Consider the following 56878-nt stretch of genomic DNA (forward strand, 5'->3'; position numbering starts at 1 on the left):
CAGCTTCATAACGCTGACGATAGTGATCGAATATATTCATAGCGATGCCCGTCCTTTCGTTTTTAGCACAGGTAAGGAGCGTAATTAGAGGCTCATGCAGCTCCCGGAAGATATTCTCTATTGAGTACAGCAACCCTTATGCCAACCTGATCAATTTTATCGGGATACACAATTTTACTGGCTACTCTGCTCGTACATATGGTCTGGTCTTACTTCTAACTGTAGATGGCTTCTAAGAAATTTCCTCCATGGCTGTGGATGAATGAGGGTGAGATCAACAACATAATCAGTCTGAGGTGAGGCCGGTAAGCGCCTCTGATGAGTTAACTTAACGTGATTTTAACCTTTAATGCCACTTTCTACGGCTGGCCGCTGAAAGGATTTCGATATAAGTTAATCCAGTCGCAAAAAAACGTTAGACTTCGTGTTTGATTGTTATATTTATGGAATGAATAAATTGTGAACCAATTCAAACTTAAGGCGCTTGTCGCACTTTTACCTTGTTATTTTCTCTCTGGTGGCGTAAATGCCGCACCCCTCTCGGTCGGGGCTTCAGTGATTTATGCCGAGTCGCCTTATCGTGGCGGTCAGGACCGTTACCTGCCGGTGCCGGTAATTAATTACGAGGGCGAGAACTTCTGGTTCCGTAGCCTGCAGGGCGGCTACTACCTGTGGAAAGATCCACAGAACCAGCTGTCACTGACGCTGCTTGGTTCTCCGCAGGAGTACAAACCCAGCGACAACGACCTGGGCGACATGAAAGGGCTGGATAAACGCCGGATGACCCTGATGGCGGGCGCGACATATCGTCACACTGCCGACTGGGGTATTGTCCGTACCGCATTGCTGGGCGACGTGCTGAACAACAGTAACGGCATGATCTGGGATTTAACCTATCTCTATCGCTTTGAAATGGGCGACTTCAGCCTGACGCCGGGCATTGGTGCGATGTGGAACAGTGCCAATCAAAACCGCTATTATTACGGTGTTTCGGGCCATGAAAGCGCCCGCACCGGCATCAGCCGTTATAATCCGGATGACAGCTGGTCACCTTATGTTGAACTGAGCGCCAGCTATCAGATTTCGACGCAGTGGAACGTCGGCGTGGTCGGCCGCTATACCCGTTTCGACAGCGAAATCAAAGATAGCCCGATGATCGACAAAAGCGGCCAGGCGACGCTCTGGACCGGCGTCAGTTACAACTTCTGATAACGCACAAAAAGAGGGCATTCTATGCCCTCTGTTCTTTTATGGGGCCTCGTAACGGGGCGGGGGAACGAAATGCGCAACAGCATGAATTTTGCCGGCCATAGCGATCTGCCGGTGATCGGTCAGGGCACCTGGTACATGGGCGAGAATTCCGATCAGCGCGCGACGGAAGTCGCTGCACTTCAGCACGGGCTGGCGTGTGGCCTGCGTCTGATCGATACCGCTGAAATGTACGCTGACGGCGCAGCCGAAGAGGTAGTCGGCGAAGCGTTACGGGGACGCCGTGACCAGGCGCTGGTGGTGTCGAAAGTTTACCCGTGGAATGCTGGTGAGCACGATGCCATTGAGGCTTGCGAACGTAGCCTGCAACGGCTGAAAACGGACTACCTTGATCTCTATCTTCTGCACTGGCGCGGGAATATCCCGCTGCAAGAGACGGTGCGGGCGATGGAACGACTGCAGCAGCAGGGAAAAATCCGCTACTGGGGCGTTTCTAATTTCGATACCGATGACATGGCTGAACTCTGGGATGAGCGGGCGGGACGCAGTGTGCCACCAATCAGGTGCTTTACCATCTCGGCTCACGGGGCATCGAATATGATCTGTTGCCCACCTGCCAGCAGCATGACGTGCCGATCATGGCATATTGTCCGCTGGCGCAGGCCGGACGGCTGCGCGATAGCCTGTTCAGCGACCCGCAACTGGGTCAGCTTGCACAACAAAAGGGCATCAGCGTGGCCCAGCTCCTGCTTGGCTGGGTGATTCGCCAGCCTGGCGTCATTGCTATCCCTAAAGCCAGTTCTGTCGCTCACGTAGAGGAAAATGCGGCGGCGCTGAAAGTGGTACTGAGTGTTGATGATCTGACCCTCATCAACCAGCGTTATCCGGCACCGCAGCATAAGTTACCGCTCGACGTGGTTTAAGCCTTAACCGCGTCGCCGCTGAGCTTTTTCTTCAGGCGAAAGGTGGTTGCCAGGCGGGCGGGTTTTTCGCCTGCACTGCGCAGCGGCTTATTGATGCGCGCTGTCTCAACGCAAACCATGGTCTTATAACCTTCATTCGGCATATCGGCCATGCTGCAGGAGAGCTCGACCCCAGGATTCCACGTCACGACGTCACTGTGATGGTGGTGATAGACCTCAATCTGGCGCTGTGAAGCCGGATCGTTAATCACCGAGCAATCTTCAGCTGCGGTAAAAATGCGATCGATCCGGCCCGGATAGCGTTGTCTGCCGTTGCTGCTGCCGATCTCACCCTGATTGACCTTGTCGATGTAGGTCTCACCCAGGCCCGACACTTCAATGCCGCTGATATCGCTGACGGTAAAATAGCTGTGCAGGGCAGCGGTGGCTTCAAAATCACCATGCGCTTCCAGTTCAATCTCACAGTGCTGACCCAGCCGGAAGCGGGCAATGAGGGTGAACTCATGCGGCCACAGCTTCAGCGTCTGAGGATTACTTTCCAGCACCAGCGTTAGCATCACGCCATCTTCATTTTCATCATGGGCTGACAGCGTCCACGGTTGATTGCGGGCAAAACCGTGTGCCGGTTCACCTGCCGGACCAAACCACGGCCAGCAGATCGGTACGCCGCCGCGGATCGCTTTGCCGGGCGAAAACAGACTCTTATCGCTGAGCCACAGAACCGGTTGCTCACCGCTGGGCTGCCAGGCAATCAGGTGGGCACCCTGCAGCGTAATGGCTGCACGCACTTTCGGATGACTGACAATAATCGCCGGCAGTTCACCAACCTGACGCTGTGAGAGGTAAGGGGAGATTTGTGTGATGACCGGCAGAGAAAACAGTTTATCTTGCATGTTCGATTCCTTCCTGAGCGGATCAAAAAAAGGGCGACCGAAGTCGCCCTTATTCTCAATGATGTCTGGCTGCCTTATTTAGCAGAAACCAGCGCAATCAGGTCGAGAACTTTGTTTGAGTAGCCAGTTTCGTTGTCGTACCAGGAAACCAGTTTCACAAAGTTGTCGTTCAGCGCGATACCGGCTTTAGCGTCAAATACTGAAGTCAGGATTTCGCCGTTGAAGTCAGTAGAAACCACGTCATCTTCAACGTAGCCCAGCACGTCTTTCATCTCGCCTTCTGCAGCCGCTTTAATGGCAGCACAGATTTCTTTGTAAGATGCCGCTTTTTCCAGACGTACGGTCAGGTCAACCACGGAAACGTTAGGGGTTGGTACGCGGAATGCCATACCGGTCAGTTTGCCGTTCAGCTCTGGCAGAACTTTACCTACTGCTTTCGCTGCGCCGGTTGAAGAAGGGATGATGTTCTGAGATGCGCCGCGGCCGCCGCGCCAGTCTTTGTGAGACGGGCCATCAACGGTTTTCTGAGTCGCGGTAGTCGCGTGAACGGTGGTCATCAGACCTTCAACGATACCAAACTTGTCATTGATCACTTTTGCCAGCGGTGCCAGGCAGTTAGTGGTGCACGATGCGTTAGAGACGATGTCCTGACCCTGATATTTGTCGAAGTTTGCACCACGAACAAACATTGGGGTGTCATCTTTAGAAGGACCGGTCAGAACGACCTTCTTCGCGCCTGCAGTGATGTGTTTACGCGCAGTTTCGTCGGTCAGGAAGATACCGGTTGCTTCAGCAACAACGTCAACGCCCACTTCGTCCCACTTCAGGTTAGCCGGATCTCTCTCAGAGGTAACACGGATTTTCTTGCCGTTAACAACCAGTGCGCCATCCTGAACTTCTACAGTGCCGTCGAAACGACCGTGCGTAGAGTCATACTTCAGCATGTACGCCATGTAATCCGCGTCCAGCAGGTCGTTGATTGCAACGATTTCGATGTCAGAACGCTGTTGAGCAGCACGGAAAACGATGCGACCGATACGGCCAAAACCGTTGATACCTACTTTGATAGTCATATATTCCACCAGCTATTTGTTAGTGAATAAAAGGTTGCCTGTAAAATTACAAAAACCTTACCAGGCGTCAAGCGGAATCGTGTCAATTGTTGCGACAAATCAATTCGCCTGAAAGGAATTATTCGATGCGCAACCGCTTGCGTACCGCCAATTGTATCGCGCTTCGTTTAATCAATCGCCGAATATATAGGGATGCCCCGGATAAAAGGTGATCGAAGTCACAAATCCGGGTTGTGAGAGTCGGACTGAAAGGGTGAGCACGAAAAAAGACCCGTCTTATGTTGATCATTTGTTAGAATAGTAGTCGAAATTTTCAGATTGGCACCCTTCCGGAATCTTAAAAATGGCTAAAGACACCGCACCCGAAGCAAAAAATTTCGCAGCTGACAGAAATGCAGCGTTATGTTACCCAGCATCGCGGAACGGAGCCGCCTTACAGTGGCGCACTGCTGCACAACAAACAGGAAGGCATTTATCACTGCCTGGTCTGTAATGCGCCGCTGTTTCTGTCAGAGACTAAATATGATTCAGGTTGTGGCTGGCCGAGCTTTTACCAGCCGGTGAGCGACGACGCGATTCGTTATATTGAAGATGACTCACACGGCATGCAGCGCATTGAAATCCGCTGTGGTCAGTGTGATGCGCATCTGGGACATGTCTTCCCGGATGGCCCACAGCCTACCGGCGAACGCTATTGTGTTAACTCTGCCTCATTGAATTTCACCGATGAGCAGGGTGAGCAGACGAAAGGATAAGTGCGATGAAGCAGCAACTGGAAGCGATGCTCGCCGCGATGACGCCAGAAGTCTACCAGCGACTGGCGACAGCGGTTGAGATTGGTAAATGGCCGGATGGCGTAGCGCTGACGCCGGAGCAACGTGAAAACTGCCTGCAGCTGGTCATGCTGTGGCAGGCGCGGCATAACGATAGCCCGCAACACATGACCATTGGCAAGGGCGGCGAAATGGTGACGAAGTCAAAAAAAGAGCTCAAAGAAGAGTTTGGTATCGATTCGGACGTCACCCGCATTCAGCTGCACTGAGTGAGCCGGGTCACCAGTAACGGCTGACCCGCACTTCCGGGTAAAAAAGGTGGCATAACGCCAGCTTTTTCATATCAGAATCGCGCCCTGCGCCATCATTTGTGCGAGGGCGATCTCGCTATCCTCAGGATTCAGATTCACCCCGCGACAGCCTTCTTTTACCACCTCAACGTGATAGCCCAGCTCCAGCGCATCCAGCACGCTGTATTTCACACAGTAATCGGTCGCCAGCCCCAGCATCACCAGATGGGTAATGTCGCGTTCGCGCAGCCAGCTATCGAGTTCGGTTTTACGGCGATGGCCGTTATCGAAAAAGGCGCTGTAACTGTCCACGTCCTGATCCTGGCCTTTATGGAAGATCGCATCGAACAGGCTGCGATCCAGCCTGGGATGGAAGTCAGCACCGGCCGATCCCTGAATACCGTGGTCGGGCCACCAGATTTGTGCCAGGCCATTCAATTCGCCGAGCATATAGACCGGTTCGCCAGACACCGAGGCAAAACTACCGTGATCGGCCGGATGCCAGTCCTGCAGCGCCACCACACATTCCCCGTTCTGATGAAAGGTGCGGGCATAACGATTGGCGATGTCAACGGTCTGGTCGCCTTCGTGGACAGCCATCGGGCCGCCAGGGCAAAAATCATTCTGGATATCAATAATGATGAGTGCGCGTTTCATTACAAGTCGCTCCGTCTCAGTCTTCTGTCAGTTCGCCGCGCAAATTTTGCTGCATTTTGCCACGTATTTCATCGGCAGAGAGGTTCTGGCTGAGTAAAAAGTGCAGCTTCGTCAGTGCTGCCTCAACTGTCAGATCCGAACCGCTGATGACGCCAGCATGCTCAAGCGCATTGCCGGTCGCGTAGCCGCCCATATTAACCTTGCCCGAAATACACTGCGTCAGATTAACGACCACAATCCCGCGCTGGCTGGCCTGCTGGAGTTCTGCCAGAAACTCGGCGTTTTGCGGCGCATTACCGACACCGTAAGAGCGCAGAATCAGCGCCTTAACAGGCTGACGCAGGAAGTTGCGCACCACATCCGCCGAGATGCCGGGATAGAGGGTGACGACGCCAATCGGCTGCGGCGTAATAGTGTGAACAATCAGTTCGCCCTGACCCTGTGGCGCGGCCGGCGTATTCAGGCGGCGGATATGAATACCGGCTTCCAGCAGTGCAGAGAGGTTAGGTGAGGCAAAAGCGTTAAAGCCATCGGCATGCGCTTTGGTGGTTCGGTTGCCACGATAGAGCGTATTGTTGAAAAACAGCGAGACTTCGCTGATTGGATAATTCGCCGCGACATAGAGTGAGTTCAATAAGTTCTGCTGCCCATCAGAACGCAGCTCTGCCAGCGGAATCTGCGAGCCGGTGACGATAACCGGTTTAGCCAGATTCTCCAGCATAAAGGAGAGAGCGGACGCGGTAAACGCCATGGTATCGGTGCCATGCAGAATCACAAAACCATCGTAGCGTTCGTAGTTCTGACGAATATCTTCGGCGATTGACTGCCAGTCCTGCGGCGTCATATCGGAAGAGTCGATCAGTGGCTGATACTCATGGATGGTGAAATCGGGCATTTCGGGGCGGTGGAACTCCGGCATGTTAGCCAGCTGCTGCTGCAGATGACCCGAGACCGGAATATACCCCTGCGCCGAGCGCTGCATACCAATGGTACCGCCAGTGTAGGCTACGTAGATGTTTTTCTTTTGCATCAGAGAACTCAGACTTGCCGTAAAACGCGCAGTATAAGGGGAATGACGAGGAAATGCAGCCCGACCCATGGCCGGGCTGCGAGGTTTATCGCACTGTTGACTTACCGCACGTCACCGCAGTTCAGGCAGAAGGCATACCGGTTTTGCGGATCGTTGAGGTGATCGAACAGCCCTGGCTGCGCTTTCATCTCGCTCATCACATCCAGCATCGGCGCCGGTAGCCAGGCTTTCAGCGGATCCGGCAACACGGCGCGAATCGAGGCATTCATCTGGTTCAGCATCATATCTAAGAAACCCGGGGCATCCTGATACCAGCTCAGCTGCGGTTTGCTGACCTTCGCCAGCTCTCCGGCTTTCTTCACTGCATCGTCAAAGTCACCCAGCGCATCGACCAGACCATTGGCTTTGGCGTCGCTCCCGGTCCAGACGTGACCCTGCGCAATGGTGTCGATCTGCTCCGGCGTCTTGTTGCGTGACTTCGCCACCAGACCCACAAAGTTGCGATAACCATTTTCGATGGTCAGCTGCATCAGTTGCTGAACTTCGGTTGGCAACGCTTTGGTGGTGGAAATATCCGCCAGCGGCGAGGTGGCGACACCGTCGGTGTGCACCCCAATTGCATCCAGGCTGTTTTCCAGCGTATTGATCACACCGAAAATACCGATAGAGCCGGTCAGGGTGCTCGGGTTAGCCACGATGTAGTTAGCGGGTGTCGAAATCCAGTAGCCTCCAGAGGCAGCCATACCGCCCATTGAAACCACGATTGGTTTACCGGCGGCATGTGCGGCCGCCAGCTCTTCACGAATCGCTTCGGACGCCGTCACGCTTCCGCCTGGGCTGTTCACCCGCAGAATGATGGCTTTAATTTTCGGATCGAGACGCGCATCGCGGATCTGTGCGGCAGTGGTATCCCCCCCGACGTTACCGGGCGTCTCTTCACCGTCCATGATCGCACCACTGGCCAGTACCACAGCAATGTTGCCATCCTGCTGCGCTGAGGCCGGTTTGACCGCGTAGTCGTAGATGCTGACGCTGCGATAATCGTTGCTCTGCTTATCCAGGCCAAAAGTTTTCACCAGCTCCTGATCGGCGGCCGCACGGGAACCCAGCACATCCACCAGCTTGTTATCCAGCGCGTACTGCGCGGTATCGCCCTTAACGGCGTTCAGTCCGGCAATCACCGCCGCCGCACCCGGGAACAGTTGTTCAGGCGTAATCTGACGATTAGCTGATACGGTATTCAGGTAGTTCTGCCACAGCTGACCCACCCAGCGGCTATCCGCATCGCGGGCAGCAGGTGACATATCATCACGCAGGAACGGCTCTACTGCGGATTTATAGGTCCCGACCCGGAACACATGGGAGGTGACTTTCAGTTTTTCCAGCAAGGTTTTGTAATAGAGGCCGTTGGTGGCAAATCCGTGCAGATCGACCGTGCCCTGCGGCGACAGGTAGATTTTGCTGGCGTAGCTGGCGAGATAATATTGCGCCTGGCTGTAGCTGTCGCCCAGCGCATAAATCGGTTTGCCGCTGTCGCGGAATTCACGCAGCGCTTTACCGACATACTGCAGCGAAGGCTGATCGCCACCGGCAAAGTCGCGTAAATCCAGCACCATACCTTTGATGTTGCTGTCCGTTTTGGCCTGACGGATCGCATCGACCACGTCAAACAGCGAATTTTCCTGCAGGCGGTCACTGCTGGCACCCAGCAACTGGCGGCCAATTTTGCTCAGGCGATTGCTGACCGAGGGTTTATCCACCAGCACGCCGCTGAGATCGACCCGCAGCGCACCTTGTTGCAAGGGCGCCGAACTGCTGCCCGAACCGCTGACCTGCAACCAGATGCCGACACCTGCCACAATTAACAAAATCAGGAAAATATTCAGGATGAATTCCCTGACAAAATTTAATACCCGCCAGGTCCAGCGAAACAGACCTGCAATTATTCGCCACAATGTGCGCATCAGACTCTCCATATTCATGTAGCCGGAAGTGGCCGCCGCGCGTACCAGGCTTCCCCGACGAGCTCATCCTAAAGAGCAGCGTGCTAAAAGTCAGCAGGAATTCACCGCCGACTGTTACAAAAAATCTGCCTGTGCCAGGATTACTGCAACATTAATGCGATCGGGAGAAAAAACATGGATGCACTGGAGTTACTGGTTAACCGTCGTTCGGCGTCACGTCTGACCGAACCGGCACCCGCCGGCGAGGCGCTGGAAAATATTCTGCGCGCCGGTATGCGCGCACCGGATCACGGCACGCTGCAACCCTGGCGCTTTATTATTGTTGAGGGTGAGGGGCGCGATCGGCTGAGTCAGCTGCTGGAGCAGGCGGCACGCGATAAGCAACTGGATGAGAAGGCGATTAACAAGGCCAGTCAGTCGCCGTTTCGTGCTCCGATGATCATCACTGTGGTGGCGCACTGTGAACCGCACCCGAAAGTGCCGCGCTGGGAGCAGATCGCCTCAGCCAGCTGTGCCGTGATGGCAATGCAGATGGCTGCGGCCGCGCAGGGATACAACGGTATCTGGCGCAGCGGCCCCTGGACTGACGACGCGGCGGTGCGTCAGGCATTTGGCTGCCGGGAGCAGGATGCCATTGTCGGCTTCCTCTATTTAGGCACGCCACAGCTCAAGTCCAGCACCACGGTACTGCCGCCCGACACCGCGCCTTTCGTCAGCTACTTCTGACCCTGATCTTTTCCCACCATGCAGGGCATTTTCTGGCCCTGCTGATTGAACGGTTCCTGTGCGAATGATCGCTAACCCAGCCCGTGATGCTTACGCCAGACGCCTTGCCAGGCTAACATAGCCGCCATGATTGCAGCCGACAGCTAACAATCGGTTATCCCCGTTATTCCCTGATGTTAAGGATTACCTGATTCAATGCGTTTGTTTATTGCGGAAAAACCCAGTCTTGGGCGTGCCATCGCCGATGTACTGCCAAAACCCCATCGTCGCGGTGACGGATATATCGCCTGCGGTAACGATCAGGTGGTCACCTGGTGCGTCGGGCATCTGCTGGAGCAGGCGCAGCCCGACAGCTACGACAGCCGCTATGCGCGCTGGTCGCTGGCCGACCTGCCGATTATTCCGGAAAAATGGCGGCTCCAGCCGCGCCCGTCGGTGGCGAAGCAGTTAAAAGTGGTGGAGGGCCTGCTGGCGCAGGCCAGTGAAGTCGTCCATGCCGGTGACCCGGATCGGGAAGGTCAGCTGCTGGTGGATGAGGTGCTCGACTATCTCAACCTGCCGGCCGAAAAACGCAGTCGGGTACAGCGCTGTCTGATCAACGATCTCAATCCACAGGCGGTGGATCGCGCGGTTAACCGCCTGCGTGAAAACCGGGAATTTATTCCGCTCTGCGTCTCGGCACTGGCGCGTGCGCGCGCTGACTGGCTCTACGGGATCAACATGACCCGCGCCTGGACGCTGCTGGGACGTAATGCCGGTTATGATGGCGTGCTGTCAGTGGGACGGGTACAGACACCGGTGCTCGGGCTGGTGGTACGACGCGACGAAGAGATTGAGAACTTCCTGCCGAAAGAGTACTTCGAGGTGAAAGCCCATATCGTCACGCCTGACGACGTACGGTTTGTCGCCAGTTGGGTGCCGAGCGAAGCCTGTGAACCGTGGCAGGATGAAGAGGGACGTCTGCTGAAGCGGGCGCTGGCCGATCACGTTGTGGCGCGTATCACCGGCCAGCCCGCAACGGTGACCGCCTACAGCGATAAACGTGAAAATGAAGGCGCACCGTTACCGTTTTCCTTATCCAGCCTGCAGATTGAGGCGGCGAAGCGTTACGGTCTGAGTGCACAGACGGTGCTCGATACCTGTCAGCGACTCTACGAAACCCACAAGCTGATTACCTATCCGCGTTCCGATAGCCGCTATCTGCCGGAAGAACATTTCGCGGGCCGCCATGCGGTACTGAATGCCATTCAGTCTCATCAGCCGCAGCTGACGCCACCGGCGGATTTTGATGCCGAACGCCGCAACCGCTGCTGGGATGATAAAAAAGTCGATGCGCACCATGCCATCATCCCGACTGCCCGAGCCGGCTCAGTAAAACTCAGCGAAAATGAGCAAAATATCTATGCGCTGGTGGCACGCCAGTATCTGATGCAGTTCTGCCCGGATGCGGTGTTCCGTAAATGTGTCATTGAGCTGGAGATCGCGGGCGGCAAATTCGTCGCCAAAGCGCGCTTCCTGGCGGAGGCGGGCTGGCGGGCACTGCTCGGTAACAAAGAGCGGGACGAAGAAAATGATGGTATGCCGCTGCCGGTGGTCGCCAAAGGGGATGAGCTGTTGTGTGAGCACGGCGAGGTGCTGGCGAAGCAGACTCAGCCACCGCGTCCTTTTACTGACGCCACCATTCTTTCCGCCATGACCGGGATTGCCCGCTTCGTTCAGGATAAAGAATTAAAGAAAGTGCTGCGCGCGACCGATGGTTTAGGGACGGAAGCGACACGAGCCGGCATTATCGAATTGCTGTTTCGCCGTGGCTTCCTGGTGAAAAAGGGCCGCTATATTCACTCAACTGAGGCTGGTCGAGCCCTGATTCACTCGTTACCCGATCTGGCTGCCCGTCCGGATATGACGGCACAGTGGGAATCGACCCTGACCCGTATCAGCGAGAAAGCCTGCCGCTATGATGAGTTTATGCAGCCGCTGGTGCAGACCCTGACCGGGTTGATTCATCAGGCACGGCAGCAGCCGGTGCATGCGTTTCGGGGATTACCGTCCACCGGGCAAAAGCGTCCGGTGCGCAAAACAAAGCGTAAAGTCAAGGAGACGGAATGAGGCGTTATTTACTTTTAACAGTACTGGCCCTGTCGCTGGCTGCCGGTGCAGTGCAGGCTAACAGTCGTCATCAGCCGCCACCAGTAAGCGATAATGGCGTTAATACCGATGTGGTAGTGGACCTGCCGCCGGAAGTCTGGACCCAGGGTCAACGGCGTCAGCCGGACTGTATCAGATGCTGTATCTTTGAGGATCGTAACTACAGCGAAGGCTCGGTAGTCAAGTCAGAAGGGGTACTGCTTCAGTGCGCCCGCGATGAGCATTCGCTTGGCACCAATAATCTGATCTGGAAAATCGTTAAATAATCATCGCGTGGCATTCCGCCACGCGTTCTTCAGTTCAGCGCGCAGTCAGAATCTAAAGGTTGACCATATCGGCGCATGATCCGACGGTTTTTCCATGCCGCGGATAGCATAATCGATGCCGCTCTCGACGCAGTGTTCCGCCAGGTTTTTACTCGCCAGCACCAGATCGATACGCAGACCGCGATTATCATCGAATCCTTTCGAGCGGTAATCGAACCACGAAAAACGGTCAGCAGTTTCAGGATTATGCGCCCGCCAGGTATCCACCAGCCCCCAGCTCATCAACCGATCCATCCATTCACGCTCTTCCGGCAGGAATGAACATTTACCGGTGCGCAACCAGCGCTTACGACTCTCTTCACCAATGCCAATGTCGAGATCGGTGCTGCTGATATTCATGTCGCCCATGATGAGCACCGGTTTATCGGCGGGTAAATCCTCGGTCAGAAAACGCTGCAGATCACGATAAAATTTCTCTTTGGCCGGGAATTTGGTCGGATGGTCGCGACTCTCCCCCTGCGGGAAATAGCCGTTGATCACGGTGATGTCGCCGATCGGGCTGGGGATTTCGGCCATAATCAGCCGGCGCTGGGCTTCTTCATCATCACCGGGAAAGCCACGACGTACCGCAACCGGCTGAACTTTTGTCAGCAGGGCAACGCCATAATGGCCTTTCTGACCGTGATAGAAGACGTTGTAGCCGAGCTTTGCCACCTCTTCCAGCGGAAACATATCGTCGTGGACTTTAGTTTCCTGCAGGCCAATCACGTCCGGGTTATGTTGCTCGACAAGTGCCTGGAGCTGATGCGGGCGGGCGCGCAAGCCGTTGATGTTGAATGAAACAAATTTCATGGGGTCGACCGTTATTCAGCGAGTAATAGGCTGGGATGGTAGCGATTTTTGCCTGAAAAGTCATGGCAGAACACGGTAAGAGTGCGCGAAAGGGCAGGTTCAGATGGACCACGCAGTGTGGACGTAACGAAAACAGCAGAGTGTAACGGGAGAAGGCAGGGGAGAAGGATTATTCGGCGCGTTGCGCCTCACCCTTCTTGCCGCGCTGAAGCGCGTTGTCTCGCGATGCCCGACCCGAACCTTAGACGAAGGTTCTCATCCCTCTCCCCGCAGAACAGGAAGTTTTGGTGTCAGTACAGGGAATGAGTGCAACATGCGAGATGGTGGTGGGAGAAGGATTCGAACCTTCGAAGTCTGTGACGGCAGATTTACAGTCTGCTCCCTTTGGCCGCTCGGGAATCCCACCAGGGATGGCTAATGCAGGCTAAAAGACGATTCAGATGGTGGTGGGAGAAGGATTCGAACCTTCGAAGTCTGTGACGGCAGATTTACAGTCTGCTCCCTTTGGCCGCTCGGGAATCCCACCATGGCCTGAATCTTTCTCTCTTAAAGCGGGGCGCATCATACCAAATGCGATAGGGGTGTAAAGCGCCCATCGGCAAAACAGCAACTGTTTGCCCACTTTTACCCGGAGCGCTGAATCTGCAGGCAATTCAGCGTCCGGGGTGATTAAAGAATAATCGTTCGGTTGCCGTAGACAAAGACGCGCTGCCCCAGCACTTTGTACAGCGCGCGGCTTAACACGTTTTTCTCGACGTCACGACCAGCACGCATCATCTCTTCGGCGGTATAGCTGTGATCGACATTAATGACGTCCTGCATAATGATCGGGCCTTCATCAAGGTTATCATTCACATAGTGCGCGGTGGCGCCGATAATTTTCACGCCGCGTTCGTACGCCTGATGATAGGGACGAGCGCCGATAAAGGCGGGCAGAAACGAGTGGTGAATGTTGATAATCTGGTTAGGGTAACGCTGGACGAACGACGGCGTCAGGACGCGCATATATTTGGCCAGCACCACATAGTCAGGCTGATAACGATCGATCTCTTCAACCATCCGGCTGTCATGCTCATCACGCGTCAGGCCTTCATGGCTGACCAGCACGAACGGGATATCGAAACGCTCTACCAGTGAACGCAGCGTGTCATGGTTGCCAATGACCGCGGCAATCTCCATATCCAGACCGCCAAAAGCACTTTTCATCAGCAGATCGCCAAGGCAGTGCGCCTCTTTGGTCACCAGGATAACCACGCGGCGGCGGCCAGCGCTGTGCAACTCACGGACCGACCCCTGCGGCAGGGCGCTATCGAGATCGGCCAGCAATGTGTTGTCGTTAAAAATCCCTTCCAGTTCTGTGCGCATAAAAAAACGCCCGGTGCGATGATCCACAAACTCGTTGTTCTGCACGATATTCAGTTCGTGCTTGTAACAAATATTGGTGATTTTGGCGATCAGACCTTTTGCATCGGGACAAATGGTACGTAAAACTTTTCTTTGCATGGTTTGCGCTTGCATCTCAATCAGAGTCCTGTCAAAGCATTAGGGGTAGAACCATTGCGGCCGTTAGCGGCTCAGCCACAACATTTTTTGTATTTTTTGTCGGCACCGCAGGGGCACCGATCGTTACGGCCAATCGGCGGTGTCGTTCCGTCGACATAGTACCAGCGTTGATCCTCACGAAGAAAGCGTGAACACTCATGAATGGCCTGAATGCTCATTTTCTCGCGGTATCGCGCAAAAAAGGTAACGAAAGCTTCATTGTCATGGCTTCCATGATTACAACGAGTTACATTCAGGCTAAGCCATTCGGTACCCGGAAAACTTTCAGATAAAAGCCCTGCCAGCGCCGGCTGACGTTTGGCAGGATGCCAGGTGGAAACCAGATAATCTGCATTCTGCTGAACATACGCACAATAACGTGAACGCATAAGTTGTTCAGCTGTAACAGGAATTTGGGTACCCTTGAGAAAGGGCTCGCAACATACGCTATACTGCTCTCCGCTACAACATGGGCAGATGTCTGACACGTGATCTCCTGAGAGTAATGAGTCGGAATAACCAGCGCGCTATGTTAGCTGACCCCACGTTGTGACGCTATGCATTGACGGCAGGACCAGACACAGATGAGAAAGGTAAAAATTGGATTGGCTCTGGGTTCTGGAGCGGCCAAAGGATGGGCGCATATCGGGGTAATCAAAGCCCTTGAGCACGCCGGAATTGAAGTTGATGTCGTCGCTGGCTGTTCCGTCGGCGCGCTGGTTGGCTCAGCCTATGTTAATAACCGCTTGCCGCTGATGGAAAAATGGGTCGGCGCGTTTCGTTACTGGGATGTCATTCGCCTGATGGATGTTTCATGGCAGCGTGGCGGCTTGTTGCGCGGCGAGCGGGTCTTTAATCATGTCCGGCAGTTAATTCCCAACGACACTATAGAGACCTGCGGTAAACCCTTTGGCGTGGTCGCCACCAACCTCAGTACCGGTCGTGAACTGTGGTTAACCGAAGGCGATTTACATCAGGCGGTGCGCGCATCCTGCAGTATGCCAGGCTTATTACCGCCCGTGGGCTACAATGGGTATTGGCTGGTGGATGGCGCCGTCGTTAACCCGGTGCCCATTTCGTTAACGCGTGCCCTGGGCGCAGACATTGTTATTGCCGTAGACCTGCAGCATGACGCGCATCTGATGCAGCAGGACCTGTTTTCTGTGACACCTCAGAACAGTGAAGAAGAAGCCGCTGCGGTGGCATTGAGCTGGCGCGGAAAGCTGAGACAGCGTCTGGTGAATTTTAGCCAGCGTCGTGCGTCCCAGACGCCGGGAGCGATGGAGATCATGACCACCTCTATCCAGGTGCTGGAAAATCGCCTGAAGCGAAATCGAATGGCAGGCGATCCGCCCGATGTCCTCATTCAACCCGTCTGTCCGCAAATTTCGACGCTGGACTTTCATCGGGCTGAAGAGGCTATCGAGGCAGGCAAGGCCGCCGTTGAGAAGAAAATGGATGAACTGTTACCACTGGTCCGTGGCAGATAATCAGGTTGTTCATTCACAGATGTTACTTCGGGCAATTCTGAAAGGCGCAACTGCGTTTTATGAACCACTATTGAAAGATCTGGTACGCAGGGGGAGAGAATGGAAAAACCACTAATCGGCAAAAAGATACTCATTGTCGAAGATGAGGCTGTTTTCCGTTCGTTGCTGGACCAATTTTTGTTATCGATGGGTGCTGTGACGTTACAAGCGGAAGATGGTCTGGAAGCAATTGCACAACTGCAGCAGCATACTGTCGACCTGATAATTTGCGATCTGGAGATGCCGCGCATGAGTGGCATTCAGTTCGTTGAGCATATCCGTACCCGTGGCAATGCGGTGCCCATTTTGATCATCTCTGCCACTGAAAACATGTCCGATATCGCGCATGTGTTGCGCCTTGGGGTACAGGATGTGCTGCTCAAACCACTGAAAAACTTTGAACGCTTCCGTGAAGCGGTCTATGAATGCCTTTATCCCTCAATGTTCACCTCCAAAGTGGAGGAGGATGAGCAGCTGTTCCAGGACTGGGATGCGCTGGTGCGCGATCCGAAAGCTGCCGCTAAGTTGCTCAAGCAGCTCCAGCCGCCGGTACAACAGACTATTGCTAACTGTCGGGTCAACTATCGCCAGCTCACCATGGCAGAGCAACCCGGTCTGGTGCTCGATATCGCTGCACTTTCTGATAAAGACCTGGCTTTCTATTGCCTGGACGTGACCCGGGCTGGCGACAATGGCGTGCTGGCTGCGCTTCTGTTGCGGGCGCTATTCAATGGCTTGTTGCAGGAACAGTTGTCCGGACAAAAACAGCGGTTACCGGAGCTGAATGGTCTGCTCAGACAGGTCAATCTGCTATTGCGTCAGGCCAATCTCAGCGGCCAGTTCCCCTTACTGGTGGGTTACTACCATCGTGGTTTAAAAAATCTTATCCTGGTGTCGGCTGGTTTAAACGCCACGCTCCATGTTCATGCCCATCAGATTCAACTGAGTAATGGTGTCCCGCTCGGCACGATGGGAAGCACCCATCTTAACCAGATCAGTCAGCGCGCAGATAACTGGCAATGCCACGTCTGGGGCGCGGGCGGACGCATTCGCCTGATGTTATCGGCTGAAGAATAAACCGCAAAAATTAATTTAATCTGGCGCTGGAGACAGGGCCAGAAGTTAGCTTTACACTTGGGTAATAGTCTTAATTTCGACGGTTTGAGTTCTTCCAGGATAAATCCGTTCGATACTAACTGATATACTCATTTCCGAATTTAAACCGACATATCAAGTATTAACTTGAACGGCCTATAAGAGAGGTATCTTAATGTCTGCCTATAAGTCCAAAGTAAAAAAAGCGGTAATCCCGGTAGCGGGTCTGGGCACGCGTATGCTCCCAGCCACTAAAGCGATTCCGAAAGAGATGTTACCGCTGGTTGATAAGCCGTTAATCCAGTATGTCGTTAACGAGTGTATTGCTGCGGGCATCAACGAAATCGTTCTGGTGACCCACTCCTCTAAAAACGCCATCGAAAACCACTTCGATACCAGCTTCGAACTGGAATCTATGCTGGAAAAACGCGTTAAGCGTCAGTTGCTGGATGAAATTCAGTCAATCTGTCCGCCACATGTCACCATCATGCAGGTCCGTCAGGGCATCGCTAAAGGTCTGGGTCACGCTGTGATGTGTGCACACCCACTGATCGGCGATGAGCCATTTGCGGTCATCCTGCCAGACGTCATCATCGACGAATACGAATCTAACCCAACCAAAGATAACCTGGCAGAGATGCTGAGCCGTTATGAAGAGTCTGGCCGCAGCCAGATCATGGTTGAGCCGGTTGCTGACGTAACAGCTTACGGTGTGGTCGATTGCCAGGGCGCAGAACTGAACCCAGGCGACAGCGCACCTATGGTCGGTGTGGTTGAGAAGCCTAAAGCGACAGAAGCGCCATCAAACCTTGCCGTAGTGGGTCGTTATGTTCTCTCCTCTGACATCTGGCCACTGCTGGCAAAAACGCCTCCAGGTGCAGGCGGTGAAGTTCAGTTGACTGACTCTATCGCTATGCTGATGGAAAAAGAGACCGTTGAAGCTTACCACCTGAAAGGTGTGAGCCATGACTGCGGTAACAAACTGGGTTACATGCAGGCTTTCGTTGAGTACGGTGTTCGTCATCCGGTATTGGGCAAAGATTTTTCTGAATGGCTCGATGGCGCAGTTGGCAACAAAAAGTAATTCATAAACACAGGATAACTCGATGAAAGTCACTGTATTTGGTATCGGCTATGTCGGTCTGGTTCAGGCTGCGGTGTTGGCCGAAGTCGGACATGACGTTCTCTGCATTGATGTCGACGAAAAGAAAAGTCGAAAATCTGAAAAAAGGCATCATTCCTATTTTCGAACCAGGTTTAACGCCGCTGGTAATGTCTAATTACGAAGCGGGTCGTCTGAAGTTCAGCACTGATGCTGAATTGGGCGTAAACCATGGTGTTATGCAGTTTATTGCGGTCGGTACGCCACCGGATGAAGACGGCTCTGCCGATCTGAAATATGTGACCGCTGTAGCGCGCACCATTGCGCAATACATGACAGATCACAAAGTGGTTATCGACAAATCAACCGTTCCGGTTGGCACAGCAGACAAAGTGCGTGCGGTGATGACGGAAGCGCTTCAGGCGCGTGATGCTAACATCACTTTTGATGTGGTCTCTAACCCTGAGTTCCTCAAGGAAGGCGCGGCAGTGAATGACTGTATGCGTCCTGAGCGTATCGTTGTCGGCACCGATAACGACGAAGTGGTTGAACTGTTACGCGAGCTCTACGAGCCGTTTAACCGCAACCACGATCGTATGATTATGATGGATATCCGTAGCGCAGAGCTGACCAAGTACGCCGCGAACTGCATGCTGGCGACCAAAATCAGCTTTATGAACGAGATCTCTAACCTGGCTGAGCGTTTAGGCGCGGATATTGAAAAAGTACGGCAGGGTATCGGCTCTGATCCCCGTATTGGCTACCACTTCATCTATCCGGGCTGTGGCTATGGTGGCTCCTGCTTCCCGAAAGATGTGCAGGCGCTGATCCGTACCGCGGAGTCTATCGGCTACAAACCTCGCCTGCTGCAGGCGGTGGAAGATGTTAATGACAGTCAGAAGACCAAGTTGCCAACGTTCATCAAGCGTCATTTTGGTGACGATCTGAGCGGCAAGACCTTTGCGCTCTGGGGTCTGTCATTTAAGCCGAATACCGACGACATGCGTGAAGCCTCCAGCCGCGTGCTGATGGAAACACTGTGGGAAGCGGGTGCTTCTGTTCAGGCGTTTGATCCGGAAGCCATGGATGAAGCGCAGCGCATCTACGGTCACCGCAGCGATCTGAAGCTGATGGGGACCAAAGAAGCGGCACTGCAGGGCGCTGACGGTCTGGTCATCTGTACGGAGTGGCAAAACTTCCGTGCGCCTGACTTTGACGTCATCAAAAATGCACTGAAAGAACCCGTGATTTTTGATGGTCGTAACCTGTATGATCCAGAGCGTACCAGCAAACGCGGATTCGTTTATTATGCAATCGGCCGCGGAGCGTCTATTCAAATTGCGTAATTAATGAGGGATTTATGAACTTTCTGGTCACCGGCGCCGCAGGCTTTATTGGTTTTCATGTTAGCCAACGTCTGCTGGCCGCCGGTCACCAGGTTGTCGGAATCGACAACCTGAATGATTATTATGACGTAAATCTTAAGCATGCTCGCCTTAACCTGATCAAACCCGATCGCGCTTTTACCTTTATTGAAATGGATCTGGCTGACCGTGACGCTATGGCGTCACTGTTTCAACAGTATACATTCCAGCGCGTTATTCATTTAGGCGCTCAGGCAGGTGTTCGCTATTCCATAGAGAATCCACATGCCTACGCCGATGCCAATCTGATTGGTCACCTCAACATTCTTGAGGGCTGTCGCCATCATAAAATCGAACATCTGCTTTATGCTTCCTCCAGTTCAGTTTATGGCCTGAATCGTAAAATGCCTTTCTCGACCGAAGATAGCGTTGACCATCCGGTTTCGTTATATGCGGCGACCAAGAAAGCCAACGAGTTAATGTCCCATACTTACTCGCATCTCTATCAGTTGCCGACAACCGGGCTACGGTTCTTTACCGTTTATGGTCCGTGGGGCCGGCCGGATATGGCATTATTTAAATTCACCCGCGCGATGATTGCTGGTGAAGCGATTGATGTTTATAACCAGGGCCAGATGAAACGCGATTTCACCTATATTGATGACATTGCGGAAGCGATTGTTCGCCTGCAGGATGTTATTCCACAGGCGGATGAAAAGTGGACGGTAGAGAGCGGCTCGCCAGCGACCAGTTCGGCTCCTTACCGCGTTTACAATATTGGTAACAGTCAGCCGGTGACGCTGATGAGTTATATTGAAGCCATCGAGAAAGCGTTAGGCATTACGGCCATCAAAAACCTGATGCCGATGCAGCCTGGTGATGTGCTGGAGACCAGCGCCGATACGGAAGCACTGTTTAAGGCGATTGGCTTTAAGCCACAGACCAGTGTGGAAGAGGGCGTTAAGCACTTTGTTGACTGGTATCGGGATTTTTATCAGGTATGATGCAAAATAAAAAAGGAAGCCAGCGCTTCCTTTTTTTCTTTTAACGCATATTACCTTCAGCATCAGCTCCGGTGATTTTCAGCGAAGCGGGAGGGGTTATTAAAGTAAAAAATCGTCCAGCTGTTTGCCTTGTTCTTCCAGCGCTTTTTTAATCACGGCGGGGGTGCGGCCCTGACCGGTCCAGGTTCTGGATTCGCCTTTTTCATCAACGTAGTGATATTTTGCCGGACGTACTGAACGGTTACCTTTTCCTGTACCCTTGATATCTGACAGAGAGCTAAGCAGTTCATTCGGATCAATGCCATCCGCCAGCAGCATTTCACGATACTGATTAAGTTTACGTGCGCGCTCGGCACTTTCCGCCTGAGTCAGCGACTCTTCTTCGCGACGTTCTTTTACCACCACTTCAAGCTTTTCCAGCATCTCTTCCAGCGAGTCTACCGGATACTCTCTGGCCTGGGCACGCAGCGTACGGATATTATTAAGAACTTTTAGTGCTTCGCTCATTGTCCTGGTCTCTGAATAATAAAAAAGTTATTTTGCCCGACAATAGTAGAGGCGGTAATAAATAACTTCAACACAAATTAAAATTATAGCGTCAGTAAATATATAAATAGAGTCGAAACAAAAGTCATGCTTCAGTAAAATTTACTTTTTCCTTGTTTAAGACTATTACTTCACCGGTTTTAAAAGAAGTAAATTTAATACATTAAGGAAGGGGGTAAAAATTGCCGCCTGTTGTGGCTGGCTTAACCCAGACCCGCTGCGCTGCGTGACGTCAGCAGGGCGGTGGTGTGCCAGCAACGGAACGCTGTTTGATCATTATTCGGGGATCCATCCCCTCGGTTTGGCGGCACTTTATGCTAATATGCGCGCCATTCCGTTTAGTCCTGATGAAGAACCCGCTGCTATGGCTCAACTCTATTTCTACTACTCTGCGATGAATGCAGGAAAATCGACCGCCTTACTTCAGTCCTCTTACAACTATCAGGAACGCGGTATGCGGACGCTGGTCTATACCGCGGAAATTGACGACCGCTTCGGCGCTGGCACGGTAAGCTCCCGCATTGGTCTCTCGTCGCCTGCCTTGCTCTATAACGCAGAGACGTCGCTCTACCGCGATATCGCCAGCGAACATGCTGCGCAGGCTATTCACTGCGTGCTGGTCGATGAGAGTCAGTTCCTGACCCGTGAGCAGGTCAAAGCCCTGTCCGACGTGGTGGATAATCTCGATATTCCGGTGCTCTGCTATGGCCTGAGAACGGATTTCCGTGGAGAACTGTTTACCGGTAGCCAGTATCTGCTGGCATGGGCTGACAAGCTGGTTGAACTGAAGACGATTTGTCACTGTGGTCGTAAAGCCAGTATGGTGCTGCGGCTCGACAGCGAGGGGAAACCCTTTAGCGAAGGGGAGCAGGTGGTGATTGGGGGCAACGAACGCTATATCTCGGTATGTCGCAAACACTACAAACAGGCGATAGAGCAGGGATCGTTGCAGGCGATTTATGGTGCCCAGACGCCGCTCAACTGATGCCAGCGTGACAGGCATAAAAAAACCCGCCGTAGCGGGTTTTTATTTACTTATCGATCAGAACGCATCGATCAGACTTTTTTCGCTTTCTTCTCGACTTGCACACCTTTTACCGGCTGTTCGGCCACGGCTTCAGCGACGCTGGAGAAGGGCTCAACAAATTCGCGGCCATAATAGGTGTCCAGCATAATTTGTTTCAGCTCAGCAATCAGCGGATAACGTGGGTTAGCGCCGGTACACTGGTCATCAAAGGCATCATCTGCCAGCTTATCCACTTTCGCCAGGAAGTCCGCTTCTGCCACACCCGCTTCGCGGATAGAGGTTGGGATACCCAGTTGGGTTTTAAGCTCATCCAGCCACGCCAGCAGTTTTTCAATTTTCTGCGCGGTGCGGTCGCCCGGTGCCGACAGGCCTAAGTGATCGGCCACTTCGGCGTAGCGACGACGTGCCTGTGGACGGTCATACTGGCTGAAAGCGGTCTGTTTAGTCGGGTTATCGTTCGCGTTGTAGCGAATGACATTGGCGATTAACAGCGAGTTAGCCAGGCCATGCGGGATATGGAACTCTGAACCCAGTTTATGCGCCATGGAGTGACAGACCCCAAGGAAGGCGTTGGCAAAGGCGATACCAGCGATGGTGGCTGCATTGTGCACACGTTCACGCGCTACCGGATTTTTCGCACCTTCAGCATAGCTGGCGGGCAGATTCTCTTTCAGTAATTTGAGTGCCTGCAACGCCTGACCGTCAGAGTATTCATTCGCCAGCACTGAAACATAGGCTTCCAGGGCGTGAGTAACCGCATCCAGACCGCCAAAGGCGCAGAGCGAACGCGGCATATCCATCACCAGATTGGCATCGACAATCGCCATATCCGGGGTTAATGCATAGTCAGCCAGCGGGTATTTCTGGCCGGTAGCATCATCGGTCACTACCGCAAACGGCGTCACTTCTGAACCGGTACCGGAGGTAGTGGTGATCGCTACCATGCGCGCTTTCACGCCCATTTTCGGGAATTTGTAGATACGTTTACGGATATCCATGAAACGTAACGCCAGCTCTTCGAAATGCGTTTCCGGATGCTCGTACATCACCCACATGATTTTCGCCGCATCCATCGGTGAACCGCCGCCCAACGCGATAATCACGTCAGGTTTGAAGCTATTCATCTGCTCTGCGCCTTTACGCACGATGCTCAGCGTCGGGTCAGCTTCCACTTCAAAGAACACTTCGGTCTCAACGCCGTGCGCTTTCAGTACGCGGATCACCTGATCTGCATAGCCGTTGTTGAACAGGAAGCGGTCAGTGACGATGAACGCACGTTTGGCGCCATCCGTAGCCACTTCTTCCAGCGCAATTGGCAGAGAGCCCCGACGGAAGTAGATGGATTTAGGAAGTTTATGCCACAACATATTCTCAGCTCGCTTGGCGACAGTTTTGGTATTGATCAGATGTTTCGGACCGACGTTTTCAGAGATGGAGTTACCGCCCCATGAACCACAACCCAGCGTCAGAGAAGGTGCCAGTTTAAAGTTGTAGAGGTCGCCGATGCCGCCCTGAGAAGCCGGGGTATTGATCAGGATACGTGCGGTCTTCATTTTGTCGCCGAAATAGTGCACGCGCTCGGTCTGGTTGTCCTGGTCGGTGTAGAGACAGGAGGTGTGACCGATGCCGCCCATCGCCACCAGTTTTTCCGCTTTATTAACCGCGTCGTGGAAATCTTTCGCCCGGTACATCGCCAGCGTCGGTGACAGTTTTTCGTGGGCAAAAGGCTCAGACTCGTCCACCAGCTGCACTTCGCCAATCAGAATCTTGGTGCTCGGAGGAACGGTAATGCCCGCCATCTCAGCAATTTTAAACGCTGGCTGACCGACGATGGCGGCATTCAGGCCACCGTTTTTCAGAATGATGTTCTGCACTGCACTTAACTCAGCACCCTGCAGCATATAGCCGCCGTGGCTGGCAAAGCGTTCACGTACCGCATCATAGGCAGAATCCACCACAATCACTGACTGCTCGGAGGCGCAGATCACACCGTTATCGAAGGTTTTCGACATCAGGATTGAGGCCACAGCGCGTTTCACATCTGCCGTTTCATCAATCACTACAGGTGTATTACCAGCACCGACACCGATGGCAGGTTTACCTGAACTGTACGCCGCCTTCACCATGCCTGGACCACCGGTTGCCAGAATCAGGTTGATGTCAGGGTGATGCATTAACTGATTAGAGAGCTCAACCGAAGGGGCATCAATCCAGCCGATAATATCTTTAGGTGCGCCAGCCGCGATGGCTGCCTGCAACACGATATCCGCCGCTTTATTGGTGGCGTCTTTGGCACGTGGATGGGGTGAGAAAATGATGCCGTTACGGGTTTTCAGGCTGATCAGGGCCTTAAAGATAGCGGTGGAAGTAGGGTTAGTGGTCGGAACGATACCGCAGATCAAACCAATCGGCTCAGCGATAGTGATGGTACCGAAAGTGTCGTCGGTGGCTAACACACCGCAGGTTTTTTCATCTTTGTAAGCATTGTAGATATATTCAGAAGCAAAATGATTTTTGATCACCTTATCTTCAACGATGCCCATGCCGGATTCGGCAACGGCCATTTTAGCAAGGGGAATTCGGGCATCTGCGGCGGCAAGCGCGGCAGCACGGAAAATGGCGTCAACCTGTTGTTGGGAAAAGTTGGCGTATTCACGCTGTGCTTTTTTTACACGTTCAACCAGTGCATTAAGTTCAGCGACATTAGTAACGGCCATGGTGTTCTCCTGAAGGAAGTTAAACTTTTTTAGTAAGCAATCCTGCGTCCTGAGTATAGTCCCGCCTGGCTGGTACGCCGGACTGGGCCAGAACACCCGGATTTTCAACTGTTTACTAAACTAGTCTGCTCTCCCGGCAACGATGGTGACCATTGATGCCGTTAATACTTCCGTTGCGAAAAGATTACCTGGTTTGAGGTAGAGTAATTTTGATGCAGATCAATTTAAACCCAAGCTGACACCTTTCAGCCGCACTTTTCAGCGCCTGCCTGTCAAAACCGGTTACGCCTCTGGGTAGCCAGCTTGTAGCGGCTAAAACCAGCGGGTTTTTATTGTCTGGTAAAATGCGCTAAGACGCTGGTCAATTGGCAGAATAAATAGCTGTTCTCACATCTGGCATCAGGGCGCGTTTTCCCTTACATTAGGCGCGTTTTCCTCCCCTGTGGTACGGAGTCTGTCGTGAACCCTGCGCTATTAGATTTATCAGGCTATATCAAATTTTTTGTCGGTCTCTTTGCGCTGGTTAACCCGGTAGGCATTATTCCGGTCTTTATCAGCATGACCCGCTATCAGGGCGTAACTGAGCGTAATAAAACCAATCTGACAGCTAACCTCGCGGTGGCAATCATTTTATGGACTTCACTGTTTCTCGGTGATGCGATATTGCATATCTTCGGCATCTCGATTGACTCGTTCCGCATCGCCGGCGGTATTCTGGTGGTCACTATCGCGATGTCGATGATCAGCGGCAAGCTGGGTGAAGATAAGCAGAATAAACAGGAAAAATCAGAAACCGCGATTCGCGAAAGCGTCGGAGTGGTCCCGCTGGCACTGCCCCTGATGGCCGGACCGGGTGCCATCAGTTCGACCATCGTCTGGAGCACCCGCTATCACAGCTGGCTCAATCTGCTCGGGTTCAGCCTGGCGATTGCGCTGTTCGCCTTTTGCTGCTGGCTACTGTTTCGCGCCGCGCCATTGATGGTTCGGGTATTGGGCCAGACCGGTATCAACGTCATCACCCGTATTATGGGACTGTTGCTGATGGCGCTGGGTATTGAGTTTGTGGTGACCGGTATGAAAGCTATTTTCCCGGGCTTGCTGAATTAACACGTCACTTATTTCAGCAGGCGAAATGAAAGGATGATTCATTATGGTGCAAGATCTGCTTTTTCTGCACCAAAAAAAGGCAATTATTCATCCGGCTTAATAGATTCAGCAGATTATCACTTTTATTACTGCCTGCCGGGATACGCACTGATGATGCTGTAAAGAATGTCACGATTTTCACATGATAATCTGCTTGTTATTTCCTGCTTAACCTGACAAATCACGCCCGTTTCGCTGACGGGCGTGCATTCATCGCGTCTCCCCGCGCCGCCTCCGAATAAATGCCAGAATGGCGCAATAGCGCCGTTGCCTGCGCCTGCTTTCGCAGCCTTTTAACTAAAATCACTATTTTTCATATCGATAAGATATTTTCAGGTCGAAAATTAACACTTCCGCTTCCCGAGAACTCATGATAAAAGAGAATTAGTTAACATTTTTAGCTATTTTGCTTTGGCACCCATTCACGGCTTCTGATAATTTTTGGCGTAACGTAAAAATTTTTTACCGAAAGCCCAAAGTGAGAATGCTTTTTGCTTAAGCCTATCGGGATATTTAATAAAAGGTTGTCGCTTTCGCATGACTGGGATGAAAAAATTGCAGCAGCAACGGTCAAAAAATTGCTTTAACGTTGTTAATCGCCTTTTCACCGGCTTACGCCGCAACGGTGCCATCCGAAACCCCTCTGGCACCGCAGCAGCAGATCGTGATCAACAATGGCACTGAGGTGGCGTCACTTGACCCACATAAAACCGAAGGCGTGCCCGAATCCAATATTATTCTTAACCTGCTCGATGGGTTAGTGAATACCGATAACAGCGGCAACGTGGTGCCCGGCGTCGCGAAGAGCTGGCAAAACCAGCAGGGAAGGCAGTGGACCTTTACCCTGCGTGATGACGCGAAATGGAGCAACGGTCAGCCGGTTACCGCCGATGATTTTGTCTACAGCTGGCGACGTCTGGCGGACCCTGATACTGCTTCTCCTTATTCCAGCTATCTGCAGGCGGCCCATTTTGCCAATATTGATGCTATCCTGGCGGGTAAAGCGTCACCCGATCAGCTCGGCGTCAAGGCGCTGGATGCTCACCATCTGCAGATTACCCTGAGCGAGCCGGTGCCTTATCTGGTGGCAATGCTGGCACATACTGCGATGAAGCCGGTCTATGGCCCGGCGATCAAACAGTGGGGCGAGGCCTGGACGAGGCCGGGTCACTACGTCGGCAATGGCGCGTATACCCTGAGCGACTGGGTTGTTAACGAAAAAATTGTGCTGAAGCGCAATCCACATTACTGGGATAACCGCCATACGGTGATTGAGCAGGGCACGTTCCTGCCGATCGCCTCTGAGAACAGCGATATCAATCGCTATCGCAGCGGTGGTACCGACATAACCAACAGCGCAATACCGCCAGAAATGTTCGGCAAACTGCGCCAGGAGTTGGGCGACCAGGTCAAAGTCAGTCCGCTTCTCTGCACATTTTATTATGAAATCAATAATAAAAAGCCGCCATTTACCGACCCCCGGGTACGTGCCGCGATCAAAATGACCCTCGACCGTGAGGTGATAGCCAACAAGATCATGGGGCAGGGCCAGATTCCGGCCTATAGCTTCACCCCGCCGTTTACCGCGGGCATCAATTTAACCCCACCGGAGTGGTTTAAAGGGAGCCAGGCGCAGCGCAATCAGGCCGCGAAAAAGCTGCTGGCAGAGGCGGGATTTGATGCCAGCCATCCGTTAAGTTTCACGCTGCTCTATAACACCTCCGATCAGAACAAACGCCAGGCGATCGCTGCTGCCTCCATGTGGCAGAAAAACCTCGGGGCGAAGGTGACGTTACAGAATCAGGAGTGGAAAACGCTGCTGGAGACCCGTCATCAGGCGCAGTATGACGTGGTTCGCGCGACCTGGTGCGCCGATTACAACGAGCCGTCGACGTTCCTCAACATGCTGGTCAGCAACGCGTCGATCAATACCGCGTTTTACAGCAGCCCGGTCTTTGACCGTCTGATGGCTGAAACCCTGACTGCCGGGAGTGAAGCGCAACGCGCCAGCCTCTATCAGCAGGCTGAAACACAACTCGACAAAGACTCACCAATTGTGCCAGTTTACTACCGCGTGAGTGTGCGCCTGGTGAAGCCCTGGGTTGGCGGCTTTACGGGCAAAGACCCGCAGGACATGACAGACCTGAAATACTATTTCATCAAACAACACTGAGCCGCGCGCTTACCCGGCGAGACAGTCGGGGAGCGCGTGATCGTGCAGACCACGTAATGCGGTCACTATCCTCAGGTTAACCAGCCGGGGATCCCGAGACGGGGGACGCCGGGGCAGCCAATCGCCCCGGCGACGATAATAAAACTGGAGTGTAATAATGAACAACATCACGAAAAAAGCCTGATTGCAGCGGGCGTATTCGCTGCAATCAGCGCACTGGCAGGGAATGCGGTTCTGGCAGCTACCGTGCCAGCTGGCGTTGAGCTGGCAGCAAAACAGGAACTGGTTCGCGGGAATGGCGATGAGGTGCAGTCGCTTGATCCGCACAAAATTGAAGGCGTACCGGAAGATAACGTGGCGCGCGATCTCTATGAAGGTCTGCTGGTCAGTGACAGCAACGGTCATCCGGTACCGGGCGTGGCGGAAAGTTACGAAAATAAAGATTTCAAAGTGTGGACTTTCCACTTGCGTAAGAACGCCAAATGGTCGAACGGTGAGCCGGTTACCGCACAGGACTTCGTCTACAGCTGGCAGCGTCTGGTTGACCCGAAAACCGCGTCACCTTACGCCAGCTATCCGCAGTACGGTCATATTCTTAACGTCGACGATATCATCGCGGGCAAAAAACCGACCTCCGATCTTGGCGTGAAGGCGATTGATGATCATACGCTGGAAGTGACGCTGAGCGAGCCGGTCCCTTATTTCGATAAGCTGATGATCAACTCAGTGATGTCGCCAGTGTATAAACCGGCGATTGAGAAATTCGGCGATCAGTGGACGCAGCCACAGAACTGGGTCGGCAACGGTGCGTTTAAGCTGGAGGCGCACGTCATCAATGAGCGCATCACCCTGGTGCGTAACCCGAACTACTGGGACAACGAACATACCGTGCTGAACAAGGTCACCTTCCTGCCAATCAACTCCGAAGTCAGCGACGTTAACCGTTACTTCTCCGAGAACGGCAGCGACATGACCTACAACAACATGCCGATTGAGCTGTTCAAGAAGCTCCAGCGTGACAACGGTAAAGAGCTGCACGTTGATCCTTATCTCTGCACCTACTACTACGAAATCAATAACCAGAAAGCGCCATTTACCGATCCGCGCGTGCGCGCCGCCCTGAAGCTCGGCCTGGATCGTGACATCATGGTCAATAAAGTGCTGGCGCAGGGTCAGGTGCCAGCCTATAGCTTCACGCCGCCATCCACCGACGGTATGGACATTCTGCCGCCAGACTGGTTTAAGTGGTCGCAGGTAAAACGTAATGAAGAGGCGAAAAAACTGCTGGCTGAAGCCGGTTATACCGCCGACAAACCGCTGACCTTCAACCTGCTGTACAACACCTCCGATCTGCATAAGAAGCTGGCCATTGCCGCCTCGTCGATCTGGAAGAAGAACATCGGGGTGAACATCAAGCTGGAAAACCAGGAGTGGAAAACCTTCCTCGACACCCGTCATCAGGGCAACTTTGACGTGTCGCGTGCCGCCTGGTGCGCGGACTATAACGAACCGACCTCATTCCTGAACATCATGCAATCCAACAGCAGCAGTAACACTTCGCATTATAAGAGCGAGGCGTTCGATCAGGTGCTGCGTGACGCGATCAAAGCGCCGGACGATAAAGCGCGTGCTGCCGATTACCAGCGTGCTGAGCAGATTCTGGATAAAGACAGCACCATCGTCCCGGTCTACTACTACGTGAATGCGCGTCTGGTGAAACCTTACGTTGGCGGTTATACCGGTAAAGATCCGCTGGATAAATCGCAGGATAAGAACTTCTACATCATTAAACACTAATAGCACACAGGCTATCGACAGTGGCGGCGCGTCTGCGCCGCCTTTACGTTTTTTTATTTGTTGTGAAGCAACAGCCTGGTAGGTACGGCAATGTTAAAATTCATCCTGCGTCGCTTGCTTGAAGCGGTCCCGACGCTGTTCGTTCTGATTACCATCTCCTTCTTTATGATGCGACTGGCACCCGGCAGTCCCTTTACCGGTGAGCGCACCCTGGCGCCGGAAGTCATGGCTAATATTGAGGCGAAATATCACCTCAACGACCCGATTAGTAAACAGTATGTCGATTACCTGGTGCAGCTGGCGCACGGCGATTTCGGCCCCTCATTTAAATACAAAGATTATTCGGTTAACTATCTGGTTGGTCATGCGTTTCCGGTTTCAGCCAAACTCGGTCTGGCCGCCTTTCTGCTGGCGGTGGTGCTGGGCGTAACTGCTGGCGTTATCGCCGCGCTGAAACAGAACAGCCTGTGGGATTTCGCGGTGATGGGGGTGGCAATGACCGGCGTGGTAATACCGAGTTTCGTGGTAGCGCCGCTGCTGGTTCTGGTGTTCGCCATCACCCTGAAATGGCTGCCCGGCGGAGGCTGGAATGGCGGACAGTGGAACTACATGCTGTTGCCGATGGTGGCGCTGTCACTGGCCTATATCGCCAGCATCGCGCGTATTACCCGCGGATCGATGATTGAAGTGATGCACTCCAACTTTATCCGTACCGCCCGTGCAAAAGGGCTGCCGCTGCGCCGCATCGTGCTGCGCCACGCGCTGAAACCTGCGCTGCTGCCGGTCATCTCCTACATGGGACCTGCCTTTGTCGGCATCATCACCGGTTCGATGGTGATTGAGTCCATCTACGGTCTGCCGGGCATTGGACAGCTGTTTGTGAACGGCGCGCTGAACCGCGACTACTCACTGGTGATGAGCCTGACCATTCTGGTGGGGTTACTGACCATTCTGTTTAACGCGATTGTCGACGTGCTGTATGCCGTCATCGATCCGAAAATTCGTTACTGATTGCGGAGTTCGCCATGATGTTAAGTAAGAAAAACAGCGAAGCTCTGGATGCGTTCAGTGAGAAGCTGGAAGTTGAAGGGCGCAGTCTGTGGCAGGACGCCCGTCGTCGTTTTATCCATAACCGTGCGGCCTCACTCAGCCTGCTGGTGCTGCTGCTGATTACGCTGTTTGTGATCATTGCGCCAATGCTGTCACAGTTCACCTACGACGATACTGACTGGGGCATGATGTCCTCTCCGCCGGATACCACGTCCGGGCACTGGTTCGGCACCGATTCCTCGGGGCGCGATCTGCTGGTCAGGGTTGCGATTGGCGGCCGGATTTCACTGATGGTTGGTGTGGCCTCCGCCTTGATCGCAGTGATCGTCGGTACCCTGTACGGTTCGGTAGCCGGCTACCTCGGCGGCAAAACCGACTCGGTGATGATGCGTATTCTGGAAATCCTCAACTCGTTCCCGTTTATGTTCTTCGTTATCCTGCTGGTGACCTTTTTTGGCCGAAATATCCTGCTGATTTTTGCCGCCATCGGCATGGTGTCGTGGCTGGATATGGCACGTATCGTGCGTGGACAGACCCTGAGTCTGAAGCGCAAAGAGTTCATTGAAGCGGCCCACGTTGGCGGCGTCTCTACCTGGAAAATTGTGCTGCGACACATCGTGCCAAACGTCCTCGGTGTGGTGGTGGTCTATGCCTCATTGCTGGTGCCCAGCATGATTCTGTTTGAATCTTTTCTGAGCTTCCTCGGCCTGGGTACCCAGGAGCCGCTCAGCAGCTGGGGCGCACTGCTCAGCGACGGCGCGAACTCGATGGAAGTGTCGCCGTGGTTACTGCTCTATCCGGCCGGTTTTCTGGTCGTGACGCTGTTCTGTTTCAACTTTATTGGCGATGGCCTGCGTGATGCCCTCGACCCGAAAGATCGTTAAGGAGTTTCCCGATGACCATTCATGAATTTCAGCCAGCAATGGCGGCCCGCGCGGGAAGCGAACAGTTACTGCAGGTGAAAGATTTACGCGTCACTTTTGGCACGCACGACGGCGATGTCACCGCCGTCAACGATCTTAACTTTTCGCTGCGTGCCGGTGAGACGCTGGGCATTGTCGGTGAATCCGGTTCCGGCAAGTCGCAAACCGCATTCGCCCTGATGGGGCTGCTGGCAAAAAATGGCCGCATTGGCGGCTCCGCGCTGTTTAATGGTAAAGAGATCCTTAATCTGCCCGAGAACCAGCTTAACCGGCTGCGTGCCGAGCAGATTGCGATGATCTTTCAGGACCCGATGACCTCGCTTAACCCCTACATGCGGGTCGGCGAACAGTTAATGGAAGTGCTGAAGCTGCACAAGGGCATGAACAGCGCCCAGGCATTTGAAGAGTCAGTCAGAATGCTGGATGCGGTAAAAATGCCCGAAGCGCGTAAGCGCATGAAGATGTATCCGCATGAGTTTTCCGGTGGGATGCGCCAGCGCGTGATGATCGCCATGGCGCTGTTATGCCGGCCAAAACTGCTGATCGCCGATGAGCCCACCACTGCGCTCGACGTGACGGTACAGGCGCAGATCATGACGCTGCTTAACGACCTCAAGCGTGAGTTCAACACCGCTATCATCATGATCACTCACGATCTGGGCGTGGTTGCCGGGATCTGCGACAAGGTGCTGGTGATGTATGCCGGACGCACCATGGAGTATGGCCGCGCCCGTGACGTCTTCTATCAGCCAGCGCATCCTTACTCTATCGGCCTGCTGAATGCGGTGCCGCGGCTGGATGCCGAAGGGGAGAGCCTGACCACCATCCCCGGCAATCCGCCTAACCTGCTGCGTCTGCCGGCGGGCTGCCCGTTCCAGCCGCGTTGTCCACACGCGATGGATATCTGTGCCAAAGCGCCGCCGCTGGAACCGTTTGGCGATGGGCGTTTACGTGCCTGCTTTAAGCCGGTGGAGGAATTAGTATGAGCACCGTAGCGGAAAAAAGAGTGTTGCTGGAAATCGCCGACCTCAAGGTGCATTTCGACATTAAAGATGGCAAGCAGTGGTTCTGGCAGCCGTCAAAGACCCTGAAAGCGGTGGATGGCGTCAGCCTGCGCCTGTATGAAGGGGAGACGCTGGGCGTAGTTGGCGAGTCGGGTTGCGGTAAATCGACGCTGGCCCGCGCCATCATCGGCCTGGTGAAAGCCACCGAAGGTCGGGTGGCGTGGCTGGGACGCGATCTGCTGGGGCAGAGCGAAGAGGAATGGCGCAAGGCGCGCAGCGACATCCAGATGATTTTCCAGGATCCGCTCGCCTCTCTCAATCCACGCATGACTATCGGCGATATCATTGCGGAGCCGCTGCGTACCTATCATCCGAAAATGGCGCGTCAGGAAGTCAAAGATCGCGTTAAAAATATGATGATGAAGGTCGGTCTGCTGCCAAACCTGATCAACCGTTATCCGCATGAGTTCTCCGGCGGCCAGTGTCAGCGTATTGGCATCGCACGTGCATTGATTCTGGAGCCGAAGCTGATCATCTGTGATGAACCGGTGTCAGCGCTCGACGTGTCGATTCAGGCGCAGGTCGTCAATTTGCTGCAGCAGTTGCAGCGCGAGATGGGGTTGTCGTTGATCTTTATCGCCCACGATCTGGCGGTGGTGAAACACATCTCAGACCGCGTTCTGGTGATGTATCTCGGTCATGCGGTCGAGCTGGGCACCTACAGCGAGGTTTACAGCAATCCGCAGCATCCCTACACCAAAGCGCTGATGTCGGCGGTGCCAATTCCCGATCCGGATCTGGAAAAGAATAAGCAGATTCAGCTGCTGGAAGGGGAACTGCCGTCACCGATCAATCCACCGTCGGGCTGCGTATTCCGTACCCGCTGCCCGATTGCCGGTCCGGAGTGCGCCAAAACCCGGCCGCTGCTGGAAGGCAGTTTCCGCCATGCGGTCTCCTGCCTGAAAGTCGATCCGTTATAAAGCAAAACGCCGGGCAATAGCCCGGCGTTTTTTATCGCGGTGACGACTATTCACGCCACAGGATATGACACAGTTTGTGGTCTTTTTCACGACACAACAGTACGCGTGCAAAAACGTCGGTAATCGGCTCCCCATCCGCTTCACCCAGCCCAATCACCACTTCCGCGAAAAAGTCAGGATTCAGATCAAAATCGACGTGATCTTTCCAGTCTTCTGACGGATCGAACAGCTCGGCACCGCCGCGCTCTTCAAACTGCAGATTAAAAAGAATGATATCTGCCGGATCGAGATTATCGCCTGCCAGCTCAAGAAAAATATCGTAAGCCTGTTCCAGCGTTTCGTCTTCAGTAAGGCGGTTGTTTAAATCCATGGTCTGTCCTGTCTGCCTGAGGCCGTATACATAATCTGGCTCGTTTTACAGTAAAGGGCTGAAGAAGTAAAACAGTCGTTCGACGATACGCTGCCACCAGGCACGTTTTGACCAGCGCTGGCCATCCAGCAGGCGTGAACGGGCAATATAGTCATCCTGCACACAGGCCAGATCGCTGCCAAATCCGGCATCGTCTACCACCAGTGTAATCTCAAAATTGAGCCACAGGCTGCGCATATCAAGATTTACCGTGCCGACCAGGCTGAGTTGTCCATCGACCAGGACGCTTTTGGTATGCAACAGCCCATCTTCAAACTGGTAAATTTTCACCCCCGCCTCCAGCAGTTCACTGAAGAAGGCGCGGCTGGCCCAGCCCACCAGCAGAGAATCGTTATGGCGCGGCACAATAATACTGACATTCACCCCGCGCTGCGCTGCGGTACAGATGGCATGCAGCAGATCGTCGCTTGGCACGAAGTAGGGCGTAGTCATGATTAACTGCTCACGTGCGGAATAGACCGCTGTCAGCAGTGCCTGGTGGATCATATCTTCCGGGAAACCGGGACCCGAGGCGATGACCTGCACCGTATGGCCGCTCTCCTGCTCAAACGGCATGATATTTCGGTCGGGCGGGGGGGAAGAATGCGTTTTCCTGTCTCTATCTCCCAGTCGCAGCTAAAGACAATTCCCATGGCGGTGGCGACCGGGCCTTCCATTCGTGCCATCAGGTCGATCCACTGACCGACGCCAGCGTTCTGTTTAAAGAAGCGGGGGTCCACCAGGTTCATGCTGCCGGTATAGGCGATGTATTTATCAATTAAGACGATTTTTCGATGCTGACGCAGGTCCATCCGGCGCAGGAATACGCGCAGCAGGCTGACCTGTAACGCTTCAACCACGTCAATGCCGGCATTGCGCATCATGCCGACCCACGGGCTGCGGAAAAAGGTCACGCTGCCTGCTGAATCGAGCAGCAGCCGGCAGTGTACGCCGCGGCGTGAGGCGGCCATCAGCGACTCGGCGACTTCATCCGCCAGGCCGCCGGGATGCCAGATATAGAACACCATCTCGATATTATGCCGCGCCAGCTGGATATCCCGAATCAGCGCCTGCATCACATCATCGGCACTGGTGAGCAGTTGCAGCTGATTGCCTTTAACACCGGCGATGCCCTGACGGTGATAACAGAGTTCGAACAGCGAACGGGCAACATCGCTGTGTTCAGTAGCAAAGATTTCACGACACTGCTTCAGATCGGTCATCCAGCGGGCCGTCGATGGCCACATGGTACGGGCCCGTTCTGCGCGACGTTTACCCAGATGGAGTTCGCCAAACGACAGGTAGGCGATAATACCCACCAGCGGCAGAATATAGATAATCAGCAGCCAGGCCATCGCCGAAGTCACGGCACGACGCTTCATCAGTATTCGCAGCGTGACACCGGCGATCAGCAGCCAGTAGCCAAATAGCAGCAACCAGCTGATCAGGGTGTAAAAAGTGGTCATTAAGTGGACATCCCGTTCGCGCTTTCGTCTGGCAAGTTTACGTGCAGATCACGGTCAGCGAAACCCTTTATCCTTTGCCATAACGATCAGATCCGATTTGGCATTGGCGATAAGATCTTTATAATGCGTGCGCGTGAATTCGATGTCAGAGAGGAAGTGATGAGACGAAGCAGAAATGAAGTGGCGCGCTGGAGAATGTTACGTCAGGTACACCGACGCCGTTCACGCTGGCTGGAAGGGCAGTCACGACGCTATAAACGCATTCACAGCATTCGCCATCAACTGGCGCAGCAGCAGCGTCGCTCCATCCTGTTTATTACGCAAAATATGTAGGCTGTAGTGCGCATCAGGCTGCAGGCCCGCTGGCAGAGGCAGTCCCTATCCGCCAGCCGGGTGGACGCGGTTACTCAGGCTTCGAAAAATCCCAGCTCGGCCAGAAAGCCACGCGCCTGCAGATGTTCCTGTTGCGAAGCACCGCGATCGCTCACTTCACGCATCAGACAATCCGCCGGGCTACCCAGTCCCACAGGACGGCGGCAACCGGCGCGGTCATACCATTCAAAAGACCACTTATCCGTTTTGCGATGATAATAGATGGTTAACCAGGCAGAGCAGTTTGCCGGATAACCACTCAGCACTTCGGTTTTCGGATCGGCAATTGCCTGCATCCGGTATAACAGCTGATCGACGAAAGTTGTGGCGCCCTGAATATTATAAGTCTTATGCATAATGAGCCTGCGACTGTGCTGTAGCGTCCATTCTGAGCTTCAGAGGTGTAATAACGAAGTCATAAATGTAGTCAGCGATAAGAAATAATTCCTGTTTACCCTAAAAAAAATGTCTGACGGCGCAGCATTTCGTCGCTGCGTGCCGGTAAATATTCACTGCAATGCGGTTTAACCCGGCCTTCCCAATAAGAATGGCTAAACCTGTACAGCTTTACAATCACACAAGTTACTGTTTGGGCTCAAATTATTTGCCGTTTTAAGAAATTATTGCAAATTACTCGTCAAATACCTGTACAAGTAATGGTTGGTGGTATAGCTTTATCGCATCGGTTATGACATTTAATGAACTCTGTGAGGGTTGACCATGCAAGCCAACGTAAGAATCCCGGCCTCAGTTTCTGATATCTCCGCTTATCTGAGCAGTGCTTCCCTGCCGGCTCAACAGGCCATTCTTGGCGCTGTCGTGACAGAGATCGTGCGTTCTGGTCGCAGCCTGAACCGTAAGGCCATCTGCACCCGACTGGTCAGCCGTTTACAGGCGGTGACCAGTGCGGAAGAAGAGCATCATTATCATGCACTGATTGGGCTGCTGCTGGACCGCAATTAAACACCGCGTCAGGCGCTGCGGGTGCCGCTGAAAACAGGCCTGCAGCGCGGTAACGAACGCCTCCGACACGCTTGACAACCGAGCGGGTTTTTTATAGAAAATAATCATCTTTCGTGATCGTTTTTCGTTGTCCAATCATTCATCCCTCACGGAAGATCGAAGCCCTGCCAGACCGGCAGGGCTTTTGTTTTTCCCGCCCGAATCCGCACAGGATCAGTCCAGCAAATAGATGCCTGCAACAATCGCGCTGACAGACATGATATGCAGCAATTCGGTCATGACGGCCTCTCCTGTTGGGGTGATAAGTCTTTTCAGTCAAGAATACCTGAGCGATCAGGTCAAAAAAATTTACATTTTTAACCAGCGACTGAACCATGCCGATCTCAGATTACGGCCTGCCGCCCTGAAATCAGACGAGGTGTACCGGCTTGCGCTTCGGCTATTGTTTAGCGTGGCTGTATTGTTGAGGCGGAGGTAGCATGAGGCGCTATCCGTTATTCCGTGGACTTCTGCCTGGAGCGGTGAGTGTCGGTGATACCCCCATTTTGCGTGCCAGGATGCTTTTAAGAACTCGCCAGATTGCCGCTTTTCAGGTCCAGGATTAAATTTAAATCAATTACCTTTGGGAGCAGGACAATGAAAAAACTGGCAAGGTCTGGCGTCATCGCATTAACCCTCTGTTTGCTTTTCACCTCACCGGCGCTGTTGGCCAATCCAGGCAATGGAAACGGAAACGGCAATGGAAAGGGCAATGGTCATGGACAAGGGCATGGTAATAAGGGCGAGGGGAAACATGATAAGTCACAGGGTAAAAAGAATAAGGGCGGCGATCCCTGGCGGGCAGAAACCGATATCAGTTATTCATTCGCGCGTGATCTGGCCAGACAGCAGGGGCTGACCGGCTACTCATCTTTGCCGCCGGGAATTGCTAAAAATCTCGCGCGCGGTAAACCGTTGCCGCCTGGTATCGCTAAACGCTCGGTGCCGCGCGGTATGCTGGAGGGTCTGCCTTCTTATCCCGGTTACGAATGGAAAATGGTGGGGGATAACCTGGTACTGATTGCGCTGAGTACGGCAGTGGTCACCGCGATTATCAATAACGTCTTTGATTGACGCCATCGCTGTGCCTTACCAGTAAAAAAAAACCGCCGGTGGGCGGTTTTTTTTACGCGTAACGGCTGATCTTTTCAGCCCGCGGCACCGGATTCAACACGCACCATCAGGATCATGTTTACCAGTTGCAGCACCGCTGCCAGCACAATTAACATCACAATCAGATGTTTTTTATTGCGCCAGCCCTGCTGCGCCAAAAGTAAAGGGCGGTCGCGATAAGCGCCACGATCGGCACCAGCAGCGCCAGAATAATCATTTGCATTGTTGCTTTACCCGGAAAACAAAAAAGGCCCCGGTGCGCCGCACCGAAGCCATTTATCAGCGCGCATTCGCGATTAGAAAACGCGTTTGAACGGTTTAACGGCCACCTGTTTGTAAACGCCAGCGGCAATATAGGGATCATCTTCTGCCCAGGATTGTGCCGCTTCAAGTGACGGGAACTCGGCAATCACGGTTGAACCGGTAAAGCCTGCCACGCCCGGATCGTTGCTGTCGACGGCAGGCATCGGACCCGCAATAATCAGGCGTCCTTCTTCATGCAGTAGTTTCAGGCGCGCCAGATGGGCAGGGCGCACGGCATTACGTTTTTCCAGTGAATCTGCGTTGTCTTCTGCATAAATGACGTAAAGCACTTGGGAGCTCCCATTAACTCTTCCTAATTTCGCAACACGTTAAGGGATTGTTTATCAGAGTGCAAACGAAACCTCTGACCCGCTTACTGCTCAGCATAAAGGGCTAAAAAGCGCTTTTCTTTCGGTGAGATGGCGGGAGTTATTGAAACTGATTGCTATTTGCATTTAAAATCGGCTCTTCATTTAATGACTGCGACTGTTATGACCACGCTGACTATGCCATTACCCAAACGCACGCCTGTCTCCATGTTATTGTCTGTCGCTTTGCATGGTACCGTCATTGCCGGAATTCTCTACGCCTCATTCCATCAGGTGACCGAAGTGCCCAAAGCGTCGCAGCCCATCAGTGTCAGCCTGGTCGCCCCGGAAATTCAGCCACAACCTGCGCCAGCGGTAGTTGAGCCACCGGCTCCGCAGCCAGAACCGGTACCTGAACCGCAGCCAGAGCCGGTACCTGAACCTCAGCCCGCCCCGGAACCCCCGAAGGCGGAACCGGTACCGATTCCGAAGCCAGAACCGAAGCCAAAACCAAAACCGAAACCCAAGCCGGAACATAAGCGTGAGCAACCTAAACGCGAGGTAAAACCGCGTCAGGAGAGCAAACCCCAGGCCAATCCGTTTAAACAGGACCTGCCGGCGACGCAGAACAAGCCGACAACTGCGCCGAAATCGACGCCGTCAGCGAGCCAGACGGTTTCCAGCGGGCCGAAAGCGCTGAGTGTCAGCAAGCCAGGTTATCCACAGCGCGCACGGGCGCTTCGCATTGAGGGTCGGGTGCGGGTGAAATTTGATGTGAACAGCGAGGGACGGGTGGAGAATATTCAGATCCTCTCCGCGGAACCGCGCAATATGTTTGAACGGGCAGTCAGGGAGTCGATGAAGCAGTGGCGTTACCAGAGCGGTCGTCCAGGACAGGTGACCATGAACGTTGTCTTTAAGATGAATGGCGGTGCCAGCATCGAATAAAAAAGCTGGCGGTCAGTGACACTGCACCTGACCGCCAGACGACCGGCTAGTCGCTGGGTTGCTGGTTAGCACGCCCGGCAGGTAGTGGACGCGAATTGCCGTCATTGTCTACCGCGACATAGATAAACACCGCTTCGGTGGCACAGTAAGTCTGACCAATCGGTTCAGACGACACCTTCTTGATCCAGACTTCGACATTGATGGTCATTGAACTGTTACCGGTACGGATACAGCGCGCATGACAGCTGACCACGTCGCCCACCGCCACTGGCTTCAGAAAGGACATGCCATCAACCCGCACCGTCACGACCCGGCCTTCGGCAATCTCTTTAGCCAGAATAGCGCCGCCCATATCCATCTGTGACATCAGCCAGCCGCCAAAGATATCGCCATTGGCATTGGTGTCTGCTGGCATGGCTAACGTACGTAACACCATTTCGCCTTGCGGCAATTTATGCTTTTCGCCCATTGCTTTCGTTTCTTCTGCAGATGATCGCTAAAAAAATGCCCGGCGTGCCGGGCAGAGTAATTATTTTTGTTGTTGTTGCGGCATCTGTCGCCAGATATAGAGCCCGCTAATCAGGGTAAACAGTAAGGTGAGACCGGTCAGACCAAACACCTTAAAGTTAACCCAGAACGCCTGAGATAACCAAAACGCAACGTAGATATTTACCAGGCCGCAGATCAGGAAAAACAGCGCCCAGGCGGTATTGAGCCGACGCCAGACCGGATCGGGCAACTGTAACTCTTTGCCCAGCATGCTCTGGATCAGCGTCTGCTTCATGAACCACTGACTGTAGAGCAGCGCGACGGCAAACAGGCTGTAGATCACTGTCACTTTCCACTTAATAAACTCATCGTTGTGGAACACCAGCGTCAGCGTGCCAAATACGGCGACCAGCACAAAGGTAAAATGGTCATCTTCTCCAGCTTACGATAGAGCAACCAGCTGACAACTAAAGCCAGACCGGTCGCGACAATCAGTGCGCCTGAAGCAACAAAGATGTCGTACAGCTTGTAGAAGATGAAAAAGACCACCAAAGGGAGAAAATCGAGTAACTGCTTCATAATCATTCCAGTCAGGGCTGAATGGGGGACCGATGCGCCCGAAGGCGCACCGCTCATCAACGTAACAGCATATAAAGCCGGTACAGATAGATGATTAACATGGCCGAAACCAGGTTACCTGCAGCGGTGAAGATCACCGAGGAAACGTTCATCGGCAGCACGGTCAGTGATGAGAAAAACAACATCACCACCACTTTTGCCAGCAGCCAGAGAAGAATGGCGGGCGCAATCAGCTTCACGTTCTTCCACGCCATTCGCATACTGGCCCGCATGGCGGCGAACACGCCGATCTTCTCATTCGCCAGCATCACCGGTGCCAGCGACAGCAGAATCGTCAGCAGAATACCAGGCACCACCAGAACCATAAAGCCCAGCTGCGCCACCAGCGTGATCAGAAAAATCAGCAGTAACAGCTTTGGCAATAAAGGCGCAGAGGCGCCAATGGCACGCAGCGCACTGACCCGCTGACCAGAAGAGACCATCGGAATCAGACACAACATCCCGCCGAGTAACAGCGTATTACCCACCAGTGCCGCGAACGTTCCCGCCGCAGAGGCGCGCAGCAACACCTGCTGCTGTTCAGGTGACATGTTTTGCACCATCTCAAACAACGAACTGGCACTGTCGTCACCCTGCTGCAGAATCGCCATCTGATCGGCGCCAGGCGTCAGCACATGTACCAGCATGACGGTGATGAAAGCAGTCAACAGCGACATCAACAGTAAGGTGACCAGCTGATGGCGGGTAAAATTTCCAGTGTCACGGTATAACGAGCTTGCCGTGATAGACATGTACACTCCTTGGAGGAACCGGGTTAATTAACCCGGCGATTGTACATGTTCTGGCAGCTCGCGGGCACCCGGCGAGAGATAACTTTCTGTCATAACAGGTAAAGAGGGGTGAAAAAGGGCGGGAAGACCGTAACGGGCGCGGGCGCGATCGCAGGCGTCATTGGCGACACCCTCTTCGCCCGACATCGCAAACTCCCGACAGGGCGTTGGCCGTTGCTCATAAATGCCGCAGGAGACGCAGCCGCCAATCTCGCCCTGCAGGGCGACACAGCGAGGCGCACGATCGTTGGTGCCGCGCATATTGCGCATCAGCAGGCTCAGCGGTTCGGTTAATTCGGCGGGCACCGGGCCGCCAGCATCATCGGCTTCAGCCCAGTAGAAAGAGACACGGAAATGGGCGCAGCAGGCGCCACAGCTGACACAAGGGTTAGACGTTTCGCTCATTTGATCACCCGCCACTCCTGAGGCATCGAACCAAAATCAACAATCAGGATCAGCAAAATAAGCCGGGCAAGATTTTTCAGCAAGGGGAATTTCCCGATGTCAGCCACAGCCAAAATTGATCTAAATCAATTCATTGTTTTTTAAGTGATTTATATCAACCGAACAGAGTGCAATTTTCTGTAAATCACGTTAAATCTTTGCCAACAAAAAAATGATGACGTTGGATATATTTACCTTTAGCAAAGGAGTGATAATGAAACTGGCAAAATGCGCGATGCTTCTGGCTCTGGCTTTACCACAACTGGCAATGGCTCATGAAGCGGGCGACTTCTTTATGCGTGCCGGCAGTGCAACGGTACGTCCAACCGAAGGTTCCGATAATGTGCTTGGCATGGGAGAGTTCAGCGCCAGCAACGATACCCAGCTGGGCCTGACCTTTACCTATATGGCAACCGACAATATCGGGGTTGAACTGCTGGCCGCCACGCCATTCCGGCATAAAGTCGGTCTGGGTCCGACCGGTACACTGGCCACGGTACGCCAGTTACCGCCGACGCTGATGGCGCAATACTATTTCTTCGACAGCAAGAGCAAAGCGCGCCCGTATGTTGGCGTCGGTATCAACTACACCACCTTTTATGATGCAGATTTTAATCAGACCGGCCGTGATGCCGGACTCACCGATCTGAGCGTCAAAGATTCATGGGGGGTAGCAGGCCAGGTCGGTCTCGATTATCAGATCAACCGCGACTGGATGCTGAATGCGTCGGTGTGGTACATGGATATTGATACTGAGGTGAAATTCAAGGCGGCAGGCGAACAGCAGAATATTAATATGCGCATCGATCCCTGGGTCTTCTTCTTTGGGGCGGGTTACCGTTTCTGATGAAAAAAGGCCGCTGAATCAGCGGCCTTTTTAATCTTCATAGCAGGTATTACTTGATCTGCATGTTGTTAACCACGGACTTCACGCCCGGCACGCTGCGGGTAACCTGTACGGCACGATTAGCCATCTGTGGTGATGAGACAAAACCACTGAGCTGAACTTTACCTTTAAAAGTTTCTACGTTGATTTCAGTCGATTTCAGCGAGTCATCTTTCAGCAGTTCACCTTTCACTTTGGTGGTAACCACGGTGTCATCGATATAGCCACCGGTTCCCTCTTTGGTCGCGGTTGGCGCACAGGCGCTCAGTGCCAGCGCAACCACACCTGCCATCAACGCACCCGCCACAGCTTTAAATAATTTCATTGCTTTCTCTCCCTGTCACAAATTGGATGCGACGTTACCGTAACGGCGCTCTGACATTGTGGTGCAGATTTTGCAAAAAGGGCAAATGGCGGGATGTAAAAAAAGGAAAGAAATCATGCCTTATCGTGTGATAAGGCATGATGGCGGGATTAACGGCTGGCGGCTTTCAGGCTGCTGACGAAGTTTTTCAGTTCACGCAGCATCACCTCAGGTTCCGCATGATTTTTTTCAATGATCCGGACAATGGCCGAGCCGGAAATGGCACCCGCGGCACCGGCGGCGATGGCTTCCTTAACCTGCGACGGTTCAGAGATGCCAAATCCCTGCAGCGGCGGGGCCGCATTGTATTCACGCAGCTTTTCGATCAGGTGCTGCAGCGGCAGGCTGGCGCGGTTGTCTGCGCCGGTAACGCCAGCACGGGAGAGCAGGTAGGTATAGCCGCGCCCGTGTGAAGCGATTTCGCGCAACAGCGCATCGCTGGCGTTCGGCGGGCAGATGAAGATCGGTGCCACACCATGACGCAGTGCTGCCTGACGGAACGGGGCGGACTCTTCCACCGGAACGTCAGCCACCAGCACCGAATCCACACCGGCTTCTGCGCAGCGGGCGTAAAACGCATCAACACCGTTGGTGAATACCAGATTGGCATACATCAGTAAACCGATCGGCAGGTCCGGGTATTTACGGCGAATGGTCGCCAGCATTTCAAAGCACTGTTGGGTATTGGTGCCCGCCGCGAAGGCGCGCAACGTCGCATTCTGAATCGTCGGGCCGTCAGCCAGCGGATCGGAGAAGGGAATGCCTAACTCCAGCGCATCTGCACCCCCTTCCACCAGCGCGTCAATAACCTGCAATGAAAGCGCCGGTGACGGATCCCCGAGGGTGACGAAGGGCACAAAGGCGCCTTCGTTACGGGCAGAGAGGCGTTTAAACAGTTGATCGTAACGTTCCATCAGATTTCTCCCTGCGCGGTCAGAATGTCGTGAACGGTGAAAATATCTTTATCGCCACGGCCGGAGAGGTTAACCACGACCAGCTGCTCTTTGTCCGGCTCGGCCTGAATCATCTTCAGGGCATGGGCCAGCGCATGTGACGACTCCAGTGCCGGAATGATCCCTTCGGCACGACACAGCTGTTTAAAGGCGGCCAGCGCTTCGTTATCGGTAATCGAGACATACTCAGCGCGACCAATGCTGTTCAGGTGCGCATGTTGTGGTCCCACTGACGGGAAATCCAGACCGGCAGAGATCGAATAAGATTCTTCGATCTGGCCATCTTCGGTCTGCATCATCGGGGCTTTCATACCGAAGTAGATGCCGACGCGGCCATGTTTTAGCGGTGCGCCATGCTCACCGGTTTCAATACCGTGACCCGCCGGTTCAACGCCGATCAGTTTCACGCTGGTTTCATCGATAAAGTCAGCAAACATACCGATGGCATTAGACCCGCCGCCGACGCAGGCGATGATGGCATCGGGCAGACGTCCTTCTTTTTCCAGGATCTGCTTTTTCGTCTCTTCGCCGATCATCCGCTGAAACTCCCGCACGATGGTCGGGAACGGATGGGGACCGGCGGCGGTACCAAGCATATAGTGTGCGGTTTCGTAGCTGCCAGACCAGTCGCGCAGCGCTTCGTTACAGGCATCCTTCAGGGTTGCTGAACCACTGTGTACCGGGATCACTTCCGCGCCCATCAGACGCATACGGAACACGTTAGGAGACTGACGCTCAACGTCCTTGGCACCCATGTAGATGCGGCATTTCATGCCAAGCAGGGCGCATGCCAGCGCCGAGGCAACACCGTGCTGTCCGGCACCGGTTTCGGCGATGATCTCGTTCTTACCCATGCGTTTGGCTAACAGCGCCTGACCCAGTACCTGATTGGTTTTGTGCGCGCCGCCGTGCAGCAGATCTTCGCGCTTCAGGTAGAGCCGGGTTTTGGTGCCTTTCGTCAGATTTTTACACAGCGTCAGGGCGGTAGGCCGGCCGGCATAGTTTTTCAGCAGATCGGTAAATTCCGCCTGAAACTCAGGATCTTTCTGGGCATCGACAAACGCTTCTTCCAGCTGGCGTAACGCTGGCATCAGGATCTGCGGGACATACATCCCGCCAAATTCGCCAAAGTAGGGATTGAGTAACGTCATTTTTCATCTTCCTTTTTCAGGCCCGCCGTTGAGCAGGCCAGGCAAATCAGTAGGCGCGCAGTGTCTGAAACACCGCCGCGATTTTACGGGCATCTTTAATGCCGGGCGCGCTTTCCACCCCGGAGTTGAAGTCGAGACCGGCACAGCCCAGCTGCGCGGCTTCAACACAGTTATCCGCGCTCAGGCCACCGGCCAGCAACACATCATTCAGCATCTGGCCCTGCAACAATGACCAGTCAAAGCGCTCACCGGTGCCGCCGTCGCCGTTATCAAACACGTAGCGATCGATGTGCGCCCAGTTACGCTCGGGTAACAGACCTTCAATGCGCAGCGCTTTCCAGATTTCGATTCCGGCGGGCAGCGCCGCGCGCAGTTCTGCAACGAAATCAGGCGTTTCCTGACCGTGCAGCTGCACGGCTGACAGTGACAGTGCGGTCGCCTCTGTGACAACGTCACTAACGGAGCTGTTACGGAACACGCCGACGTAGCACAGCGGTGCGCCAGCCATCACCGTCCGGGCGGTCCCGGTATCAATCTGACGCGGTGAGCCGGCGGCGAAAATCAGTCCGCCATAGATGGCGCCTGCTTCATACGCAGCGCGTGCATCTTCCGCCCGGGTCAGACCGCACACTTTGTTTGCGCCGAGCGTGACCCGGCGTACCGCGGCGGTCAGATCGGGCTCTTCCATCAGGGCGGAGCCAATCAGGAAGCCGTTAGCAAAGTGGCTGAGCTCGCGAATATCGGCATAACTGTTAATGCCGGACTCGCTGATCACCGTCACGCCGTGCGACAGGCGCGGCGCCAGCTGACGGGTACGGTTCAGATCGATCGACAGATCGCGCAGATCGCGGTTGTTAATTCCGACCACTCTGGCCTGCAACGCAATGGCGCGCTCCAGCTCCTCTTCATTACTGACTTCGGTCAGGATACCCATCTTCAGGCTATGGGCGACGGCAGCCAGCTGACGATACTGTTCATCATCCAGCACCGATAACATCAGCAGAATGGCATCTGCCTGATAGTAACGCGCCAGATAGATCTGATACGGGTCGATGATGAAGTCTTTGCACAGCACCGGCTGGGTGATAGCGGCGCTGACGATCGGCAGAAACGCGAAGTCGCCCTGAAAGTATTTTTCATCGGTCAGTACGGACACCGCGGACGCATAGTGGCGGTAGACCCCGGCAATGGCGGCAGGATCGAAATCCTCACGAATAATGCCTTTTGAGGGCGACGCTTTTTTACACTCCAGAATAAACGCGGTTCGCGCGCCCTGTAGTGCATCATAAAAATGACGGCTGGCAGGTTCAATGCTGTTCTGAAAGGTAGAAAGAGGTTGCTGCTGCTGACGCGCTGCCACCCAAATCGCTTTGTCCTGCACAATTTTTTCTAACACGGTACCTTGCATGGTTATCCTCTTGCTGCCAGAGCGACCACGCGCTCGTAAGCCTGTCCACTGCGGATAGCGTTGAGCGCACGCTGTGCGTTTTCACGCAGATCTTCATGACCGAAAACTTTAAGCAGCATCGCCACATTCACGGCGACCGCTTCCTCATGGGCCTGCTGGCCATTACCCTGGAGTAAAGCCGTGAGAATGTCACGATTTTCTTCCGGCGTGCCGCCAGCCAGCGCCTCCTTAGGATGGAAGCCAAAACCGAAGTCTTCCGGCGACAGCTGATAGCGGGTGATTTCCCCGTCACGCAGCTCAGCGACGTGGGTGACATCATGCAGTGCCACTTCATCCATTCCACCGCCATGCACCACTGCGGCACGCTGATAGCCCAGCACTTTCAGGGTCTGCGCAATCGGCATTACCAGCTCGGGACTGTAAACCCCAATCACCGCCAGCGGTGGACGTGCCGGGTTGATCAGCGGACCTAATACGTTAAACAGCGTCCGGGTTTTCAGCTGCTGACGCACTGGCATCGCGTGGCGAAACCCGGTGTGGTACTGCGGTGCAAACAGGAAACAGACGTTGAGATCGTCCAGCGCCTGTCGTGCCCGTTCAGCCGGCATGTCCAGATCGATGCCAAACGCTGCCAGCAGATCGGAAGAGCCGGACTTGCTGGAAACGCTGCGGTTACCGTGCTTCGCCACTTTCAGGCCGCAGGTCGCCGCCACGAATGCGCTGGCGGTGGAAATATTGATGCTGTTGCTGCCGTCGCCGCCGGTACCGACGATATCAGCAAAGGCATAGTCGGGACGGGGAAAGGGTTTTGCATCTTCCAGCAGCGCGGTCGCTGCACCGGCAATCTCTTCCGGCGTTTCGCCCCGGACTTTCATTGCAATCAGCGCCGCCGCCAGTTGGGTCGGCTCCAGCTGACCGGTAATAATTGCGCTGAACAGCTGATGACTCTCAGCCTGATTCAGCGTCTGCGCCTGGTAAAGTTTTTCCAGTGTCTGTTGCATAGTCATTCTCCCTGTTACTTCGCCAGCGCCCAGGCCAGCGTCTGCTCAAGCAGTCGTGCGCCCTGAGTGGTCAGGATGGATTCCGGATGGAACTGGAATCCGCATACCCGGTCAGTTTCGTGGCGCACCGCCATCACCATGCCGTTGTAGCTGGCATTGACGGTGAGCTCTTCCGGCGTATTGCTGCCGACCAGGGAGTGATAGCGCGCCACCGGCAGCGGGTTGCTCAGGCCGGCAAACATCGCCTCGCCATCGTGAACCACCGCAGACGCTTTCCCGTGCAGAATCTCGCCAGCCTGGCCAACGTGACCGCCATATTCTTCAACAATCGCCTGATGGCCGAGGCAGATACCGATAATCGGTAAGCGTCCGCGCAGCGCCCGCAGTAGTTCCGGCATACAGCCAGCCTCTTTTGGCGCGCCAGGGCCGGGCGAGAGCATCAGTACCGGATTTTCCATCCGTTGCAGGTGCTCGATTAACAGCGCTGCCGGCAGATTGTTGCGATAGATCACCACGTTATGACCAAAGGTCCGCAGTTGATCGACCAGGTTATAGGTAAATGAGTCGATGTTATCGAGCAGCAGAATATCGGCCATCAGAAGATCTCCTTGCAGTGATGGGCAGTGGCAATGGCGCGCAGTACGGCGCGGGCTTTATTGCGGCTCTCATCGGCTTCCGCCTGCGGATTCGAATCCAGTACCACACCGGCGCCAGCTGCACAGTCGCTACGCCGTCTTCTACATATGCCGAGCGGATGACGATACAGGTATCAAGATCGCCATTGGCGGTAAAGTAACCGACCGCACCGCCGTAACTGCCGCGACGGGTGCCTTCGGCCCCGGCGATCAGCTGCATGGCACGGACTTTCGGTGCACCGCTCAGCGTGCCCATGTTCATACAGGCGCGATAGGCGTGCAGCACATCCAGATCTTCGCGCAGGGTACCGACCACGCGTGACACCAGGTGCATGACAAACGAATAGCGGTCAACTTTGGTCAGGTCCGCCACATAGCGGCTGCCCGGCACACAGATACGCGCCAGATCGTTGCGCGCCAGGTCGACCAGCATCAGGTGTTCCGCCAGCTCTTTATGATCGGTGCGCATCTCCAGCTCAATGCGGCTGTCGAGGTCGCGATCCAGCGAACCGTCGGGTTTACGTCCGCGTGGACGGGTACCGGCAATCGGATAGATCTCAATCTGACGCGAGCTGGCGTCATATTTCAGCGAGCTTTCCGGTGAGGCACCAAACAGAGCGAAGTCCTGGTCCTGCATGAAAAACATATACGGGCTGGGATTGCTGTTTTTCAGCGTGTCGTAGGCCGCCAGCGGTGAAGGACAGGGCAGTGAGAAACGGCGCGACGGTACCACCTGGAAGATTTCGCCAATGCGAATCGCTTCTTGCATGGTACGGACTACCTGACAATATTCTTCATCGCTCTGGCTGGTGGTCAGGCTCATCTGCTCCACCGTCTGAACCGGCAGGGCCGGCGCCGGCTGCAGCATCTGACCATGCAGTTGCTCAATACGGCGTTGCAGACGCTGAAATTCACTGGTGGATGGGCAGAACAGGCTGGCCTGCAGTCGCGCGCTGCGGGTCTGGTGATCGATCACCAGCAGCGTTTCCGCCAGATAAAAACAGTAATCCGGGCAGCGCTGCTGATTGTCCAGCGCCGGCAGGGTTTCAAACCCGGCAACCAGATCATAGGCAAACAGGCCACCTAACAGCACGGCTTCCCGCTCGTCGGAGGGGGAGTTGACCAGCTGGGGAATCAGACGCAGGGCATCAAACACCGACAGCGCCTGCAGACGGGCATCTTCATCCTGCTGCCCGGCGTTTTGCGGGAAAGTCAGTTCGCGCCCGTCGGGACGGACCTGGTTATCCACGGAGTCTGGTAGCGCGGCGTCAAGCAACGGCAGCAGCGCGCGGCCATTCTCCGACAGCGCCTGCAAGGTCACCTTGTTGTCCAGCGCGCTGATACGCAGTGCGCTGTCGACAATCAGCAGGCTTTTGAGATTCTTTTTGCTGTCAATATCAGCAGATTCAAGCAGCAGGGTTGCCGGACGTGCGCCGCATAACTGATGAAACACTGCGGCCGGATCTTCGCGATAAGGCGCGTTGCCGGTAATCAACTTCACTGTAGGTTTCGCAATTGGCATGATGGTTTCTCTGAATTTCGCTCAAAAAAAAGCCCGCTCGGTGGCGGGCTCAGGTATCTGCACAGCGTTTACGCAAAATGTGCACGACCACGTCGCCCGTGTTCGGGAACATCGCGCCACCAACCGTTAAAATGCGTGATTACAACAGCCATGATTGAATACCCGTTACGTGTGAACTTGTGTACTAGTTAACGGGTTCGGGGCGGAAATGTCAATACACTTTTTCACTGGCGGCTAAAATCGTTATCATGCTGGCCGGTTTAGTTTCCAGCAGGAGTTCTTTTGAGCGATATCGCCCGTTTCCCGATCTATGATTTACACAGCCACACGCGGGCTTCCGATGGCTTACTGACGCCTGCGGCGCTGGTACAGCGCGCGGTTGAGATGCGCGTAGGCGTACTGGCGATCACCGATCACGATAGCGTCGCCGGCGTAGATGAAGCGCAGCAAACGGTCATCGATCTGGCCTTGCCGGTTAAGGTGCTGGCGGGCGTTGAAGTCTCTACGCTGTGGGAGAACCATGAGATTCATATTGTGGGATTGAATATTGATACCCGTCATCCGGCGCTGGTCAGTTTTCTCGCTGGCCAGCACGCCTGTCGACAGGCCCGCGCGGAACAGATTGCCGAACGGCTGGAAAAAGCGCGTATTCCGGGCGCGCTGGCAGGTGCGATGCGTCTGGCCGATGGCGGCGTCATCACGCGTGGTCATTTCGCCCGCTTTCTGGTGGAGCAGGGCAAAGCGGATAACATGGCGCAGGTGTTCAAAAATTATCTGGCGCGCGGCAAAACCGGCTACGTCCCGCCACAATGGTGTACAATTAAACAAGCTATTGATGCGATTCATCATTCTGGCGGTTGTGCAGTACTGGCGCATCCCGGGCGCTATGGCTTATCAGCGAAATGGTTAAAGCGGCTGGTGGCCCATTTCCGTGAAGCAGGCGGCGATGCGATGGAAGTGGCCCAGTGCCAGCAGGCGCCGAATGAGCGTACTCAACTGGCGCAATATGCCAGAGACAATGCGCTGGCCGCATCACAAGGTTCTGATTTTCATCAACCCTGCCCGTGGATTGAACTGGGCCGCAAGTTATGGCTGCCCGCGGCGGTTGAGCCGGTCTGGGAACGCTTCCCCGCACTGGCGCCCGCCCAGCTCTCCACGGAAAGGTGACACGAGGTTTCTATGAGTCAATTGTTTCACATCCATCCCGATAACCCACAGCCACGTCTGATTAATCAGGCGGTGGACTACCTTAATAAAGGCAGCGTGATCGTCTATCCGACCGATTCCGGTTATGCGCTGGGCTGTCGACTGGAAGAGAAGGGCGCGATGGAGCGCATCTGCCGTATTCGTCAGTTAGACGGGAATCACAACTTCACCCTGATGTGCCGGGATCTTTCCGAGCTTTCTGTCTACTCTCAGGTCGGCAACTCCGCCTTTCGCCTGCTGAAAAACAATACGCCCGGCAACTACACCTTTATTCTCAAGGCGACCAAAGAGGTGCCACGTCGTCTGATGAATGACAAGCGGAAAACCATCGGGCTGCGCGTACCTTCCAATCCGGTGGCGCTGGCGCTGCTGGAGGCGCTGAACCAGCCAATGATGTCCACTTCGCTGATTCTGCCGGGCAATGATTTTACCGAGTCTGATCCGGAAGAGATTCAGCACAGCATCGGTAAGCTGGTCGATCTGATTATCGATGGCGGCACGCTGGGGCAACAGCCGACCACGGTGGTCGATTTAACCACCGATGCGCCGGAAATTGTGCGTGAAGGGGTGGGCGATACCCGCCCATTCCTGTAAGGCGACTGACTCAGGCACCGCGAGTCGGTGTCTGTGCCAGATTGCTCTGCAACCAGGTTTTAAACTGGCCGTAGGGAATATAAAGTGAAACGTCTTTGAGGATCACTTTCCCGGTACGGCCATTTTTAATGGCATCAGAATAACCGACAATCACGCCGCCCAATGTCTCATCACTATTATAAACGCCACCGCCCGACATGCCCTGTACCACGCCAGCATTAGAGGCCATTGCCATACAGGGGCTTTTATTCCAGCCATTGCGAATAGAGGTGCGGGCTAAATTAACCCCTTTAGATTCAACCGGCAGCGCGGAAATAAAACTGTAGCCGTACATTTTTACCGGATCGCCAATATCGCTGCTGCGGAAGCGGGTTAAGGTCCCGGGACCATTCTTATGATAAATAATCGCCAGATCGCAATAAGGATGGTAAGACTTAACGCGCTGCACGGCGGTTTTCGCGACGTGGGCGGCGGTCAGGCTGTATTCAGGGGTAAGCGGAATGCTGGTGCCAAGGGTACCCAGACCGAGGATCGTCGGAATGCCAGTCACGCTCATATCTACGTGCTGCATCGCCGTACGACTGTACTCAGTATGGCCCACGGAACACCCGGTCAACGCCAGCGCGGCAAACGCTGGGCACAGAAAGAGGTTTCTCATGATGGTATTCTTTTTTCAGGCATGTCGTGAAAATCCCTGGTGAAGACTTCTGACATGCAATCAAGGTTCATCACTGAACCGTATTAACGCAACAACTCCGGATGCGCCGGTTTATTGGATTAATCTAAAAAGGCTATTTTTATTAATGAATCATTAAAATTTAATTTTTATCGCGAGCTTATTTTACTGCCAGCTCTGCGTTTTTATCTGCTTCAGTGACAAAGTGTACACTTATAATTTTTCTGTACAATTAATTAAAACTAACCTAATTAAAATACCCTGTAAAATAAAGTAATAAACAAATCTGCCTTGGGGTTACGCTACTAATTTTTATTTAATAGATGGCATGTGGCGGTTAAACTCAACTCCCTGGTCTTTTATGCTGCAATGACGAATGAACACAGAAGAAATATTGCAGCGGAAAAGCGATGGAAGTGTAAGATACCGTGATTGTTTTTTCTTCTGACGGATTGAATGGTTTTGAACCATAGTTCAGAAAATTTAAAATACGCGCACTATAAAGTTTTTGAAAATCGGTTTTATTCTCCATCTTTACTTATTAAATCGTCTGCGAAGGAGTACCTGCTAAAGCTGGCGCAGCAGGCAGAAAATTGACCGGAATCGGCTATCCTTTATTTGACTCTGTTAACCATAAAGCGCGTTACATCAGGGGTGAATGTCTGTATAATGGGCCAAACTTTTTAAGTTAACCTATTGATTTAAAAAGATTTCCCACCCTACCGTGACGCCTGGGAAGGCGACAAAGAGGAAGCTCAATGAGCGAGAAGTTACAGAAAGTGTTAGCGCGTGCCGGTCATGGCTCGCGTCGTGAAATCGAATCGATGATTGCTGCCGGTCGCGTCAGCGTCGATGGTAAAATTGCCACTCTCGGCGACCGTGTCGAAAGCAGTAAATCCCTTAAAATTCGTATTGATGGCCACCTGGTCTCCATCGCCGAGTCGGCGGCGGAAGTCTGCCGGGTGCTGGCCTATTACAAGCCGGAAGGCGAGCTTTGTACGCGTAGCGATCCCGAAGGCCGTCCAACCGTGTTTGACCGTCTGCCCCGCCTGCGCGGTTCACGCTGGATTGCCGTCGGCCGTCTGGATGTGAATACCTGCGGTTTAATGCTGTTCACCACCGACGGTGAACTGGCAAACCGCCTGATGCACCCAAGCCGTGAAGTTGAACGTGAATACGCGGTACGCGTGTTTGGTCAGGTCGACGACGACAAAATTCGTCAACTGAGCAAAGGCGTTCAGCTGGAAGATGGCCCGGCGGCATTTAAAACCCTGCGCTTTGGCGGCGGCGAGGGCATCAACCAGTGGTACAACGTCACCCTGACTGAAGGACGTAATCGTGAAGTGCGTCGTTTATGGGAAGCGGTGGGTGTGCAGGTGAGTCGTCTGATGCGCGTGCGCTACGGTGATATCACCCTGCCAAAAGGCCTGCCTCGCGGCGGCTGGACCGAGCTGGACCTGCCGGCCGTCAACTACCTGCGCAACCTGGTTGGCATGGATGACGAAACGGTGACCAAGCTGGTGGTTGAGAAAGATCGTCGCCGCACCAAAGCGAACCAGATCCGTCGTGCGGTGAAGCGCCATAGCAAAGTGAGCAGCACGCCACGTGCGCCACGCCGCAATCCGGGCAGCAAACGTAACTCCGGTTAATCCCGATTCCGTTGCCCGATAGCGAAAAACGCAGCCCTGGGCTGCGTTTTTTTTTCTGCTACCAGTCAATTCCCTGTTGCGCCTGAATGCCGGCATCAAAGGCATGTTTCACCGGCCGCATTTCGGTAACGGTATCTGCTCTCTCCAGGATGCTGCGATGACAGCCGCGCCCGGTGATAATCACGCTTTGCCCGGCGGGACGCTGTTGGAGGGCAGTAAGCAGTTCTTCCAGCGGCAGATAATCCATGCTAATCATGTAGGTGATCTCATCCAGGATGACCAGTTCCTGCGACGAATCCGCCAGCATCCTTCTGGCGTGCTGCCAGACCGCCAGACAGGCGGCGGTGTCAGTTTCCCGATTCTGGGTTTCCCAGGTAAAACCGGTCGCCATCACCTGAAACTCGACACCATGCTGTTCCAGCAGGTTGCGCTCGCCGTTGGGCCAGTCACCTTTAATAAACTGAATAGCGCCGACGCGTTTACCATGACCACAGGCGCGCAGGGCAGTACCAAAGGCGGCCGTGGTTTTGCCTTTGCCGTTGCCGGTAAAGACCATCAGGATGCCACGTACCTCACTGGCCGCTGCGATGCGGGCATCGACCTGCTCCTTAAGCCGCTGCTGCCGTTGCTGATGGCGATCGTCGGCCATTATTCTGCTGCCCCCGGTTTCCGGCCCGGCTGTGCATCAAAACTGATACCGGTTTTGCGTCGACTGTCGTCGCCCATTAAATAAAGGTAGAGCGGCATCAGATCGGCGGGGGTTTTCAGCTTGTCAGCATCTTCCTGTGGAAACGCGCTGGCGCGCATTTTAGTGCGTGTCCCGCCGGGATTGATGCAGTTTACCCGCAGAGTATGGTTTTTATACTCATCGGCCAGCACCTGCATCATGCCTTCGGTGGCAAACTTGGAGACCGCGTAGGCACCCCAGCCCGCACGACCGGTGCGACCCACGCTGGAGGTGGTAAACACCAGCGAGCCCGATTCTGATTTCAGCAGCAGCGGCAACAACGCCTGGGTCAGAAAGAAGGTGGCATCCAGATTGATTTTCATCACCTGCTGCCAGACCTGCGGATCCAGTTCAGCCAGCGGCACAATCTCACCCAGAATGCCGGCGTTGTGCAGCACGCCATCAAGATGAGAGAACTGCTGCGCCAGCTGGTGAGCCAGTTGCTGACAGCGTTCAGGCGTGGCGTCCGCCAGGTCAAACACCAGTGAGTGCGCCGGGCGTTTAGTAAGTTGATTAATCGTCTGTTCGACCTGTTGCAGCCTGTCGGCGTTGCGGCCCATCAGGATCACTTCGGCGCCATAGCGGGCGTAAGTCAGCGCCGCTTCCCGGCCTATGCCGTCGGACGCGCCGGTGACCAGGATAATGCGATGATTGAGCAGGTCGCTTTTCGGTTGATAATGCACAGCGGGATCCTCCAGCGAAAACAGCATGATTCCGCTTTATGCCTGAATTTACGAATTGGCGCAATCGCCAACCGGCGCATTCTGTGCCAGCTGCTGGCATTTCAGGCGACTGATAGGGGCAAAACGGCTAAACTAGCCCATTGTCTCTAATTCTCTGTTTACTAAGGCGACGCAATGGATCTTCTTTCAAGTTATGGACTGTTTTTAGCAAAAGTGGTGACGCTGGTTATCGCGATCGCTGCAATTGTGCTGATTGTGATGAATGCCGCGTTGCGCAAACGGGGTCAGAGCGGTCAACTGCGGCTGACGCATCTGGGTGAGGACTACCAACAGATGAAAGAGGACCTGCAGCTGGCGAAGATGAAACCGCAGGTGCAAAAAATATGGCTGAAAAACCATAAAAAAGCAGAAAAGCTGAAAGCGAAGGCGGAAAAGCGGGCGGCGAAGCAGGGTGAAAGCGAGGTGAGCAAACCCACACTTTACGTGCTCGATTTCAAAGGCAGCATGGATGCCAGCGAAGTCACGTCGCTGCGTGAAGAAGTCTCAGCGGTACTGGCCGTCACCCAGCCAGGCGATGAAGTGCTGCTGCGGCTGGAGAGTCCGGGTGGTGTGGTGCATGGCTATGGCCTGGCCGCCTCTCAGCTGCAGCGTCTGCGCGATCACGGTCTGCACATCACCGCGGCAGTGGATAAAGTGGCGGCCAGTGGCGGCTACATGATGGCCTGCGTGGCCGATCGTATCGTGGCGGCGCCGTTTTCGATTATCGGCTCGATCGGCGTTGTGGCGCAAATTCCCAACTTTAATCGTCTGTTGAAGCGCAACGACATTGATGTGGAACTGCATACCGCTGGACAGTACAAGCGCACCCTGACTCTGTTTGGTGAAAATACCGATGAGGGACGGGAAAAGTTTCAGGAAGATCTGGATGAAACCCATCTGCTGTTTAAGCAGTTTGTTCATCAGATGCGCCCCACGCTGGATATCGATAAAGTGGCGACCGGCGAGCACTGGTATGGTCGACAGGCGCTGGATCTTGGCCTGATTGATGAAGTTGGCACCAGCGACGATCTGATTATTCGTCAGATGGATCGGTTTAATGTGCTGGGCGTGCATTACGCCCGTCGTCGCAAGATGATTGACCGTGTGACACACAGTGCCGGATCGGTCGCCGAGCGGCTGCTGCTGAAACTCTGGCAGCGCGGCGAGAAGCCACTGCTCTGATACCCGCCCTGGCCTGTGTCTGATGCTCGTCAGTTATGATTAAGTTTGCAAAGGCTGTCACGGTCAAACGTGGCAGCTTTTTTTGTCTGGCAGGCGTGCCGGAGTGCGGGCCTGCGCACCGCTGCTGCTGCCGGGC

The 56878-nt window shown here is 54.1% G+C and carries 50 protein-coding genes, 2 tRNA genes, 1 other RNA gene, 7 pseudogenes and 1 other annotated feature; of the genes and pseudogenes, 29 read left to right on the forward strand and 31 right to left on the reverse strand.

Translation table 11 applies throughout. From position 1 onward, the window contains the following. Nucleotides 1–459: 459 nt before the first annotated feature. Together HA41_RS09160 and HA41_RS09165 are read left to right on the forward strand one after the other, a co-directional pair. Complete coding sequence (locus HA41_RS09160; RefSeq protein WP_094120521.1) at nt 460–1209, forward strand: MipA/OmpV family protein; 750 nt, start codon at nt 460–462, stop codon at nt 1207–1209. Between the two features lie 72 nt (nt 1210–1281). Next, a pseudogene (locus HA41_RS09165) lies at nt 1282–2132 on the forward strand (aldo/keto reductase). Here HA41_RS09165 and HA41_RS09170 read toward each other — a convergent pair. Both HA41_RS09170 and gapA read right to left on the reverse strand, forming a co-directional pair. Continuing rightward, nucleotides 2129–3025, reverse strand: a complete 897-nt coding sequence (locus tag HA41_RS09170; protein ID WP_094120522.1) for a D-hexose-6-phosphate mutarotase — start codon at nt 3023–3025, stop codon at nt 2129–2131. The pseudogene HA41_RS09165 and the gene HA41_RS09170 overlap by 4 nt on opposite strands. Nucleotides 3026–3099: 74 nt before the next feature. Then, a complete protein-coding gene (gene gapA, locus HA41_RS09175) occupies nt 3100–4098 on the reverse strand; it encodes a glyceraldehyde-3-phosphate dehydrogenase (RefSeq protein ID WP_069728542.1) in 999 nt (332 codons plus the stop codon). Between the two features lie 343 nt (nt 4099–4441). Here gapA and msrB point away from each other — a divergent pair. Both msrB and HA41_RS09185 read left to right on the forward strand, forming a co-directional pair. Further along, a pseudogene (gene msrB, locus HA41_RS09180) lies at nt 4442–4853 on the forward strand (peptide-methionine (R)-S-oxide reductase MsrB). Between the two features lie 5 nt (nt 4854–4858). Then, nucleotides 4859–5140: a YeaC family protein gene (locus tag HA41_RS09185; protein ID WP_094120524.1), complete on the forward strand. Its 282-nt coding sequence runs from the start codon at nt 4859–4861 to the stop codon at nt 5138–5140. A gap of 69 nt (nt 5141–5209) precedes the next feature. Here HA41_RS09185 and pncA read toward each other — a convergent pair whose 3' ends face one another. The 3 genes from pncA to sppA form a co-directional block, all read right to left on the reverse strand. Next, nucleotides 5210–5818, reverse strand: a complete 609-nt coding sequence (pncA, locus tag HA41_RS09190; protein WP_094120525.1) for a bifunctional nicotinamidase/pyrazinamidase — start codon at nt 5816–5818, stop codon at nt 5210–5212. A 16-nt stretch (nt 5819–5834) separates the two neighbouring features. Then, nucleotides 5835–6848 (reverse strand): asparaginase, encoded by a 1014-nt coding sequence (ansA, locus tag HA41_RS09195; RefSeq protein WP_094120526.1) that lies wholly within the window; start codon nt 6846–6848, stop codon nt 5835–5837. Nucleotides 6849–6949: 101 nt separating this feature from the next. Further along, on the reverse strand, nt 6950–8812 hold the full coding sequence (gene sppA / locus HA41_RS09200; protein ID WP_094120527.1) for a signal peptide peptidase SppA: 1863 nt from the start codon (nt 8810–8812) through the stop codon (nt 6950–6952). A gap of 174 nt (nt 8813–8986) precedes the next feature. Here sppA and HA41_RS09205 point away from each other — a divergent pair, with 174 nt between their 5' ends. The 3 genes from HA41_RS09205 to HA41_RS09215 all read left to right on the forward strand — a co-directional run bounded on the left by HA41_RS09205 (nt 8987) and on the right by HA41_RS09215 (nt 11952). After that, on the forward strand, nt 8987–9538 hold the full coding sequence (locus tag HA41_RS09205) for an NAD(P)H nitroreductase (protein ID WP_094120528.1): 552 nt from the start codon (nt 8987–8989) through the stop codon (nt 9536–9538). 195 nt (nt 9539–9733) lie between these two features. Then, a complete protein-coding gene (locus HA41_RS09210) occupies nt 9734–11647 on the forward strand; it encodes a DNA topoisomerase III (RefSeq protein WP_094120529.1) in 1914 nt (637 codons plus the stop codon). After that, entirely contained in the window at nt 11644–11952 is a 309-nt protein-coding gene (locus HA41_RS09215; RefSeq protein ID WP_094120530.1) for a YnjH family protein, read from the forward strand. The genes HA41_RS09210 and HA41_RS09215 overlap by 4 nt, the downstream gene beginning before the upstream one ends. Before the next feature lie 45 nt (nt 11953–11997). On the opposite strand, the gene xthA is transcribed toward HA41_RS09215, so the two are convergent. The 6 genes from xthA to HA41_RS09245 form a co-directional block, all read right to left on the reverse strand. Next, on the reverse strand, nt 11998–12804 hold the full coding sequence (gene xthA / locus HA41_RS09220; protein ID WP_094120531.1) for an exodeoxyribonuclease III: 807 nt from the start codon (nt 12802–12804) through the stop codon (nt 11998–12000). Between the two features lie 152 nt (nt 12805–12956). Continuing rightward, nucleotides 12957–13084: non-coding RNA, RtT sRNA (locus HA41_RS09225), on the reverse strand. Nucleotides 13085–13125: 41 nt separating this feature from the next. Further along, nucleotides 13126–13210: transfer RNA gene (locus HA41_RS09230), tRNA-Tyr, on the reverse strand. Between the two features lie 35 nt (nt 13211–13245). Continuing rightward, nucleotides 13246–13330, reverse strand: a tRNA-Tyr gene (locus HA41_RS09235). A 143-nt stretch (nt 13331–13473) separates the two neighbouring features. Further along, nucleotides 13474–14322 carry a formyltetrahydrofolate deformylase gene (purU, locus tag HA41_RS09240; RefSeq protein ID WP_094120532.1) on the reverse strand — a complete coding sequence of 283 codons (849 nt, stop codon included), beginning with the start codon at nt 14320–14322 and terminating at the stop codon, nt 13474–13476. Between the two features lie 56 nt (nt 14323–14378). Continuing rightward, a complete protein-coding gene (locus tag HA41_RS09245; RefSeq protein WP_094120533.1) occupies nt 14379–14834 on the reverse strand; it encodes a YchJ family protein in 456 nt (151 codons plus the stop codon). A gap of 96 nt (nt 14835–14930) precedes the next feature. On the opposite strand from HA41_RS09245, the gene rssA reads away from it, so the two are divergent. The 5 genes and pseudogenes from rssA to HA41_RS09270 all read left to right on the forward strand — a co-directional run bounded on the left by rssA (nt 14931) and on the right by HA41_RS09270 (nt 20440). Further along, nucleotides 14931–15836, forward strand: coding sequence for a patatin-like phospholipase RssA (gene rssA, locus HA41_RS09250; protein ID WP_094120534.1), 906 nt, complete (start codon nt 14931–14933; stop codon nt 15834–15836). A gap of 99 nt (nt 15837–15935) precedes the next feature. Further along, nucleotides 15936–16952, forward strand: a complete 1017-nt coding sequence (gene rssB, locus HA41_RS09255) for a two-component system response regulator RssB (RefSeq protein ID WP_094120535.1) — start codon at nt 15936–15938, stop codon at nt 16950–16952. Nucleotides 16953–17145: 193 nt separating this feature from the next. After that, nucleotides 17146–18054: a UTP--glucose-1-phosphate uridylyltransferase GalU gene (gene galU / locus HA41_RS09260; RefSeq protein WP_094120536.1), complete on the forward strand. Its 909-nt coding sequence runs from the start codon at nt 17146–17148 to the stop codon at nt 18052–18054. A 22-nt stretch (nt 18055–18076) separates the two neighbouring features. After that, a pseudogene (locus HA41_RS09265) lies at nt 18077–19418 on the forward strand (UDP-glucose dehydrogenase family protein). A 14-nt stretch (nt 19419–19432) separates the two neighbouring features. Further along, nucleotides 19433–20440 carry an NAD-dependent epimerase gene (locus HA41_RS09270; protein WP_094120537.1) on the forward strand — a complete coding sequence of 336 codons (1008 nt, stop codon included), beginning with the start codon at nt 19433–19435 and terminating at the stop codon, nt 20438–20440. Nucleotides 20441–20539: 99 nt separating this feature from the next. Here the strand turns inward: HA41_RS09270 and hns are convergent, their stop codons facing one another. Beyond that, entirely contained in the window at nt 20540–20947 is a 408-nt protein-coding gene (gene hns / locus HA41_RS09275) for a histone-like nucleoid-structuring protein H-NS (protein WP_094120538.1), read from the reverse strand. Between the two features lie 403 nt (nt 20948–21350). Here hns and tdk point away from each other — a divergent pair, with 403 nt between their 5' ends. Continuing rightward, the gene (gene tdk, locus HA41_RS09280) at nt 21351–21971 is read left to right on the forward strand and encodes a thymidine kinase (RefSeq protein WP_094120539.1); all 621 of its coding nucleotides are present in this window, start codon (nt 21351–21353) and stop codon (nt 21969–21971) included. 71 nt (nt 21972–22042) lie between these two features. Here tdk and adhE read toward each other — a convergent pair whose 3' ends face one another. Then, nucleotides 22043–24730, reverse strand: a complete 2688-nt coding sequence (gene adhE / locus HA41_RS09285; protein WP_094120540.1) for a bifunctional acetaldehyde-CoA/alcohol dehydrogenase — start codon at nt 24728–24730, stop codon at nt 22043–22045. Nucleotides 24731–25189: 459 nt separating this feature from the next. On the opposite strand from adhE, the gene HA41_RS09290 reads away from it, so the two are divergent. The 7 genes from HA41_RS09290 to oppF all read left to right on the forward strand — a co-directional run bounded on the left by HA41_RS09290 (nt 25190) and on the right by oppF (nt 33803). Further along, nucleotides 25190–25837 carry a YchE family NAAT transporter gene (locus tag HA41_RS09290; RefSeq protein ID WP_094120541.1) on the forward strand — a complete coding sequence of 216 codons (648 nt, stop codon included), beginning with the start codon at nt 25190–25192 and terminating at the stop codon, nt 25835–25837. 664 nt (nt 25838–26501) lie between these two features. Continuing rightward, nucleotides 26502–28049 carry an ABC transporter substrate-binding protein gene (locus HA41_RS09295; RefSeq protein ID WP_244175114.1) on the forward strand — a complete coding sequence of 516 codons (1548 nt, stop codon included), beginning with the start codon at nt 26502–26504 and terminating at the stop codon, nt 28047–28049. A 144-nt stretch (nt 28050–28193) separates the two neighbouring features. Continuing rightward, nucleotides 28194–29846, forward strand: coding sequence for an oligopeptide ABC transporter substrate-binding protein OppA (gene oppA, locus HA41_RS09300; protein ID WP_143807308.1), 1653 nt, complete (start codon nt 28194–28196; stop codon nt 29844–29846). 90 nt (nt 29847–29936) lie between these two features. After that, complete coding sequence (gene oppB / locus HA41_RS09305) at nt 29937–30857, forward strand: oligopeptide ABC transporter permease OppB (RefSeq protein ID WP_094120543.1); 921 nt, start codon at nt 29937–29939, stop codon at nt 30855–30857. Nucleotides 30858–30871: 14 nt separating this feature from the next. Beyond that, nucleotides 30872–31780, forward strand: a complete 909-nt coding sequence (gene oppC / locus HA41_RS09310) for an oligopeptide ABC transporter permease OppC (protein ID WP_094120544.1) — start codon at nt 30872–30874, stop codon at nt 31778–31780. 11 nt (nt 31781–31791) lie between these two features. Next, nucleotides 31792–32805: an ABC transporter ATP-binding protein gene (gene oppD, locus HA41_RS09315; RefSeq protein ID WP_094120545.1), complete on the forward strand. Its 1014-nt coding sequence runs from the start codon at nt 31792–31794 to the stop codon at nt 32803–32805. After that, nucleotides 32802–33803 carry a murein tripeptide/oligopeptide ABC transporter ATP binding protein OppF gene (oppF, locus tag HA41_RS09320; RefSeq protein ID WP_094120546.1) on the forward strand — a complete coding sequence of 334 codons (1002 nt, stop codon included), beginning with the start codon at nt 32802–32804 and terminating at the stop codon, nt 33801–33803. The genes oppD and oppF overlap by 4 nt, the downstream gene beginning before the upstream one ends. 46 nt (nt 33804–33849) lie before the next feature. Here the strand turns inward: oppF and HA41_RS09325 are convergent, their stop codons facing one another. Then, a complete protein-coding gene (locus tag HA41_RS09325; protein WP_009089915.1) occupies nt 33850–34173 on the reverse strand; it encodes an HI1450 family dsDNA-mimic protein in 324 nt (107 codons plus the stop codon). A 45-nt stretch (nt 34174–34218) separates the two neighbouring features. Then, nucleotides 34219–35678 (reverse strand): annotated as a pseudogene (gene cls / locus HA41_RS09330) (cardiolipin synthase). 159 nt (nt 35679–35837) lie between these two features. Here cls and HA41_RS20715 point away from each other — a divergent pair. Then, nucleotides 35838–36011 carry a YciY family protein gene (locus HA41_RS20715; protein WP_143807309.1) on the forward strand — a complete coding sequence of 58 codons (174 nt, stop codon included), beginning with the start codon at nt 35838–35840 and terminating at the stop codon, nt 36009–36011. A 74-nt stretch (nt 36012–36085) separates the two neighbouring features. Here HA41_RS20715 and HA41_RS09335 read toward each other — a convergent pair whose 3' ends face one another. Further along, nucleotides 36086–36406, reverse strand: a complete 321-nt coding sequence (locus tag HA41_RS09335) for a hypothetical protein (protein WP_094120547.1) — start codon at nt 36404–36406, stop codon at nt 36086–36088. A 364-nt stretch (nt 36407–36770) separates the two neighbouring features. On the opposite strand from HA41_RS09335, the gene ycgZ reads away from it, so the two are divergent. Further along, the gene (gene ycgZ, locus HA41_RS09340; RefSeq protein WP_094120548.1) at nt 36771–37013 is read left to right on the forward strand and encodes a regulatory protein YcgZ; all 243 of its coding nucleotides are present in this window, start codon (nt 36771–36773) and stop codon (nt 37011–37013) included. 636 nt (nt 37014–37649) lie between these two features. Beyond that, nucleotides 37650–38126 carry an anti-virulence regulator CigR family protein gene (locus tag HA41_RS09350; RefSeq protein WP_094120550.1) on the forward strand — a complete coding sequence of 159 codons (477 nt, stop codon included), beginning with the start codon at nt 37650–37652 and terminating at the stop codon, nt 38124–38126. Nucleotides 38127–38200: 74 nt separating this feature from the next. Here HA41_RS09350 and HA41_RS09355 read toward each other — a convergent pair whose 3' ends face one another. After that, complete coding sequence (locus HA41_RS09355; RefSeq protein ID WP_341865062.1) at nt 38201–38323, reverse strand: hypothetical protein; 123 nt, start codon at nt 38321–38323, stop codon at nt 38201–38203. Between the two features lie 138 nt (nt 38324–38461). Next, nucleotides 38462–38758: a YciI family protein gene (locus tag HA41_RS09360; RefSeq protein ID WP_031374572.1), complete on the reverse strand. Its 297-nt coding sequence runs from the start codon at nt 38756–38758 to the stop codon at nt 38462–38464. Nucleotides 38759–38959: 201 nt separating this feature from the next. Between HA41_RS09360 and tonB the strand changes: the two genes are divergently transcribed. Then, nucleotides 38960–39724 carry a TonB system transport protein TonB gene (gene tonB / locus HA41_RS09365; protein ID WP_143807310.1) on the forward strand — a complete coding sequence of 255 codons (765 nt, stop codon included), beginning with the start codon at nt 38960–38962 and terminating at the stop codon, nt 39722–39724. Between the two features lie 46 nt (nt 39725–39770). Here tonB and yciA read toward each other — a convergent pair whose 3' ends face one another. From yciA to HA41_RS09385, 4 genes and pseudogenes are all read right to left on the reverse strand, one after another. Next, entirely contained in the window at nt 39771–40193 is a 423-nt protein-coding gene (gene yciA, locus HA41_RS09370) for an acyl-CoA thioester hydrolase YciA (RefSeq protein ID WP_094120552.1), read from the reverse strand. A 60-nt stretch (nt 40194–40253) separates the two neighbouring features. Then, nucleotides 40254–40792 (reverse strand): annotated as a pseudogene (locus tag HA41_RS09375) (septation protein A). A 56-nt stretch (nt 40793–40848) separates the two neighbouring features. Then, nucleotides 40849–41583, reverse strand: a complete 735-nt coding sequence (locus tag HA41_RS09380) for a YciC family protein (RefSeq protein ID WP_094120553.1) — start codon at nt 41581–41583, stop codon at nt 40849–40851. 27 nt (nt 41584–41610) lie between these two features. Further along, nucleotides 41611–42027, reverse strand: coding sequence for a YkgJ family cysteine cluster protein (locus HA41_RS09385; protein ID WP_094120554.1), 417 nt, complete (start codon nt 42025–42027; stop codon nt 41611–41613). 253 nt (nt 42028–42280) lie between these two features. Here HA41_RS09385 and ompW point away from each other — a divergent pair, with 253 nt between their 5' ends. Further along, nucleotides 42281–42913, forward strand: coding sequence for an outer membrane protein OmpW (gene ompW / locus HA41_RS09390; protein WP_094120555.1), 633 nt, complete (start codon nt 42281–42283; stop codon nt 42911–42913). A gap of 49 nt (nt 42914–42962) precedes the next feature. Here ompW and HA41_RS09395 read toward each other — a convergent pair whose 3' ends face one another. From HA41_RS09395 to HA41_RS09425, 6 genes and pseudogenes are all read right to left on the reverse strand, one after another. Beyond that, nucleotides 42963–43277, reverse strand: coding sequence for a BON domain-containing protein (locus HA41_RS09395; RefSeq protein ID WP_094120556.1), 315 nt, complete (start codon nt 43275–43277; stop codon nt 42963–42965). Between the two features lie 149 nt (nt 43278–43426). Further along, entirely contained in the window at nt 43427–44230 is an 804-nt protein-coding gene (trpA, locus tag HA41_RS09400; protein ID WP_094120557.1) for a tryptophan synthase subunit alpha, read from the reverse strand. Next, nucleotides 44230–45420 carry a tryptophan synthase subunit beta gene (gene trpB / locus HA41_RS09405; RefSeq protein ID WP_094120558.1) on the reverse strand — a complete coding sequence of 397 codons (1191 nt, stop codon included), beginning with the start codon at nt 45418–45420 and terminating at the stop codon, nt 44230–44232. Before trpB ends, trpA begins: the two co-directional genes overlap by 1 nt. A 46-nt stretch (nt 45421–45466) precedes the next feature. Further along, nucleotides 45467–46828 carry a bifunctional indole-3-glycerol-phosphate synthase TrpC/phosphoribosylanthranilate isomerase TrpF gene (gene trpCF, locus HA41_RS09410; protein ID WP_143807311.1) on the reverse strand — a complete coding sequence of 454 codons (1362 nt, stop codon included), beginning with the start codon at nt 46826–46828 and terminating at the stop codon, nt 45467–45469. A 2-nt stretch (nt 46829–46830) separates the two neighbouring features. Beyond that, nucleotides 46831–48425 (reverse strand): annotated as a pseudogene (trpD, locus tag HA41_RS21370) (bifunctional anthranilate synthase glutamate amidotransferase component TrpG/anthranilate phosphoribosyltransferase TrpD). Further along, nucleotides 48425–49986, reverse strand: a pseudogene (locus tag HA41_RS09425) (anthranilate synthase component 1). The pseudogenes trpD and HA41_RS09425 overlap by 1 nt, the downstream one beginning before the upstream one ends. A 23-nt stretch (nt 49987–50009) precedes the next feature. Further along, nucleotides 50010–50114, reverse strand: a sequence feature (Trp leader region). 154 nt (nt 50115–50268) lie between these two features. Here HA41_RS09425 and rnm point away from each other — a divergent pair. Beyond that, on the forward strand, nt 50269–51153 hold the full coding sequence (gene rnm, locus HA41_RS09430; protein ID WP_094120562.1) for an RNase RNM: 885 nt from the start codon (nt 50269–50271) through the stop codon (nt 51151–51153). A gap of 12 nt (nt 51154–51165) precedes the next feature. Continuing rightward, entirely contained in the window at nt 51166–51786 is a 621-nt protein-coding gene (locus HA41_RS09435; protein ID WP_094120563.1) for an L-threonylcarbamoyladenylate synthase, read from the forward strand. Between the two features lie 10 nt (nt 51787–51796). Here the strand turns inward: HA41_RS09435 and HA41_RS09440 are convergent, their stop codons facing one another. Continuing rightward, nucleotides 51797–52444 carry a hypothetical protein gene (locus HA41_RS09440; RefSeq protein WP_094120564.1) on the reverse strand — a complete coding sequence of 216 codons (648 nt, stop codon included), beginning with the start codon at nt 52442–52444 and terminating at the stop codon, nt 51797–51799. A 776-nt stretch (nt 52445–53220) separates the two neighbouring features. Between HA41_RS09440 and rluB the strand changes: the two genes are divergently transcribed. After that, on the forward strand, nt 53221–54111 hold the full coding sequence (rluB, locus tag HA41_RS09445) for a 23S rRNA pseudouridine(2605) synthase RluB (protein WP_094120565.1): 891 nt from the start codon (nt 53221–53223) through the stop codon (nt 54109–54111). Nucleotides 54112–54169: 58 nt separating this feature from the next. Here the strand turns inward: rluB and cobO are convergent, their stop codons facing one another. Together cobO and HA41_RS09455 are read right to left on the reverse strand one after the other, a co-directional pair. After that, nucleotides 54170–54760: a cob(I)yrinic acid a,c-diamide adenosyltransferase gene (gene cobO, locus HA41_RS09450; RefSeq protein WP_094120566.1), complete on the reverse strand. Its 591-nt coding sequence runs from the start codon at nt 54758–54760 to the stop codon at nt 54170–54172. Then, the gene (locus HA41_RS09455; RefSeq protein ID WP_094120568.1) at nt 54760–55521 is read right to left on the reverse strand and encodes a YciK family oxidoreductase; all 762 of its coding nucleotides are present in this window, start codon (nt 55519–55521) and stop codon (nt 54760–54762) included. The genes cobO and HA41_RS09455 overlap by 1 nt, the downstream gene beginning before the upstream one ends. Before the next feature lie 174 nt (nt 55522–55695). Here HA41_RS09455 and sohB point away from each other — a divergent pair, with 174 nt between their 5' ends. Further along, the gene (sohB, locus tag HA41_RS09460) at nt 55696–56742 is read left to right on the forward strand and encodes a protease SohB (protein WP_094120567.1); all 1047 of its coding nucleotides are present in this window, start codon (nt 55696–55698) and stop codon (nt 56740–56742) included. Nucleotides 56743–56878: the final 136 nt, after the last annotated feature.

Origin of the sequence: Pantoea conspicua (assembly GCF_002095315.1) — a bacterium.
GTDB lineage: Bacteria > Pseudomonadota > Gammaproteobacteria > Enterobacterales > Enterobacteriaceae > Pantoea > Pantoea conspicua.

Coding starts and splice junctions, on each gene's coding strand:
- HA41_RS09170 (WP_094120522.1), bottom strand. CDS start 3,025: ATGCAAGATAAACTGTTTTCTCTGCCGGTCATCACACAAATCTCCCCT.
- HA41_RS09205 (WP_094120528.1), top strand. CDS start 8,987: ATGGATGCACTGGAGTTACTGGTTAACCGTCGTTCGGCGTCACGTCTG.
- tdk (WP_094120539.1), top strand. CDS start 21,351: ATGGCTCAACTCTATTTCTACTACTCTGCGATGAATGCAGGAAAATCG.
- HA41_RS09210 (WP_094120529.1), top strand. CDS start 9,734: ATGCGTTTGTTTATTGCGGAAAAACCCAGTCTTGGGCGTGCCATCGCC.
- HA41_RS09215 (WP_094120530.1), top strand. CDS start 11,644: ATGAGGCGTTATTTACTTTTAACAGTACTGGCCCTGTCGCTGGCTGCC.
- HA41_RS09325 (WP_009089915.1), bottom strand. CDS start 34,173: ATGGATTTAAACAACCGCCTTACTGAAGACGAAACGCTGGAACAGGCT.
- oppF (WP_094120546.1), top strand. CDS start 32,802: ATGAGCACCGTAGCGGAAAAAAGAGTGTTGCTGGAAATCGCCGACCTC.
- xthA (WP_094120531.1), bottom strand. CDS start 12,804: ATGAAATTTGTTTCATTCAACATCAACGGCTTGCGCGCCCGCCCGCAT.
- HA41_RS09270 (WP_094120537.1), top strand. CDS start 19,433: ATGAACTTTCTGGTCACCGGCGCCGCAGGCTTTATTGGTTTTCATGTT.
- cobO (WP_094120566.1), bottom strand. CDS start 54,760: ATGGCCGACGATCGCCATCAGCAACGGCAGCAGCGGCTTAAGGAGCAG.
- rssA (WP_094120534.1), top strand. CDS start 14,931: ATGAGAAAGGTAAAAATTGGATTGGCTCTGGGTTCTGGAGCGGCCAAA.
- tonB (WP_143807310.1), top strand. CDS start 38,960: ATGACCACGCTGACTATGCCATTACCCAAACGCACGCCTGTCTCCATG.
- pncA (WP_094120525.1), bottom strand. CDS start 5,818: ATGAAACGCGCACTCATCATTATTGATATCCAGAATGATTTTTGCCCT.
- adhE (WP_094120540.1), bottom strand. CDS start 24,730: ATGGCCGTTACTAATGTCGCTGAACTTAATGCACTGGTTGAACGTGTA.
- purU (WP_094120532.1), bottom strand. CDS start 14,322: ATGCAAGCGCAAACCATGCAAAGAAAAGTTTTACGTACCATTTGTCCC.
- galU (WP_094120536.1), top strand. CDS start 17,146: ATGTCTGCCTATAAGTCCAAAGTAAAAAAAGCGGTAATCCCGGTAGCG.
- rssB (WP_094120535.1), top strand. CDS start 15,936: ATGGAAAAACCACTAATCGGCAAAAAGATACTCATTGTCGAAGATGAG.
- ompW (WP_094120555.1), top strand. CDS start 42,281: ATGAAACTGGCAAAATGCGCGATGCTTCTGGCTCTGGCTTTACCACAA.
- trpA (WP_094120557.1), bottom strand. CDS start 44,230: ATGGAACGTTACGATCAACTGTTTAAACGCCTCTCTGCCCGTAACGAA.
- HA41_RS09440 (WP_094120564.1), bottom strand. CDS start 52,444: ATGAGAAACCTCTTTCTGTGCCCAGCGTTTGCCGCGCTGGCGTTGACC.
- HA41_RS09335 (WP_094120547.1), bottom strand. CDS start 36,406: ATGCATAAGACTTATAATATTCAGGGCGCCACAACTTTCGTCGATCAG.
- sppA (WP_094120527.1), bottom strand. CDS start 8,812: ATGCGCACATTGTGGCGAATAATTGCAGGTCTGTTTCGCTGGACCTGG.
- trpCF (WP_143807311.1), bottom strand. CDS start 46,828: ATGCAAGGTACCGTGTTAGAAAAAATTGTGCAGGACAAAGCGATTTGG.
- HA41_RS09395 (WP_094120556.1), bottom strand. CDS start 43,277: ATGAAATTATTTAAAGCTGTGGCGGGTGCGTTGATGGCAGGTGTGGTT.
- HA41_RS09435 (WP_094120563.1), top strand. CDS start 51,166: ATGAGTCAATTGTTTCACATCCATCCCGATAACCCACAGCCACGTCTG.
- yciA (WP_094120552.1), bottom strand. CDS start 40,193: ATGGGCGAAAAGCATAAATTGCCGCAAGGCGAAATGGTGTTACGTACG.
- gapA (WP_069728542.1), bottom strand. CDS start 4,098: ATGACTATCAAAGTAGGTATCAACGGTTTTGGCCGTATCGGTCGCATC.
- HA41_RS09350 (WP_094120550.1), top strand. CDS start 37,650: ATGAAAAAACTGGCAAGGTCTGGCGTCATCGCATTAACCCTCTGTTTG.
- oppC (WP_094120544.1), top strand. CDS start 30,872: ATGATGTTAAGTAAGAAAAACAGCGAAGCTCTGGATGCGTTCAGTGAG.
- ansA (WP_094120526.1), bottom strand. CDS start 6,848: ATGCAAAAGAAAAACATCTACGTAGCCTACACTGGCGGTACCATTGGT.
- HA41_RS20715 (WP_143807309.1), top strand. CDS start 35,838: ATGAGACGAAGCAGAAATGAAGTGGCGCGCTGGAGAATGTTACGTCAG.
- hns (WP_094120538.1), bottom strand. CDS start 20,947: ATGAGCGAAGCACTAAAAGTTCTTAATAATATCCGTACGCTGCGTGCC.
- sohB (WP_094120567.1), top strand. CDS start 55,696: ATGGATCTTCTTTCAAGTTATGGACTGTTTTTAGCAAAAGTGGTGACG.
- HA41_RS09185 (WP_094120524.1), top strand. CDS start 4,859: ATGAAGCAGCAACTGGAAGCGATGCTCGCCGCGATGACGCCAGAAGTC.
- oppB (WP_094120543.1), top strand. CDS start 29,937: ATGTTAAAATTCATCCTGCGTCGCTTGCTTGAAGCGGTCCCGACGCTG.
- HA41_RS09385 (WP_094120554.1), bottom strand. CDS start 42,027: ATGAGCGAAACGTCTAACCCTTGTGTCAGCTGTGGCGCCTGCTGCGCC.
- trpB (WP_094120558.1), bottom strand. CDS start 45,420: ATGACGTTACTCAATCCCTACTTTGGCGAATTTGGCGGGATGTATGTC.
- HA41_RS09380 (WP_094120553.1), bottom strand. CDS start 41,583: ATGTCTATCACGGCAAGCTCGTTATACCGTGACACTGGAAATTTTACC.
- oppD (WP_094120545.1), top strand. CDS start 31,792: ATGACCATTCATGAATTTCAGCCAGCAATGGCGGCCCGCGCGGGAAGC.
- rluB (WP_094120565.1), top strand. CDS start 53,221: ATGAGCGAGAAGTTACAGAAAGTGTTAGCGCGTGCCGGTCATGGCTCG.
- ycgZ (WP_094120548.1), top strand. CDS start 36,771: ATGCAAGCCAACGTAAGAATCCCGGCCTCAGTTTCTGATATCTCCGCT.